50 protein-coding genes and 2 pseudogenes (2 of these 52 running past the window's edge) are annotated in these 56,770 nt (G+C 71.9%); 26 read left to right on the top strand and 26 right to left on the bottom strand.

Features of this window, described 5'->3' with window-relative positions; translation table 11 throughout:
* Positions 1-488, bottom strand: the 5' portion of a protein-coding gene (locus WMF27_RS31060) for a glutamine amidotransferase (protein ID WP_437943200.1). Its footprint begins 241 nt before the window's first position; 488 of the gene's 729 nt are visible here — the first part of the coding sequence; its start codon is at positions 486-488; the stop codon falls past the left edge of the window.
* An 81-nt stretch (positions 489-569) separates the two neighbouring features.
* On the opposite strand from WMF27_RS31060, the gene WMF27_RS31055 reads away from it, so the two are divergent.
* Positions 570-1,217 (top strand): YkgJ family cysteine cluster protein, encoded by a 648-nt coding sequence (locus WMF27_RS31055; RefSeq protein ID WP_437765253.1) that lies wholly within the window; start codon positions 570-572, stop codon positions 1,215-1,217.
* 69 nt (positions 1,218-1,286) lie between these two features.
* Here WMF27_RS31055 and WMF27_RS31050 read toward each other — a convergent pair whose 3' ends face one another.
* The gene (locus WMF27_RS31050; RefSeq protein WP_437765254.1) at positions 1,287-1,811 is read right to left on the bottom strand and encodes a hypothetical protein; all 525 of its coding nucleotides are present in this window, start codon (positions 1,809-1,811) and stop codon (positions 1,287-1,289) included.
* Between the two features lie 122 nt (positions 1,812-1,933).
* Between WMF27_RS31050 and WMF27_RS31045 the strand changes: the two are divergent.
* Positions 1,934-2,176 (top strand): annotated as a pseudogene (locus WMF27_RS31045) (hypothetical protein); the annotation flags it as partial.
* Positions 2,177-2,361: 185 nt separating this feature from the next.
* Complete coding sequence (locus tag WMF27_RS31040) at positions 2,362-2,994, top strand: hypothetical protein (protein WP_437765255.1); 633 nt, start codon at positions 2,362-2,364, stop codon at positions 2,992-2,994.
* A gap of 75 nt (positions 2,995-3,069) precedes the next feature.
* Here the strand turns inward: WMF27_RS31040 and WMF27_RS31035 are convergent, their stop codons facing one another.
* The 3 genes from WMF27_RS31035 to WMF27_RS31025 form a co-directional block, all read right to left on the bottom strand.
* On the bottom strand, positions 3,070-3,504 hold the full coding sequence (locus WMF27_RS31035; protein ID WP_437765256.1) for a hypothetical protein: 435 nt from the start codon (positions 3,502-3,504) through the stop codon (positions 3,070-3,072).
* A complete protein-coding gene (locus tag WMF27_RS31030; protein WP_437765257.1) occupies positions 3,504-5,102 on the bottom strand; it encodes a S1C family serine protease in 1,599 nt (532 codons plus the stop codon). The genes WMF27_RS31035 and WMF27_RS31030 overlap by 1 nt, the downstream gene beginning before the upstream one ends.
* Positions 5,103-5,630: 528 nt before the next feature.
* Entirely contained in the window at positions 5,631-5,852 is a 222-nt protein-coding gene (locus tag WMF27_RS31025; protein ID WP_437765258.1) for a helix-hairpin-helix domain-containing protein, read from the bottom strand.
* On the opposite strand from WMF27_RS31025, the pseudogene WMF27_RS31020 reads away from it, so the two are divergent.
* Positions 5,803-7,130: pseudogene (locus WMF27_RS31020) on the top strand (family 43 glycosylhydrolase). The gene WMF27_RS31025 and the pseudogene WMF27_RS31020 sit on opposite strands and share 50 nt — an antisense overlap.
* 60 nt (positions 7,131-7,190) lie before the next feature.
* On the opposite strand, the gene WMF27_RS31015 reads toward WMF27_RS31020, so the two are convergent.
* From WMF27_RS31015 to WMF27_RS31000, 4 genes are all read right to left on the bottom strand, one after another.
* Entirely contained in the window at positions 7,191-7,922 is a 732-nt protein-coding gene (locus tag WMF27_RS31015; protein ID WP_437765259.1) for a helix-turn-helix domain-containing protein, read from the bottom strand.
* A gap of 13 nt (positions 7,923-7,935) precedes the next feature.
* Positions 7,936-8,184: a zinc-binding dehydrogenase gene (locus WMF27_RS31010; RefSeq protein ID WP_437944547.1), complete on the bottom strand. Its 249-nt coding sequence runs from the start codon at positions 8,182-8,184 to the stop codon at positions 7,936-7,938.
* Positions 8,184-8,801 (bottom strand): NAD(P)-dependent alcohol dehydrogenase, encoded by a 618-nt coding sequence (locus WMF27_RS31005; RefSeq protein WP_437765260.1) that lies wholly within the window; start codon positions 8,799-8,801, stop codon positions 8,184-8,186. The genes WMF27_RS31010 and WMF27_RS31005 overlap by 1 nt, the downstream gene beginning before the upstream one ends.
* 146 nt (positions 8,802-8,947) lie before the next feature.
* Positions 8,948-10,042: a hypothetical protein gene (locus tag WMF27_RS31000; protein WP_437765261.1), complete on the bottom strand. Its 1,095-nt coding sequence runs from the start codon at positions 10,040-10,042 to the stop codon at positions 8,948-8,950.
* 614 nt (positions 10,043-10,656) lie between these two features.
* On the opposite strand from WMF27_RS31000, the gene WMF27_RS30995 reads away from it, so the two are divergent.
* From WMF27_RS30995 to WMF27_RS30980, 4 genes are all read left to right on the top strand, one after another.
* Positions 10,657-10,815, top strand: coding sequence for a hypothetical protein (locus WMF27_RS30995; protein WP_437765262.1), 159 nt, complete (start codon positions 10,657-10,659; stop codon positions 10,813-10,815).
* A gap of 447 nt (positions 10,816-11,262) precedes the next feature.
* Positions 11,263-12,408, top strand: coding sequence for a hypothetical protein (locus WMF27_RS30990; RefSeq protein ID WP_437765263.1), 1,146 nt, complete (start codon positions 11,263-11,265; stop codon positions 12,406-12,408).
* Positions 12,409-12,600: 192 nt separating this feature from the next.
* Complete coding sequence (locus WMF27_RS30985; protein WP_437765264.1) at positions 12,601-13,191, top strand: Uma2 family endonuclease; 591 nt, start codon at positions 12,601-12,603, stop codon at positions 13,189-13,191.
* Between the two features lie 767 nt (positions 13,192-13,958).
* The gene (locus tag WMF27_RS30980) at positions 13,959-15,830 is read left to right on the top strand and encodes a DUF4215 domain-containing protein (protein WP_437765265.1); all 1,872 of its coding nucleotides are present in this window, start codon (positions 13,959-13,961) and stop codon (positions 15,828-15,830) included.
* Between the two features lie 74 nt (positions 15,831-15,904).
* Here WMF27_RS30980 and WMF27_RS30975 read toward each other — a convergent pair whose 3' ends face one another.
* Positions 15,905-18,445, bottom strand: a complete 2,541-nt coding sequence (locus WMF27_RS30975; protein WP_437765266.1) for an SUMF1/EgtB/PvdO family nonheme iron enzyme — start codon at positions 18,443-18,445, stop codon at positions 15,905-15,907.
* A 201-nt stretch (positions 18,446-18,646) separates the two neighbouring features.
* Here WMF27_RS30975 and WMF27_RS30970 point away from each other — a divergent pair, with 201 nt between their 5' ends.
* Together WMF27_RS30970 and WMF27_RS30965 are read left to right on the top strand one after the other, a co-directional pair.
* Entirely contained in the window at positions 18,647-19,204 is a 558-nt protein-coding gene (locus WMF27_RS30970) for a DJ-1 family glyoxalase III (RefSeq protein ID WP_437765267.1), read from the top strand.
* Between the two features lie 84 nt (positions 19,205-19,288).
* The gene (locus WMF27_RS30965; RefSeq protein ID WP_437765268.1) at positions 19,289-20,092 is read left to right on the top strand and encodes an SDR family NAD(P)-dependent oxidoreductase; all 804 of its coding nucleotides are present in this window, start codon (positions 19,289-19,291) and stop codon (positions 20,090-20,092) included.
* Positions 20,093-20,134: 42 nt separating this feature from the next.
* Here the strand turns inward: WMF27_RS30965 and WMF27_RS30960 are convergent, their stop codons facing one another.
* Positions 20,135-20,707: a Uma2 family endonuclease gene (locus WMF27_RS30960; RefSeq protein WP_437765269.1), complete on the bottom strand. Its 573-nt coding sequence runs from the start codon at positions 20,705-20,707 to the stop codon at positions 20,135-20,137.
* A gap of 220 nt (positions 20,708-20,927) precedes the next feature.
* On the opposite strand from WMF27_RS30960, the gene WMF27_RS30955 reads away from it, so the two are divergent.
* The 3 genes from WMF27_RS30955 (at position 20,928) to WMF27_RS30945 (ending at position 24,891) form a co-directional block, all read left to right on the top strand.
* Positions 20,928-22,676 (top strand): carbon starvation CstA family protein, encoded by a 1,749-nt coding sequence (locus WMF27_RS30955; RefSeq protein WP_437765270.1) that lies wholly within the window; start codon positions 20,928-20,930, stop codon positions 22,674-22,676.
* Between the two features lie 162 nt (positions 22,677-22,838).
* Positions 22,839-24,383, top strand: coding sequence for an AlkA N-terminal domain-containing protein (locus WMF27_RS30950; RefSeq protein ID WP_437765271.1), 1,545 nt, complete (start codon positions 22,839-22,841; stop codon positions 24,381-24,383).
* Positions 24,364-24,891 carry a methylated-DNA--[protein]-cysteine S-methyltransferase gene (locus tag WMF27_RS30945; protein ID WP_437765272.1) on the top strand — a complete coding sequence of 176 codons (528 nt, stop codon included), beginning with the start codon at positions 24,364-24,366 and terminating at the stop codon, positions 24,889-24,891. Before WMF27_RS30950 ends, WMF27_RS30945 begins: the two co-directional genes overlap by 20 nt.
* Here the strand turns inward: WMF27_RS30945 and WMF27_RS30940 are convergent.
* The 4 genes from WMF27_RS30940 to WMF27_RS30925 form a co-directional block, all read right to left on the bottom strand.
* Positions 24,856-26,166 carry a MopE-related protein gene (locus WMF27_RS30940; protein WP_437765273.1) on the bottom strand — a complete coding sequence of 437 codons (1,311 nt, stop codon included), beginning with the start codon at positions 26,164-26,166 and terminating at the stop codon, positions 24,856-24,858. The two genes, WMF27_RS30945 and WMF27_RS30940, sit on opposite strands and share 36 nt — an antisense overlap.
* Before the next feature lie 90 nt (positions 26,167-26,256).
* The gene (locus tag WMF27_RS30935; protein ID WP_437765274.1) at positions 26,257-26,976 is read right to left on the bottom strand and encodes a TlpA family protein disulfide reductase; all 720 of its coding nucleotides are present in this window, start codon (positions 26,974-26,976) and stop codon (positions 26,257-26,259) included.
* Entirely contained in the window at positions 26,973-27,671 is a 699-nt protein-coding gene (locus WMF27_RS30930) for a hypothetical protein (RefSeq protein ID WP_437765275.1), read from the bottom strand. The genes WMF27_RS30935 and WMF27_RS30930 overlap by 4 nt, the downstream gene beginning before the upstream one ends.
* A 7-nt stretch (positions 27,672-27,678) precedes the next feature.
* Positions 27,679-29,025, bottom strand: a complete 1,347-nt coding sequence (locus WMF27_RS30925) for a vitamin K epoxide reductase family protein (protein WP_437765276.1) — start codon at positions 29,023-29,025, stop codon at positions 27,679-27,681.
* 301 nt (positions 29,026-29,326) lie between these two features.
* Between WMF27_RS30925 and WMF27_RS30920 the strand changes: the two genes are divergently transcribed.
* The 4 genes from WMF27_RS30920 (at position 29,327) to WMF27_RS30905 (ending at position 32,690) form a co-directional block, all read left to right on the top strand.
* A complete protein-coding gene (locus WMF27_RS30920) occupies positions 29,327-29,905 on the top strand; it encodes a hypothetical protein (RefSeq protein ID WP_437943199.1) in 579 nt (192 codons plus the stop codon).
* A gap of 33 nt (positions 29,906-29,938) precedes the next feature.
* Positions 29,939-30,568, top strand: coding sequence for a hypothetical protein (locus WMF27_RS30915; protein WP_437943198.1), 630 nt, complete (start codon positions 29,939-29,941; stop codon positions 30,566-30,568).
* Between the two features lie 61 nt (positions 30,569-30,629).
* Positions 30,630-31,640, top strand: a complete 1,011-nt coding sequence (gene ygfZ, locus WMF27_RS30910) for a CAF17-like 4Fe-4S cluster assembly/insertion protein YgfZ (protein WP_437943197.1) — start codon at positions 30,630-30,632, stop codon at positions 31,638-31,640.
* A gap of 93 nt (positions 31,641-31,733) precedes the next feature.
* Complete coding sequence (locus tag WMF27_RS30905; RefSeq protein WP_437943196.1) at positions 31,734-32,690, top strand: hypothetical protein; 957 nt, start codon at positions 31,734-31,736, stop codon at positions 32,688-32,690.
* Positions 32,691-33,602: 912 nt separating this feature from the next.
* Here WMF27_RS30905 and WMF27_RS30900 read toward each other — a convergent pair.
* The 6 genes from WMF27_RS30900 to WMF27_RS30875 form a co-directional block, all read right to left on the bottom strand.
* Positions 33,603-34,295 (bottom strand): helix-turn-helix transcriptional regulator, encoded by a 693-nt coding sequence (locus WMF27_RS30900; protein ID WP_437765281.1) that lies wholly within the window; start codon positions 34,293-34,295, stop codon positions 33,603-33,605.
* Between the two features lie 622 nt (positions 34,296-34,917).
* Positions 34,918-35,154 carry a hypothetical protein gene (locus WMF27_RS30895; RefSeq protein ID WP_437765282.1) on the bottom strand — a complete coding sequence of 79 codons (237 nt, stop codon included), beginning with the start codon at positions 35,152-35,154 and terminating at the stop codon, positions 34,918-34,920.
* Between the two features lie 9 nt (positions 35,155-35,163).
* The gene (locus WMF27_RS30890) at positions 35,164-35,958 is read right to left on the bottom strand and encodes a PP2C family protein-serine/threonine phosphatase (protein ID WP_437765283.1); all 795 of its coding nucleotides are present in this window, start codon (positions 35,956-35,958) and stop codon (positions 35,164-35,166) included.
* 213 nt (positions 35,959-36,171) lie between these two features.
* Positions 36,172-37,746 carry a PGRS family protein gene (locus WMF27_RS30885; RefSeq protein WP_437765284.1) on the bottom strand — a complete coding sequence of 525 codons (1,575 nt, stop codon included), beginning with the start codon at positions 37,744-37,746 and terminating at the stop codon, positions 36,172-36,174.
* A gap of 19 nt (positions 37,747-37,765) precedes the next feature.
* Entirely contained in the window at positions 37,766-38,803 is a 1,038-nt protein-coding gene (locus WMF27_RS30880) for a PEGA domain-containing protein (RefSeq protein ID WP_437765285.1), read from the bottom strand.
* A 605-nt stretch (positions 38,804-39,408) separates the two neighbouring features.
* Positions 39,409-41,241 (bottom strand): serine/threonine protein kinase, encoded by a 1,833-nt coding sequence (locus WMF27_RS30875; RefSeq protein WP_437765286.1) that lies wholly within the window; start codon positions 41,239-41,241, stop codon positions 39,409-39,411.
* A 122-nt stretch (positions 41,242-41,363) separates the two neighbouring features.
* Here WMF27_RS30875 and WMF27_RS30870 point away from each other — a divergent pair, with 122 nt between their 5' ends.
* Positions 41,364-41,612 (top strand): hypothetical protein, encoded by a 249-nt coding sequence (locus tag WMF27_RS30870; protein ID WP_437765287.1) that lies wholly within the window; start codon positions 41,364-41,366, stop codon positions 41,610-41,612.
* Positions 41,613-41,680: 68 nt separating this feature from the next.
* Positions 41,681-42,298, top strand: a complete 618-nt coding sequence (locus tag WMF27_RS30865) for a sigma-70 family RNA polymerase sigma factor (protein ID WP_437765288.1) — start codon at positions 41,681-41,683, stop codon at positions 42,296-42,298.
* 8 nt (positions 42,299-42,306) lie between these two features.
* Here the strand turns inward: WMF27_RS30865 and WMF27_RS30860 are convergent, their stop codons facing one another.
* The 3 genes from WMF27_RS30860 to uppS all read right to left on the bottom strand — a co-directional run bounded on the left by WMF27_RS30860 (position 42,307) and on the right by uppS (position 45,551).
* Complete coding sequence (locus tag WMF27_RS30860; RefSeq protein WP_437943195.1) at positions 42,307-43,593, bottom strand: Glu/Leu/Phe/Val family dehydrogenase; 1,287 nt, start codon at positions 43,591-43,593, stop codon at positions 42,307-42,309.
* 288 nt (positions 43,594-43,881) lie between these two features.
* Positions 43,882-44,703, bottom strand: coding sequence for a phosphatidate cytidylyltransferase (locus WMF27_RS30855; protein ID WP_437765290.1), 822 nt, complete (start codon positions 44,701-44,703; stop codon positions 43,882-43,884).
* A 2-nt stretch (positions 44,704-44,705) separates the two neighbouring features.
* Positions 44,706-45,551, bottom strand: a complete 846-nt coding sequence (gene uppS, locus WMF27_RS30850; RefSeq protein WP_437765291.1) for a polyprenyl diphosphate synthase — start codon at positions 45,549-45,551, stop codon at positions 44,706-44,708.
* Between the two features lie 58 nt (positions 45,552-45,609).
* On the opposite strand from uppS, the gene WMF27_RS30845 reads away from it, so the two are divergent.
* Together WMF27_RS30845 and WMF27_RS30840 are read left to right on the top strand one after the other, a co-directional pair.
* Positions 45,610-46,989, top strand: coding sequence for a 3-keto-5-aminohexanoate cleavage protein (locus tag WMF27_RS30845; RefSeq protein ID WP_437765292.1), 1,380 nt, complete (start codon positions 45,610-45,612; stop codon positions 46,987-46,989).
* Entirely contained in the window at positions 46,986-49,703 is a 2,718-nt protein-coding gene (locus WMF27_RS30840) for a hypothetical protein (protein WP_437765293.1), read from the top strand. The genes WMF27_RS30845 and WMF27_RS30840 overlap by 4 nt, the downstream gene beginning before the upstream one ends.
* 13 nt (positions 49,704-49,716) lie before the next feature.
* On the opposite strand, the gene WMF27_RS30835 is transcribed toward WMF27_RS30840, so the two are convergent.
* Positions 49,717-50,682, bottom strand: coding sequence for a sigma-70 family RNA polymerase sigma factor (locus WMF27_RS30835; RefSeq protein ID WP_437765294.1), 966 nt, complete (start codon positions 50,680-50,682; stop codon positions 49,717-49,719).
* A 152-nt stretch (positions 50,683-50,834) separates the two neighbouring features.
* The gene (locus WMF27_RS30830) at positions 50,835-51,998 is read right to left on the bottom strand and encodes a DUF882 domain-containing protein (RefSeq protein ID WP_437765295.1); all 1,164 of its coding nucleotides are present in this window, start codon (positions 51,996-51,998) and stop codon (positions 50,835-50,837) included.
* Positions 51,999-52,291: 293 nt separating this feature from the next.
* Here WMF27_RS30830 and pilM point away from each other — a divergent pair, with 293 nt between their 5' ends.
* The 5 genes from pilM to WMF27_RS30805 form a co-directional block, all read left to right on the top strand.
* A complete protein-coding gene (pilM, locus tag WMF27_RS30825; RefSeq protein ID WP_012238809.1) occupies positions 52,292-53,353 on the top strand; it encodes a type IV pilus assembly protein PilM in 1,062 nt (353 codons plus the stop codon).
* Complete coding sequence (locus tag WMF27_RS30820) at positions 53,350-53,994, top strand: PilN domain-containing protein (RefSeq protein WP_012238808.1); 645 nt, start codon at positions 53,350-53,352, stop codon at positions 53,992-53,994. Before pilM ends, WMF27_RS30820 begins: the two co-directional genes overlap by 4 nt.
* Complete coding sequence (locus tag WMF27_RS30815; RefSeq protein WP_437765296.1) at positions 53,994-54,632, top strand: type 4a pilus biogenesis protein PilO; 639 nt, start codon at positions 53,994-53,996, stop codon at positions 54,630-54,632. Before WMF27_RS30820 ends, WMF27_RS30815 begins: the two co-directional genes overlap by 1 nt.
* Positions 54,629-55,267, top strand: coding sequence for a pilus assembly protein PilP (locus WMF27_RS30810; protein ID WP_437765297.1), 639 nt, complete (start codon positions 54,629-54,631; stop codon positions 55,265-55,267). The genes WMF27_RS30815 and WMF27_RS30810 overlap by 4 nt, the downstream gene beginning before the upstream one ends.
* A 154-nt stretch (positions 55,268-55,421) precedes the next feature.
* Positions 55,422-56,770: the 5' portion of a type IV pilus secretin PilQ gene (locus WMF27_RS30805; protein WP_437769984.1), read on the top strand. It continues 964 nt past the right edge of the window; only the first 1,349 of its 2,313 coding nucleotides appear in the window; the start codon lies at positions 55,422-55,424; the stop codon falls past the right edge of the window.

The following is a 56,770-nucleotide window of genomic DNA, read 5'->3' as shown; positions in this document are numbered from 1 at the left end:
CTCACGGCCCGCTCGGGCAGCGTGCCGACCGTGTCGACGTGGGTCGCGTGCGCCTCGAAGCTCGACGGCAGCCCGTCGAAGAGCGGGTCGTCGGCGCGGCGCTGGACGCGGATCCTGCCGATCTCGCGGCCGCGCGGGTTGCGGACGACCTCGCCGCCGAGGGCCTGGGCGAGGATCTGGTGGCCGAAGCAGATGCCGAACGTCGGGGTGCCGGCGTGCACGACGCCGCGCAGCCACGCCTCGCAGCGGAGCATCCAGGGCTCGCGGTGGGGGACGTTGGCCGACGAGCCGGTGACGACGAAGGCGGCGGTCTCGGGGGCGCCGGGCGCGGGGAGCTCGTCCGTGCGGGCGTCGACGGCGGCGTATCCGCCGCTCCAGCTGGCGCCGATCGTCTGCTCGATCAGGTCGGCGAACTGGCCGCGTCGCTCGAGGACCGGGGGGACGGGCTCACCGGTCTTCACGATGACGATCTTCTTGCGATGTCGCACCCTTCCAACATAGCGCAGCGCCGCCGCCGGGCGAGGGCGGGGGCTTGGCAGCGCGGGGCCGTGGCGCGAAGATGCGCCCCGATGTCCGCATACGTCGTGTCTCGCCCCGTCTGGCGCCGGTTTCGCCCGCGTTTCCTGAGCCGCGCAGCGGCGCACGTGAGGGCCGGCGGGCACGCGGCCATCGTGCTGCCGGACGAGCGGGTCGACCTCCTGCTCTCCATCGGCGAGGACGGGAAGCTCACGGAGCTCGGGCTGTGGTCGCTCCTGTCGATCGAGCAGCAGCGCTTTCGCCGCGTGGGCGAGGGGCCGGCCAAGGGGCTCGCGACGGCGCGGGTGAAGCGGCAGTACGAGGGCTCGGTCCTCGACTGGTGCGAGCGCGACAGCACGCACCCGGGGGCGATCCGCGAGGTGGCGCTCGACTGCCTTTCGTGCGGCGCCTGCTGCCACGACGCCAACGTGCTGCTCGACGAGGTGGACCTCGCGCGCTTCCGGGGCGCCGGCCGCGGCGACCTCACGGGGCGCGCCTACGTGCGGCGGGCGCGGGACGGCAAGATCACGCTGCGCTTCGCGGCGAGCGGGCGGTGCCAGCACCTCTGCGAGGACCTGCGCTGCGCCATCTACGAGATCAGGCCGGACAACTGCCGCGCGTTCGTCGTGGGGAGCGAGGCGTGCCTGTCGGCGCGCGAGGAGACGCTCGGGATACGGGACGGGGCGCCCGCGGAGCCGTGAGCGGCGGGCTCGCCGCGGGGCCCGCGGTCACGTGACCGCGGGGGGCGGCGGGGCGCGCGTCGCACGCCTTCAGAACAGGAGCCGGACGCTTCCGCCGAGCGGACCGAGCTGCAGCTCGGCCCGGGTCGTGGCGCGATCGAGCTTCATCTGACCCGTGATCCAGAGCGGTACACCCGTGAGGGTCATCGCGCCTCCGACGCTCATGAGCACGGTGGGAAAGACCCATGCGCGAGACGCGCAACCGCAGGAATCGTCGCCGCTCGGCCGGGTGAGGAAGAACATGCCTGCTCCGACGGAGCCGAGGACCAGTCCGCCCACGGAGAGGCCGGTGCCCACGTCGCGCCGGGTGGTGTTGACGGCGGGCGCTTGCGCCGTCGGCTCGGCGTGCGCGTTGCCCACGAGCAACAGGGTCACCCCGAACGCGGCGAGACGCATGCCGGCGAGGATCCCTGGTCGCGGCGCGCCCGTCAAGACGAGGAGCGGTCTCTCGATCGGTCGGTCGAGGCGTCCCAGGGCGTCGAGCCCCGTGACGATGCTGCGCACGACGGACGCGCGAAAGCCCGACCCGATGTGAATCACCGCCGAGTGGGACACGATGCCATCCGCTCGACCGACGCGAACACACGGGGGCACATGAACGAACGATCCTGTTGTGAGGCTCCGGAGGGTCGGTACGATGCCAGGTGATGCGGCTTGGATGCTGGCTCGTCGTTGGAATGGCGATGTTCGCGGCGCCCTCGGCCAGGGCAGAGGCGCCGAAGACGGACGCCGCGATCCGGAAGGCTCTCATCGCCGAGTCGCGAGCGGCGTACAGCGGGAGCTGCCCGTGTCCTTACGATACCGATCGAGCGGGCAGACAATGCGGCAAACGCAGCGCTTACTCGCGGCCGGGAGGCGCGGCGCCTCTCTGTTATGATCGCGACGTGACGAAGGAGATGATCGCCGAGTACCGCGCGCGCGACGCGGGGCGCACCCGCCAGGACTCCGCTTGTTCCGGCACGAGCAGCGGGGTACCCGTGCTCGACGCGACTGGAATCAGGGGTCTCCGGTCCCTGCTTCATCACGGTCCTTCCATTCCGTGATGGTCTTCGCCTGAATCGACGGCTTCCTCGTCATCGCCCGCGGAATCATATACACGGCACGCATGAGCCACGTCGTGATGCAGGCAGCGGAGTTCTCGACGGTCGCCGCGGCGGAGCAGGCCGCGGCGGAGCTGCGGCGGCTCGTCGCGGACTACGTCATCTACGAGGAGACCGCCGACGCGCCGTGGAGCGAGGGCGCCGTGCCCGCGCCGCTGGTCGAGCTCGGCCGGCGGCACGGCGTGCCGTGGCCGGGCGACGCAACGTCGCGGTTCCTGCTCAAGGGCCTGTTCAACGACGAGGCGAACGTGCTCAGCGTCGATCGCCTGGTGTTCTTCTGGGGCGGCGGCTTCGATCTCGGCGGCGCGTGGCTGCGTGAGGTGCTGCTGCGCGGGCTCGGCGCGGTGCACTGCACCGACCTGCCGCGGCTGGTGGTGCGCGTGGACGATCCGCAGGCTCGCGCGGCGGCGTCGGGCGAGTTCCTCGTCGAGGAGGACTTCGAGGAGCAGTTCACGACGACGTCGGACGACGCCGTGCTCGACCGTGCGCTGTTCACCATCACGTTCGAGCGCGACGGCGACCGCGTTCACCTGACGTTCGACGACTCGGGCGGGCAGGACTGGGCGTTCGTCGCGATGCTGCCCCAGCTCTCGGGCGACGATCCCGCGCTGCGCGCCCACGCGGGGACCTTGGGTTAAATAGGGTTCCCTCGGAGATTCGGCTCCCTCACCCGCCGAACCTCGGCCCAGGGGCGGGCGCGACTCGACGGCGCCTCAGCGGTACGCGCAGGCCCTGGAGCAGGTCATACGGTACGGGCAATCATCCAGCGTGCGGCAGTACGTGTCCTCGGGGCACTCCAGGGAGGATTCGCACAAGAACAAGCAGCTACCGCGGTAGCAGGTGGCGCCCTCCGCACACGCCTTGTCGGAGGTGCAGCCCGTGTTCACCTGACACGCGCCGAGCGTGTCGATCGTGGAGCCCTGGCAGAGCTGACCCGCGGGGCAATCGCCGTCGGCGGAGCACGTACCGGGCGTGCTGCACTCACCCGGGTTGTTCGTCCCATACCGGAAGACGCAGATCAGGCCTTCATTGCACCAGTCGTCGTCTTCGCAATCGCCGCCCAGCGAGCTCGTCGGCGGGTCTTGCAAGAGCAGGCACGCTCCCGGCAAGAGAAGGAGCAGCGCAGCACACAGCGTGCGGAGCAACATCAGAACGTCCCCATGATGGAAAGCGAGGTGAGCCCGATGCCGGGCGCGCCGACACCGGCGGCGAAGGTGCGGCCCGGCGCCGAACGCCGCGCGGTCGCGGGCGGCACCTTGTCCGGCGCAAAGACGTACGAGCTCAGCACCATGCCCGCGCCGAGCCCGGTGATGGCCCAACCTACGGTGTTCCAGGTGCGGAGCGTGCCGAACTCGGGGGGCGTACTGCCGATGTTCATGATCGCGGTCGTACCGACCGTGAGGCCGCCGGCGGCGATCACCACCCAGCCCCAGCCGTTCACCTGCCCAACCCAGCCCGGCGTCTTGCCGGGCGCGTCCTTGCCCACATAAAACCAGGGCGGATCGGGCTTGTCGGCCACGCCGCTGAACGCGAGCCCGCCCGACGCCGTCGCCGACGCCGTTTTACGCTCGACTTTGAGCGCCCCGGTCGTCTCGCCGAAGCTCAGCCCGAGCGACGAGAGCGCGGTGGCCGAAGGCACGCCGAAGCCCAGGCCCTCGATGCCCTGCCCGGTCGCCTTGAACGTCATGATCGCGACCACCTGACCCTTGTCGTCGACCAGCGGCCCGCCGCTGTTGCCTGGGCTGATGCTGGTGTCGGTCTGGATCAAGCTGTTGCCGTCGAGCGTGCGCTGGCCGCTGACGATGCCGCGGGTCACGGAGAACGACAGCCTCTCGCCGCCGGGCGCGCCGAGCGCGAACACGTCGTCGCCGGTGCTGGGGGGCGGCATGCGCAGCGTCAAGCACGGCGTTTCGCGCGAGCCATCCTTCAGCTGCAAGAGCGCGACGTCCGACTGCTCGTTGACGCGCATCACGGTCGCCGGAAACTCCTTGCCGTCGCGGAAGCGCACCACCACCTCGGGCGTCGTCGCCACGTGCGCCGCGGTGAGCAGCAAGCGATCCGGAGAGATCACGACCGCGCTGCCGACGCCGTCGTCGAGCTTGACCAGCGCCGTGGCGTTCAAGACGTCCTCGCTCATCTTCGGCATCGCCAGGGTGCGGGCCGGGCAGCCGCGCATCTCTCCGGGCGGAAACTCGGGCGCGGCCGGCGCCTCCGCAGGGGCGCCCGAGCCCCGGAGGGCCTGCACGAACATCGGCCGGGCGAGCAGCGAGCGCAGGCTGCCGAGCAGCAGCGCGTTGCCGGCCGCCGCGCGGTCGAGCTCGCGCATCTCCATCTCCTCGTGGTTCGACGTCATCTGATAGACCACGGTCTTGGAGGAGCGATCGAGCAGCTCCCACTTGATGGTGATGCCGCAGGTGAGGCCTCGCTCGTCGGCGCAGTCCGCCGCCGTCATCGTCCCGGCAAGGACGAAGGCCGCCTCGCTCGAGCGATCCTGGTTCAGCGCCAGGTTCTCGCGGCCGAGCGCGCGGTAGCCGAGCTCGCGCATCTCCTCCAGGAACATCACCAGGAACTTTTCCTTGACGATCAGCACGTCGTCCAGGTTCGGCGCCTTCAGGATCACGTTCGAGATCGTGATCGTCCCGAGGTCGCTGCCGTTCACCTTGATCGGCTCCACCGGCCGCACCGACGTCGCCTCCGCGAAGCGCGGCGCGAGCAACAACGCCGAAACGCCGAATCCGGTCAGCAAACCGCGGCGCAACCAAACCCCCAGGGTTCGCAGTTGGTTCATCCCGTGCTCACGAAATCCTGAAACCTAGCCTCTGAGCTGCCTCTCCGCGTTCGCAGCTCCGGCTGGAAGCCATTTCCAGCGACCAAGAAGCCCTATGCTCCTCGGCAGCGCCCACGATATCTACCTCAGGCGCGGTGTCGAGCCCCATGGCTCAGCCCGCCGTCGCAATCGATGCGGAAATTTCTGCTGTCAAAGGACAGGCAGTCTCGCGCCCGTGCTCGGATCGTAGCGGGTCCAGACACGCCGAGTTTCGTTCCGGCCGGGCACCGGGGCCCCGCCGATGCATGGATCGTATCCCGATCCAAGACCCTTCAGGGGCTAGGCATCCTAGGAACCTGGCGTCCGCGAGGTCAATCCTGCTGCGGGTTGACGCTGGCTGAGCAAAATGCGCTCTGGATCCTGATCTTTTGCCTCGCTGCCTTGCTCGCCGGGCGCGGGCCCCCCCGGAGCAGGGGCACGCGGGACGCGGCGCCTGGACGACGAGGGCTACGCGTCTTTGGCAAGAGACTTTCCTTCTGCTTCGAGGGCAGCCTTGATGACCCCGATCGCCTTGGGGCCCACGCCATGAAGCGCCATGAGCTGGGCTTCCGTGAGCCGAGCGACCTGGTCCAGGCGAGAGACGCCGGCCGAGGCGAGCGCCCGCAGCGCCGGCTTCCCGATGCCCTTCGGAAGTGCAGATTCCGGTCGTTCTTTCGTTCTGCTCGCCATGCGCCTCATCCCATGTCGATCGTCGCCTGGGTGGCTGGCGTTCAGCTTCGCCGGCGAGCCCAAGCGTCATGAACACGTACAGCATGCCGAGGACAGCGACCGTGGTACAACATCGCAGCATTCCGGGGCCGGGGTAGCAGCGGCCGGGGCCGTGCCGCGCCCGGCGAGCGTCCGGCGGACCGCGGCGCGACCGGACCGAGGTCCCTGTTGCCGAGCATGGCAGTCCTCGAGGAGCCGTCGCATGAACGCCGACGCCATCGTCCTGCAGACGCCGCCTGGCGCGCCGTGCACCTTCGGAGTCACCGTCAGCCTCCGAGGGCCGCGCAGCTTCCTGGTGACCGAGCCGGGGCAGGACGCGCGGCGCCATGAGCTCGCCCGGGCGGAGCAGCCGGATTACCCCGACCTCTTCGAGGCGCTGGCGCGCGACCTCGGGACCCGCACGCCGCTCGCCCGCACCCCGCCGCCGCCGCGGAGTGGCGGGGCGCCGCTGCGGCCCCTGCTGACCGAGGCCATCGCGCCGGAGATCCTCTACGGCTATGGCGACCCGTGCGTGGCGCGGGTGGGCGAGCGCGCGTGGCGCTTGCTCGTGACCTCGAATGACGCGCCGAACGCCTTTCCCATCCTTGCCTCGAGCGACCTGACGACCTGGCGGCTGACCGGCTTCGTCTTCCCGGAGGGGCGCGCGCCGGCCAGGACGCTGACCGGCTGCAACCGGGCGGATTTCTGGGCGCCGGAGCTGCACCGGGTCGGGAATGAAGTTTGGCTCTGCTTCACGGCCCGCATGCAGGACCGCTCGCTCGCGATCGGCCTCGCCCGAGGCGCGAGCCCGGACGGCCCGTTCGAGGCCGAACACGCGCCGATCGTCACCGGGGACGTGATCGACGCCCACCTCCTCGTGGACGCCCACGGCACGGCCTGGCTGGTCTGGAAGAAGGATGACCGCACCTCATCGAGGGCGTCTGGATCACCCAGGAGGGCGGGCGCTATCACCTGCTTTACGCCGGCAACGACTTCTCGACCGCGTACTACGGCATCGGCGCGGCCGTGGCGGACGCCCCCACGGGCCCGTACCGCAAGTCGTCGGAGGTCTTCCTGAGCTCCAGTGAAGAATGGTGGGGGCCAGGGCACCCGTCCGTGGCCGTGGGCGCCGACGGGCGCCACCACGTGTTCCTGCACGCCTTCCGCCCGGGGGTGGCAGGGTACAAGGCGTTCCGGGCGCTGCTTGCCGCGCCGATCCGCTTCAAGGGCGGCGTCGTCTCGCTGGACACGTCGGTGTGACCGGCGGCGCGACCCGACCCAGGTTGAGGTGATTGCCTGCTCCGTGTGCGGCGCGTGAGATCACGCCGAGGTCTCGCGGCGCGTCCTCGGCCTCTGCGCCGCACGTCTCCACTCGCCGGGCGACTGTCCGGTCTTCTGCCGGAAGAGCTTCGAGAAGTGCTGCGGGTGCTCGAATCCGAGCGCGTAGGCCACCGCGCTCGCCGCCCGCGCTCGGACCTCGAGCTGGCGCGCGTACGCGCGCTGGCAGTAGGTGAAGAGGAGCTGGAGCTGCGCCGAGAGCACGTCCGGCGCGAACGCGTCGGGAGGGACCGAGGACTCGCGCTCGAGCTGCCGGACGAGGCCCGTGAACGTCTCTCGCTCCGGCCGTGTGAGGTGCAGCGCTTCGTGCGTCGCGTAGCCGAAGAACCGGTACTGGTGCATCGCGTCCGAGAGCGGCGTGTCGCGCAGCACGTCGGGGTGGAAGACGACGGTCCAGCCCTCCCCCTCGTGGGCGAGCTCGCTCTCGCCGCCGATCGGCGTGATCACCTGGCCCGGTGACGCGAAGACGATGATGCCCGCCTGCCCGTCGTGCACCTGTCGCCCGAACTCGGCGTGGCATTCGTCCCCGCGCTTCAGGCTGATCACGTAGAGCCCGGACTCGATGGGGCGCCCGATGATCGGGATCTCGATGCGCAGCGGCTCCTGCCACGACGCGGCGATCACGGAGACCAGCGGATGCGCGGGCGGCGGGCGCCCGATGAGCCCGTGGATCTGCTCGATCGACCCGAGCCTCAGCGCACCGCGTGTGCTCACGCGAATCGGGGTATCACGCGCCTACCTCGATCACAACGTTGCCCCGCTTGCGTCCCGTCTCGACGTACCTGTGCGCATCCGCGATGGCCGCGAGCGTGTAGCGCCGGTCGATGACCGGCCGGAGCGCTCCGCGCGCGACGAGCTCCGAGACCTCGGGGAGCGCGGTCTTCTTGTCGACGGACATTCCGAAGACGAGCTTCCTGCTCCCGAAGATCCGGCTCCATGCATCGCGCAGGTAGAGCTCGGCGCCCCCGACCGTGATCAGATATCGGCCTCCGCGCGAGAGGCAGCGCCGAGCGAACGCACGAGCTCGGCATTTCGCCCGCTGCAGACCGCCGTCACCTCCGCGCCGAGGTGCCGCGCGATCTGGACGGCGGCCGTGCCGATGCTCCCGGATGCGCCGACGATCGCGATCCGCTCGGCGGTCCGGAGCCGCGCCCGGTCGCGGAGGAAGTAGAGCGCGGTGGTCGGTCCGTCGACGAGCGAGCACGCTTCTTCGTGGCTCAGGCCGGCGGGGGCGTGCGCGATCGACGCGTTTTCGGACAGGCACACGTACTGCGCGTACCCGCCGGAGCCGAACCCGGTGAAGCCGAACACGCGATCGCCGGGGCGGAACCGCGTGACGCGCCGGCCGACGCGCTCCACGGTGCCGGCGACCTCGATCCCGAGCACCCGGAAGCGCCGCCGCGGCTGGAAGAAGCCGAGCACGACCCGCGCCATGAGCGTGTCGCCTCGCCGCATCATCTGGCACGCCGCCGTCGCCGTGGTCGCGTGCACCCGGATGCGCACCTGATCGTCCCGCGGCTCCGGCGCGGGCATCTCGCGCAGCTCGAGGACCGAGGGAGAACCGTATCGCTCGTAGACGGCTGCCTCGGCCACGCTCCGGCGCTCACCAGAACTGATGGGACGACGATGTCCGCGCGATCCCTGCTCGGCACGCGCCAGCACCGCAATCCCATCGTGGACGGTGGCGGCGTGCAAGGCGATCGATGATCCCATTGCCTCTGCCAGATGCGCAAAACGTTCTATCGCTTTCCTGGGTGAATGAATGAACTTAGAACTTCCTCCGGTGTTTCATCGACGACATGCGAATCAGTATTCGTTGTGATTGCTGTTCCATGGCCTCTCGCTTCCATGGTCAGAATAGATTCCGGACGATAGTAGGCCCATGGATGCTGCTTGTTGTAGTCTGATGGAACGTTCGCGCCGCGTCCGTCCGAATTGCGAGTCAGTCGAATGAATGACGTTAAATCAAGCTGAGCTATGAGTTTGTCGATCGGATCGACCGTGTCGAGACCTAAAAATGGGGTGCCGATGTGGGTGTCCAGGCCTAGCCCCGGATTTCTCGGGACAATCGCATGGATCGTGTCCCGATCCAGCACCCAATCGTATCTAACTTCCGATCCGCCTTGTCCGGCGGCGCATTGCGCGAAAGACACCGGATGCGCGATCGGGCATGCTCTCAGTACAGCCTCGGCCGGTAGGCCTGCAAGCTTGACTGTGCCGTGTAATTCAATGGTTCCGTTCTGGTCCGTCAGGAAGCCTTTTATTCGGTTCGCCCGAAAAAATGCTCGACCGTCTTTGGTCTGAGCGACTGTCATGTTCGTCGTCCAGTTCGGCTCGAGCTGGTCGCTGTGTACGCTCTCCCGGCTGTCGAAGGTGTAAACATAGGTGGACGAGTCTTCGAGGGGAGACGCTCCGAGCAATCGCTCGCGACGAAAGTAAATGGCTTGTCCCTCGTTGCTGTAAATGCAATCGAATGTCTCGTCGGGAAACCTGGCCATCAACTCGCTGGGCGACTCTGCGGCCATGTAATCTCGGCCGCTTGACGTGTGGACCGTCGTTGCGTCGTTGACATTCGTGATGTACTCAATTGCGCTGAGGCGAATGTATCCCCATGCATGTATCGAGTTCTTTGAGAATGGAATTTTCGCGAATGGATCATCCCCTTGGATGGCGCTCAACAAGGGTTCGATCGGACGACTTTCCAGGTAGCGTCGTCCATGAAGTTCATTGAGGAGCGTTCCCTTCTCCTCTTGTAATAGAAACTCGATGGCGAGAGGCCGAATGTAAAGAGGCGGGCGGTTGCGCGAGGAATGTGCCAGCGTGATGAATGTCATCGATGGTCCTCCTGGAATTTCAGGGGCCAGGCATCATAGAAACCTGGCGTCCGCAAGGTCAATCCTGCTGCGGGTCGATGTCGGGCTCCTTCGAGTTCTACTCGGAGGCGGTCTTCGACCTCGGCGGCCACCGGCCCCGAGGCGCTGCCGCGCCCGGCGCTCTGCCACCACGGGCGCTCGCGCGCGAGCGCCCGGAAGCCATCATCCCTTGTTCGGCGGGCTGTACCGCACACGGGATCGCGGCCTGATCTGGCAGCGCATCAACGACATGGTCCGCGTCCGCCAGGCTCGCACGCAGGGGCTGGTGCCCTTGCCTCACCCATGGTATCGGTCTCTGCGCAGCGCTCCGTCATGGTGTATCTCATCGAATTGTCGCTGCGCGAAGGATCGTAGATGCGAAGAATTCACATCGCTCTGGGCGTGCGTTCACTGGCGGACTCCATTGCGGATTACACGCAGCGCCTGGCCGCCCAGCCGCACGTGATCGTGCCGGACCAGTACGCGCTCTGGCGCACCGACACGGTGAACTTCTCCATCCGTCAGATCCCCGCCGGCGAAGCTCCGCCTGGGCTCGGGTCGATGACGGACATCTCGGAAGCCGCCCGCCGCCGCGGGTGGGCTGGGGTCCGGAGCTCACGTTCTTCAGCGGTAAAGAATGGACCGTCCGGTTCGCCCTCGCGCCCGGCGCGAGCGAGCTAGGCACTCTCGTCACGTTCGACGGCGTGCACGTCACCGGTGCGGACGACCTCGCCGACGCCGAGCTCGTGGACTGACCCCATCGCCCGCTTCCTCACCGCGCTCGGCGAGTCGACCGACGTTCCAGGTCGCTCACACGACGGCGCGATCGTGAGCCCGGCGCCCGGCGATCGCCTGGAGATCCCCTGAGCGGCGCGCTCCTCGCTGGCCCCCTCGCGCTGACACGCGGAGATGACGCCTGTCATGGGAGCGTGACGGCGAGGGTGTCATGAGCGCGTGACGGCGACGCGCAGCAACCCGGTCGCCGGTCGCGGCCGGCGTGCCGCGATAACGGCCTGATCGCGCCCGATCCGGCGTCTCGCCCGCGGAACAGGAGGCAGCGCCATCGCTGGACGCGCCGTGTGGCCGCGTGCGGCATGCGCGTTGCAGTCACCTTGTCATCGCCTTGTCATCGCCTTGTCGCGGTCGCGCCGGGGCAGCGATGGCCGTTATCCAACATCGAACTCATGGAAAGGAAGCATGTCATGAAGAGCAAGGCACTGCTGCTGGGATCGCTTGTCGTCGGTATCATGGGCGCAGGTTGCGCCGTGGCGTACGAGGCCGAGGAGGGCGAGGTGGGCCACGCCCAGCAAGCGTTCGTGTCCCGTGCGTGGGCGTATGCGTGGGCGCACCAGGCGACGGGCTCGTTCACCGCGAGCTCGAGCTACTCGCGGAGCTCCTCCGGAGACGTATCCGGGCAGGGCGTGAACAACACCGTCACGCAGCTCGGTGCGGGCCAGTATCGCGTGCGGTTTCCGGACGTGGGCGCGGCGCCGGGCGGTCATGTCCAGGTCACGGCCTACGGCGCGGGCGCCGAGCGCTGCAAGGTCAATTCCTGGGTCAGGAGCGGCGATGACGTGGATGTTTATGTCAACTGCTTCACCGCCGGCGGCGCGCCGGTCGACACCCTGTTCAGCGTCGCCTATGTCCACAAGTCGGGCACCGGATCCTCGGACGAGGCGTACGTCTGGGCGAACAACCCGACGGCGTCGGCGTACACGCCCGCCGCGACGTACCAGTTCAACTCGAGCGGCGTGAACAACACGATCGCGCGCGAGGGGGTGGGCTACTATGCGGTGACCCTGCCGGGGCAGACCGCGGGCGGCGCGACGGTCGAGGTGACGGCCTACGGCCCGGGCAGCGATCACTGCAAGGTCGGCAGCTGGGGGCAGTCCGGAGACGACGCGGTGGTCCGCGTGCGCTGCTTCGACAGCTCGGGCGCCCCGTCGGATAGCCAGTTCACCCTCAACTTCGCGCGCTCGAGGCCGGTGAACGGCGGGCTCTCCTACAGCTACGCCTGGGCGAACAACGCGACGGCGGCGGCGTACACGCCGAGCCTCTCCTATCAGGAAGGCTACATCGCGGGGGACCTGGGCGATGTGGAGACCGACATCACCGCAGGGCGCACGTCCGCAGGCCGCTACTCCGTCAGCCTGCCCGGCATGTCGGCGTCGGGCTCGAACGTGCAGATCACGGCGTACGGCACCGGACCGGAGTACTGCAAGGTCGTCGGCTGGTCCGGCACCGAGACGAACGCGAACGTCAACGTCGCCTGCTTCGATGCCAGCGGCGCGCCGACGGACACGCGCTTCGTCCTCGTGTACACGGACGACAAGTTCATCGTCCTGTGAGCTGCAGGGCGGAGACCCCATGTCGATCGACTTCAAGGACTGACGACGTGAGGTGATGCTGCGGGCTCACGCCGAGCCGCGGCGGCACGCGCCGGTGCGCACCATGCCGCGGCGCGGTCCCGCCACTTCGCTTCGCCGCGCACCACGTTGTCCCGCCTTGCCCCGCCGCCCCACCCCGGGCAGGCTTCGCCCATGGGGCAGCCCGCCGAGAAGCAGCGCCGCGTCACATACGCCGACCTCGAGGCCGTCCCGCCGAACAAGGTGGCGGAGCTGATTCGCGGCACCCTGCACGTGTTCCCCCGTCCGGCGCCGCGGCACGCGCGCGCGAGCTCGGGCCTGGGGGCCGAGCTGACCGGCCCGTTCGACCATGGCAAGGGCGGCCCGGGCGGCTTTTGGATCCTGGACGAGCCCGAGCTGCACTTCCCCGACCCGACGGCGCCTGGCGAGATCGACGCGCTCGTGCCTGACCTCGCCGGCTGGCGTCGCGAGCGCATGCCCGAGCTGCCCGAGACGGCCTACTTCGCGCTCGCCCCGGACTGGATCTGCGAGGTCCTGAGCCCGTCGACCGAGGACGTCGACCGCACGGAGAAGACGCCGATCTACGCGCGCGAGGGCGTGCGGCACGCGTGGCTGGTCGACCCGATCGCACGCACGCTCGAGGTGTTCTCTCTCGTGTCCGGTCGAAGCTGGGAACGCGGTCCGAGCCACCGCGACGCCGCCCGCGTTCGCGTCGCCCCCTTCGAGGCGATCGAGCTCGACCTCTCGGTCCTCTGGGCGAAGTAGTCGCTTCGCCGCCCAGGGCCGATCTTCTCGCCCTCGCCTAGAACCGGGGCCATGGGATCAGCGGCACCGAGACAACGCGGCCAGGAAACTGGCTGAATAGAGGCGTAATCTAGAGAATCAACTCTGGTTCCGGCTAAATGAAGGTAGTGGTCAACTTTACCCGGAGAGAGTCCACGTGAAGGCGGGAAGTCGGGAAGATCATTGAGGTTTTCTTCCCGCCTTCCCGCCTTCATGTTCAAATTTGACCACTACCTAAATGAAAGCTCCATCCAGAGTTGCATCTCTCGGATCCAGATGATGGAAGGTGGTGGGGTACTTACCCTACTCTGCTTGAAACGACCCCACTTCTGTGGGCGCAAACGACCCCACCATTCCGCCGTCGGGTCGACGGGGGGATCCCCGGACAAGGTCAACTGCACAGGGGTCCGCGGCTTCGGACGCCAGGCGAACAAGTCGAGCTGGCGGCGCTGCTCCGCCGACGGCGCGGAGGGCTCGACGTGAGCCGGCGCTACGGTGGGCGCTGGGCCGGGTGGAGGTGGCGCGGGGGCCACGGGTGGCGGTGGCGGGCGGGAGCATCGGGCGCATAGAGCCCCGACTGCCCCCAACATCGTAACGTAAACGCCGCGCGAAGACCTGCGTCCTTCCACCGCTCGCTGTTATAGTTGCCCGTTTCGGGGGGCGTGCCGGAACCGTCCTTCGAGACCGAAACGGCGTTTGCAAGGAAGCTCGTCGCTTTCCGAGCCAGCGGCGGCACAAGGGAGGCTACCGTGAAGAATATCCTCGAATGGGCGTGCCGCTGCTCGCTCGCTGTCTGCTGTTCGCTGCTGCCACTGGCGGCTCCGGCTTGCTCCAATCCGCCACGGCCCGCGGAAACCGAAGGTCCCTCCGGCACGGTCGAGATCGCGCTCACGGCGCAGGGGCAGTCGGGAACGACGTACCTGCTGCGGCGCGCGACGCTCGATCTGACGGGCCCCGAGACCCGGCAGCTCGACCTGAACGGACAGACGGCGCTGGTCCGGGTCGAGCTGACGCCCGGCACCTACTCCGCGCAGCTGCGAACCGGCTGGGAGATCGCGCGCCAGCTCGCCGACGGCACGTTCGAGCCGATCTATGCGGTGCTGCAGACGCCGCAGCCGCAGTCGCTCGAGGTGATCGAGGGCAGCGTCACCGATTTGCCTCTCGCCTTCGACGTCGGTGAGGGCGCGGTGAGCTTCGGCAACGGCCGCGTCGACGTCAGCGTGAACGTCAACGAGGTCGACGGGGCCACGTGCGGCAACGGCGTGGTGGAGGGCAGCGAGCAGTGCGACGACGGCAACCTCGTCGACGCCGACGCGTGCCGGAACACCTGCGTGGCCGCCATGTGCAGCGACGGTATCGTGCAGGCGATCACCGGCGAGCAATGCGACGATGCGGGCCCGAGCGCGACCTGCTCGGCCACGTGCACGCTGCTCACGCCGCCCGTGCCGGAGGATCTGCCGGACACGCCGCTAGTCTACGTGGGGCTCGGCACGGCCAGCGTCTCCGGTCCGGATCTCGCCGGCGTGCCCGCGGGTGCGCCAGCGATCCTCGTGCTTGGCGTCTACCCGATCCGAGCCTGCGAGTTCAACGACTGCGGCTACGATCTGACCGCAGCCCCCGGGCCCGTCGTCGAGGGATACGTGCGCGTCGGTACCCTGACATATCCCGTGCCGGCCGACGTCGTTGCCTCGATGACGGTCAGGAACGGCGGTGACATCTTCCTCACGGACGGCTTCGCGATCAGCGCGGATTGGACCCAGACCGGCCCAGCCCCGGCCATCCATTCGTTGCAGGTGAACGGTTCGGAACGTAACAACGGCGCCGGCCTCCTGAGTGCGGCCATGCCCCGCGACCTCACGAGCTTCGAGCAGCTCGACTGGTTCTTCACGATCGAAACCCTGCAGGGCTCGAACCGCATCACCTCGAACCACACCGAGTGGGTCGTGATCGACAGCGGCGCGACCTGCGGCGATGCGGTGGTGGCTCCGGGCGTGGAGACCTGCGACGACGGCAACGTGCTCGACGGCGACGGCTGTTCCGCGACCTGCCGCTGGGAGCTCGCCGCCCCGTCCGTTTCCGGCGTTGCCTACAGCATCTACGGGCACGCGCAGTATCCGTTCCGGCGCGCCGGAACGCCCATGCTGCTGACGGCGCGGGTCGATCTCCAGCCGACCTGCCCCAACCAGGGCTGCTCGTACACGACCGACGATCTCGCGATTCGAATCGACACCACCCTGCTGACCGAAGCCACGGGCAACCTGATCGTCAACGCCAGCCCGTTCTTCCAGAACATCACGCTGTTCGGCGCGAGCTCGAGCCTCGGCGCCAGGCTGGGCGGCGTGGACCCGGCGCCGCTCGACACCGCGCTGCCCACGGCGCCGATCGACCTCACCCGTTTCGGCTCCGAGCGATCGCTGCGGTTCGACGGCTCGCAGCAGGGCACGATCGTTTCCTGGCATTCGACGCTGGTCGATTGCTCGGGCGGCACCTGCGCCTGCACGCCGGCGACGTGCCCCGCGTCCGCGTTCTGCGGCGTGTTCCCCGACGGTTGCGGCGGCTACCTCGACTGCGGCTGCGCCGGCGGCGCGGCCTGCACCGACGGCACCTGCCCGACGCCGTGAACGAACCCCGTGCGCGCCGGGAGCGACTCATCCGTCACTTCCGCGCGGGATGACGAGGGGCTCAGCGCTTCAGCTCAGGGCGCCGCCGCGCCCTGCTCGGCCGGCGCAGCCTGCGGCGCGGGGGCGGGCGGCTGCGCGGCGGCGTCCTCCTGCGCCGGCGCATCCATGGCGCAGCGGAAGCCGATCCAGGCGTGCGCGGTGACCGGCGCCGCGGCGGTGCGGTACGTGGCGGAGAGCTTCTCGGGGCCGTCGAGGAAGCTGCCGCCGCGCACGACCTTGAGCGGGAAGGACGGGTCGCCCTGCGGGTTCTCGCCGCCGGGCGGCGGGAAGACGAGGCCGTCCGAGACCCACTCGGACACGTTGCCGGCGAGGTCGTAGATGCCCTCCGGGGTGCGATCGCTGGGGTGGGCGCCGGAGGCGCAGGTCGAGACGTCGGCGCCGCGCGCGAGGCAGCCCTCGTTGCGATCGTAGCAGGCGCGCTCGCAGGCCGGCGCCTCGTCGCCCCAGACGAACGCCCGGCCGGCCGCGCCGCGCGCGGCGACCTCCCACTCCGCCTCGGTGGGCAGCCGCCGGCCGCGGAAGCGGCAGTAGCTCTCGGCCTGGGAGTAGTCGACGCAGTTGATCGGGTGCCCGGTCGCGCCGCGGGGCTCGTTGCAGCGCCGCGTCCAGAGCTCGACCTCCCGCTGCTCCTCGGGCGCCGCCGGCGCCTGCGCGCCGGGCAGGAGCTCGGGCGTCAGCGAGACGTGATCCGCCGTGGAGCACATGCGCTGCTGCATGCAGGCCCGGTAGGCGCGGACGGTCACCTCGTTGCGATCGATGTAGAACCCGCGGGTGAGCGTCACCTGGCGCGCCTCGCCCGCGGCGCCGATCGTGGTCGAGATGGGCCCGATGAAGACCATGTCCGCCGGCGGCGCCGCGGGCGCGGCGGGCTCGGCGGGCTCGGCGGAAGGCGCCGCGGCCGAGGCGCTCGCGGTCGGCGCGGCGCTGGCGGGCGCCGGCACGCCCGCCGCGGTCTTCGCGGCGCGCCCGGCGGACGACGCCGCGGCGGCGCGCGCGGCCGGCGCTTTCGCCGGCTTCTTGTCGGGCGCCCGCGTCAGGACGTACGCCGTCGCGCCGGCGCCGCCGAGAACGAGCGCCGCCACGAACCAGGGAAGCGCCGCGCGCCCGGCGCTGCGGCGCTGCGGCGGCGCTGCGACCGGCGGCGCGCCGTGCGGCGGTCCGCCCGCCGCGGCCTGGGGGTGCGGGGCCGCGCCGGGGTGCGGGGCCGCGCCGGGGTGCGGGGCCGCGCCGGGGTGCGGGGCCGCGCCGGGGTGCGGGGCCGCGCCGGGGTGCGGGGCCGCGCCGGCCGCAGGGGGGCTGGCGGGCGCGACCGTCTCGATCATGGAGTCCTCGACCTGCGCGGTCCTGGAGCCCCCCGTCGCCAGCGCGCCGCCCCCGTCTCTCGCGTGAGGCGCCGCGCCGCCCGTCGCGCCGGCGGCCTGCGGCCCGCTCGCGCCGTGGCTCACCTTGACGACGGCAGGCCGCGCCGGGGCGGGCGCGTGCGCGTCGGCGAGCATCGTCGGCTCGCTCGGCCCGACGGCCACGCCGAGCCCCTGCGCGGCCGCGTACTCCGCGGTCGACTGCCCCGCCGCGTGCTCCGCGGAGGGACCGCCGCGGCCCGCGAACGACCCCGCGCGCTCGCCGTGCGCCGCGGCCGAGAGCGCGTCCCAGAACTCGCCCGCGCTCGTGAAGCGGTGCTTGGGCTCGATCGCGAGCGCCTTGTCGAGCACGCGCTCGATCGCCTCGGGCGCGTCCGGGAGCCCCCGCGCGCGCAGCGTCGGGCGCACCGCCGGGTCGGCCGAGGCGACGTAGAGCTGCGTGGGGTCGTCCCCCTCGAGCGCGCGCCTGCCGCTCACGAGCTCGACGAAGATGAGCGCGAGCGCGAACACGTCGGTCCACGGGCCCGTCGCGCCGCGGGCCTTGTTGAACTGCTCGGGCGCGCCGTAGCGCGGCGTGAAGGCGCTCGGCCCCTGCCGGGTCGCGGCGAGCGCCTCGGTGAACGTCGGGTGGTCGGACAGCACCTTGGCGATGCCGAAATCGAGCACCTTCAGCGTCCGCGCCCCGCCGACCTGGGTGAGGAACAGGTTCGCCGGCTTCACGTCCCGGTGCGCGACCTTGTGCGCGTGCGCGACGGCGAGCGCGCGCGCGGCCGGGGTGAGCAGCTGGATCGCCTCGGCGATCGACATGCCGGCCTCGCCCCGCTCGCGCCGCTCCCGGAGGTATTGCCCGAGGGTCTGGCCCTCCAGCCACTCCAGCACCAGGTAGGGCACCCACACGCCGGCCTGGGTGGTGAACGCGCCGACGTCGAGCGCCTGCACGATGCCCGAGGTGGCCCGCGACAGCCGGTGCAGGATCCGCCCCTCGCCCCGCAGCGTCTCGAGCAGCGCGTCGCGCTCCGCGGCGTCGAGCGAGGCCGGCAGCTTCAGGCACTTGATCGCGATGAGCTCGCCGAAGCCCTCGTGCATCCCCCGGTAGACGACGCCGAACCCGCCGTCGCCGATGACGGCGGCGACGCGGTATTTCCCCTCGATGGTCTGCCCCGAGAGGCCAAACGGATCGTCGGACGGCTCCGCCATGCCCCCGCTCCTAGCGCGTCGCCGTGCCCAGGCAAAGGGGCTTCCGCGCCGCCCGCCTCTGCCGGCGCGCGCACGCGCTCGCGCGGCTCGATCCTTGATCTGCTCGCATGCGCTCGCTCAGCCTGCGTCCGGCTTGCGCCCCCCAGCGCCCTGTGCGCGTCCGGCTTGCATCCGGCGGCCCGCGGCCCCATGCCGGCGCCCATGAAGACGCCGCGAGCGCTCGTGATCCTTGCCGAGGGAGCCGAGGAGATGGAAACGACGATCCTCGTCGATGTCCTGCGCCGCGCCGAGGTCGAGGTCGTCCTCGCCGGGCTCGATGGCCCGGGCCCGGTGCGCTGCAGCCGGGGCGTGCGCCTCGTGCCGGACGCGGATCTCTCGGCGGTGACGGGCGACTTCGACGTGGTGGTCCTCCCGGGCGGCAAGGGCGGGGCCGACCGGCTGGCCAGCTCGCCGGCCGTCGGGGAGCGCCTTCATGCGCAGGCGCAGGCGGGCCGGGTCGTCGCGGCGATCTGCGCCGCGCCGATCGCGCTCGCGGCGCACGGGCTCTTCCAGGGCCGCAGGATGGCGTGCCACCCGTCCGTGAACGACGTGGTGTCGGCGCACGGCGAGCTCCTCGCGAGCCCGGTCGTCGAGGACGGGCTGCTCGTCACGAGCCAGGGGCCGGGCACCGCGATGGCGTTCGCGCTCGCGCTCGTCGCGCGGCTCCGGGGCGAGGAAATCGCCGCGAAGGTGCGCGCGCCGATGATGCTGCCGGCCTGAGCGAGATCGGCGCTCCGCCGGCCGAGGTTCCTCCAGGCGATCAAGGATATATTGGATCTGCTTTCCCCAGTCACGGAGGTCGAGATGAAGCTTATTTCCAAGAGCGCAATTGTCACCGGGGGTGGTCAGGGGATCGGTCTCGAGATCGCGAAAGACCTCATGCGTCGCGGCAGCGACGTGCTGCTCTTCGGCCGGACGGCGGCGAAGGTCGAGGTGGCGGCCGAGGAGCTGAACCGCGCGGCCGGCGGCGCGGCGCGCGCGCTGCCCTTCCCGGGCGACGCGTCCCGCGCCGAAGACGTGTCGCGCGCCGTCGAGGCGGCGACGTCGGCGTTCGGGTTGCCGGGGATCCTCGTGAACAACGCGGGGATCGCCACGCTCTCGCTCCTGACGGACCTGCCGGAGGAGGATTTCGACAGCGTCCTCGGCACCAACCTGAAGGGCCCCTTCCTCTTCATGAAGGCGGTCGCCCGCGGCCTCATCGCCGCGAAGCAGCCGGGCGCCTTCGTCAACATCACCTCGATCAACCAGGTCCTGCCGACCGACGGCCTGTCGCATTACTGCGCCTCCAAGGCGGCCCTCGCGCAGCTCACCAAGGCAGCCGCGTCCGAGCTCGGGCGCCACGGCATCCGGGTGAACGTGGTGGCGCCGGGGCTCATCCGGACCCCGCTCGTCGACGCCATCGGGCTCACGGCGGGGCTCAGCGCCCAGCGGTTCCTCGAGCGCACGCCCCTCGGGCGGATCGGGGAGACGGCCGACGTGGCGCCCGTGGTCTCGTTCCTCTGCAGCGAGGAGTCGCGCTGGATCACCGGAGATACGGTGTTCGTCGACGGCGGGAACAACCTCCGCGGCCTGCACAGCTACTGGGACACGCTGAACGCCAGCCGCTGAGGGCGGAGCGTCTCCGGGGGGGCCCGTCGCCCTCCAGCGAGGCTATGCGCCCTCGTCCCAGAGCGGCGCGAGATCGAGCTCGATCGCGTCGAACGGCTCGGCCCGTACCGTCACGTTTCCGTGGAACGTGTCGACGAGCAGCCACTTCGCCCCGAGCAGCCGGAAGACCTCGAGGGTCCGCAGCTCTGGATCGGCGAGCCACACATGGCTCACGCCGCTCGCGGCGTAGAGCGGCATCTTCTCGCTGCGATCGGTCGCGGCCGTGCTGTCGCCGGAGAGCACCTCGCAGATCCAGTCCGGGATGACCGTGAGAGGCCCTTTCCTGGGCGCCGCGAAGCGCGTGCGGTGCCATCCGGCGAGGTCGGGCACGCGAATGTCGCCGCCAAGATCGATGCGCGGCTCGACACGGAAGACCCAGCCCCCGGGGCCGCCGTCTTTCCCGAACCGGAAGGGCCCCCCGAGCAGGCTGGTCAGATTCGACTGCGCGGCCGAGTGAGGATCGTTCGGCCGCGGATGCATCACGAGCTCACCGTCGATGATCTCGCCGATGCAGTCCTCGGGCACGGCATCGAGATCCTCCCACGTCTTCGGCAGATCCCTCGCGGCTTCGGCCATGGCGCCAGCATAGCCCAGCGGAAGGGGAGGGGCGGCGAGGCGCCCGCGGCGACCTGGGGCTCTGGTGCACCGCGAGACCGCCCCGGAGCGCTCCAGGTGAGGGCTGCTCAGGGCCGCTCCTGCCGATCCTCGCGAGCGCCAGGGTCGAGCTGAGCTGCCCGGCCGGCGCCCCTCGTTCGCAGGACCACATCGGCGCCAGGAAGGCCTTATACTCCGCCGCGTGCTGCCGCTGCTCGCCCTGACCGTCATCGTCGTGCTGTGCCTTGGCTACCGCTTCTACGGGCGGCTCGTCGCGCGCAACTACGCGCTCGACGACGGCGCCGTGACGCCCGCGGTGAAGGTGAACGACGGCGAGGACTATGTCCCCACGAAGCCGTTCTACCTCTTCGGGCAGCACTTCAGCGCCATCGCCGCCGCCGGGCCGATCGCCGGCCCGATCCTCGCCGGCCAGGCGTTCGGGTGGCTCCCGTGCATCCTCTGGATCGCGATAGGCGTCGTGTTCATCGGCGCTGTGCACGACTTCTCCGCGCTCATCGCGAGCGTCCGCCACGAGGCGGAGAGCGTCGCCGAGATCGCGAAGCGGCACATCGGCCGGCGCGCCTGGCTGTCGATGATGATCTTCATCTGGCTCGCGCTGTCCTACGTGATCGTCGCCTTCACGGACATCACGGCGAGCACCTTCGTCGGCAAGACCGAGGAGTTCGAGGGCGGCACGTTCCAGTTCAACCCCGGCGGCGCCGTCGCCGCGGCGAGCGCCGCTTACCTCGGCCTCTCCATCGTCATGGGCGTGGTCGAGCGGTACCTCAAGCCGCCGCTCTGGCTCACCACGCTCCTCTTCGTGCCCGCGACGCTCGGCGTCGTCTGGCTCGGCACGAAGATCTCGACAGCGTTCGTCCTGCCGCCCGACAACCCGCAGCGCGCGTTCGGCCTCATCATCCTCGTCTACTGCCTCATCGCCTCGCTCCTGCCGGTCTGGCTGCTCCTCCAGCCGCGCGGCTACCTGGGCGGGTTCGTCCTCTACATCGCGCTCGCGGTCGGCGTGATCGGGATCTTCTTCGGAAACCTCCGTTACCCGGGGGAGTTCGAGCTGCGGCAGCCCGCGTTCACCACGTTCGACGCCGGCGGCGCGACCGGCATGCTCTTCCCGTTCCTGTTCGTCACCATCGCCTGCGGCGCCTGCTCCGGCTTCCACGGGCTCGTCTGCTCGGGGACGACGTCGAAGCAGATCTCGAAGGAGACGCACACCCACCCGGTGGGCTACGGCGCGATGCTGGCCGAGGCGTTCGTCGCGCTGATCGCGCTCGCGACGCTCGTCATCGTGGCGCAGGGGACGAAGCTGGCCGGGCCGGGCAAGATCTACGGCGACGGGATCGGCAAGTTCCTCACCGTCATCATCGGCAAGGAGCACTTCCTGTTCGCCGCGACGTTCGGCGCCATGGCGTTCTCCACCTTCGTGTTCGACACGCTCGACGTCTCGACGCGCCTCAGCCGCTACATCCTCCAGGAGCTCTTCAACTGGAAGGGGCGCGTGGTGTCCGCGGCCGCGACCGCGATCTCGCTGGCGCCGCCCACGCTGTTCATCATGACCGCGCGCCCGCCCGCGCCCGGCGTGCGGCCCGCGTACCTCGACTTCTGGACGCTGTTCGGCACGAGCAACCAGCTGCTCGCGGCGCTGACGCTCCTCGCGGTCACCGTCTGGCTGCACCGCGAGAAGCGGCGCATCTGGTACACGGCGATCCCGATGGTGTTCGTCATGACGATCACGGTGTGGGCCCTCATCCTCCAGGTGCGGACCGCGTTCGCCGCCGTGCGGACCGAGGGGTTTGCGCTGAACGCGACGACGATGAACGGCGTCGTGGGGCTCGCGCTGATCGGGCTCGCGGTGTCGCTGATGGTCGAGTCGGTGAAGGCGCTGAAGAACGGCCCCGCCGCCGAGCCGGCGAGCGGGCCAGGCGCGCTGACGCGGTAGCGATCACCCCGCCGCGGCGCGCTCCGGCAGGCGCGCCGCCGTTGCGTTGAACTCTCTCTCTCCGGATCCCGGGTGGGGCGATCCAGGGCGGCGGGGCCCGCCCCTCCCTCACAGGTCCGAAAAGCGCCAGATGCGCGGCGGCGCCCGCGCTACGACGCCTGCATGCGGATCGACGAGGACGCGTGCTACCGCGCGCTCGAGACCCGCGACCGCCGCTTCGACGGTCGCTTCTTCACGGGCGTGCGCTCGACGGGCATCTACTGCCGCCCCATCTGCCCCGCGCGCACGCCGAAGCGGGAGCGCTGCGTGTTCTTCCCCTCGGCGGCCGCCGCGCAGGAGGCCGGCTACCGCCCGTGCCTGCGCTGCCGCCCCGAGGCCTCGCCCGGGACGCCCGCGTGGCTGGGCACGTCGGCCCTCGTCTCGCGGGCGCTCCGGCTCATCGCGGAGGGCGCGCTCGACGACGCGGACGCCCCGGCGCTCGCGGCGCGGCTCGGCGTGGGCGAGCGCCACCTGAGGCGGCTCTTCCTGCGGCACGTCGGCGCCTCCCCGCTCGCGGTGGCGCAGACGCGGCGCCTGCTCTTCGCGAAGAAGCTCCTCGACGAGACAGCGCTCTCCATGACCGAGGTGGCGCTCTCGTCGGGCTTCTCCAGCGTCCGCCGCTTCAACGACGCGATCCGCGCCGCCTACGAGCGCTCGCCGCGCGAGCTGCGAAAGGCCGTGTCGAAGCGGGGCGGGGGAGGGGCGGGTAGGGGCGTGGAGGGTGGAGGCGGGGCGGGCGGCGCGCCGGACATCGCGCTCCGCCTCCCGTTCCGGCCGCCGCTCGACTGGGGCGCGCTCGCGGGCTTCCTCGCGGCGCGCGCGATCCCCGGCGTGGAGTCGGCGGGCCCCGGCGCGTACCGCCGCACGGTGCGCGTCGCCGGCGGCCACGGCGTCGTCGAGGTGCGCCCGGCGCCCGGCGAGCCGTACCTCCTCGCGCGGCTGCGGCTGCCCGGCACCGAGGGGCTCATCCACTGCGCGGAGCGGCTGCGGCGGCTCTTCGACCTCGGCGCCGATCCCGACGCGATCGCCGCGCACCTCGGGGCCGATCCGCGGCTCGCCCCGCGGGTCCTGGCGATGCCGGGCGTGCGCGTGCCGGGCGCGTGGGACGGCTTCGAGCTCGCGGTGCGGGCGATCCTGGGCCAGCAGGTGAGCGTCCGCGCCGCGACGCAGCTCGCGGGGCGCCTTGTCGAGCGGCACGGCGAGCCGCTCGCGGTCCGCGGCGGCCTGCCCGAGGGCGCCGAGGGGCTCCGCTTCGTCTTCCCGGCGCCCGAGGCGCTCGCCGCGGCCGATCTGGCGGGCCTCGGCCTGCCGCGCGCCCGCGCCGCAACGATTGCGGCGCTCGCGGCGCGCGTGGCCTCCGGCGAGGTCGCGCTCGACGCCTCCCGCGGCCTGGAGGAGACGGTGCGCGCGCTCTGCGCGGTCCCTGGCGTCGGCGCGTGGACCGCGCACTACATCGCGATGCGCGCGCTGCGCGAGCCGGACGCGTTCCCGGCGACGGATCTCGGCCTGCGGCGCGCGCTCGGCGGCGTCTCCGGCGCGGATCTCGCGGCGATGGCGGAGGCGTGGCGCCCGTGGCGGGCCTACGCCGCGGTGCTGTTGTGGGCGGCGGACGCGCAGGGCGCGCCGCCCGTGGAGAGGGAGGTGTCGAATGGATCTCTTGCTGGATGAGGTCGAGTCGCCGCTCGGGGCCATGCTCCTCGCGGCCGGCGGCGGCGCGGTCCACGGGCTCGATTTCTCGGACTGCGCGCCCCGCCTTCGCACGTTGCTGGAGGCGCGCTACGGCGCGGTCACGCTGCGCGGCGCCGCGGATCCTTACGGCCTGTCCGGCCGGCTGAGAGCCTACTGGCGCGGCGATCTCGGCGCGCTCTCAGGCACCCCGGTCGAGCCCGGCGGCACGCCGTTCCAGCGCCGCGTCTGGGCGGAGGTCCAGCGCATTCCTCCCGGCGCGACGCGCTCCTACGGCGAGGTCGCGGCGTCCCTCGGGCAGCCGTCGGCGTCCCGCGCGGTGGGCCTGGCGAACGGCAGGAACCCGGTCTGCCTGATCATCCCCTGCCACCGCGTCGTGGGCGCTCGCGGCGACCTCACGGGCTACGCGGGCGGCATCGAGCGGAAGCGGTGGTTGCTCGCGCACGAGGGAGCCTCAGGGGAAGCAGGAGAGCGGCTCCTCCGCCACTAGGAAGAAGCCGCACCCCGTCGCGTCTTCGCAGCTATAAAACGCGTCGAGCTCCTCGCCGCACTGGGCCTCGCACACTTTGTCGATGACCCCGCGGCAGCGCTCCACGACGCAGCAAGACGCGACGGACAGGCTCCGCTGGCACATCCGCGACGTGCAGGCCTGGATCTGATGGCTGACGCAGCCGGCGCAGTCGAACGACACACCGCGGTATGTGCGGGGAGCCGTGCTGTCCGCGTCGAAGCAGTCGTCGACACACGAGCTCACCGTGCACGCGTCGATGCACGGCTCCGTGTCGGCCGAGCACCGCGGGAGGTGGGTGTCCGGCAGCGCCTCGATCGGCTCCGCGCACGCCTTCACGACGCACGTGCCGCCCTCCTCGCACTCGCTGAGGACGTCTCGGCAGCTCACGCCGTCGCAGCAGGGCTCGCCGACCTCGCCGCACGCCGCGCAGGCGCCGTCGATGCAGTCCAGCTCGCCGCACGCCTCGCCGCACGCGCCGCAGTTGCCCTCGTCCTCGGAGAGGTCGACGCACGTGGACCCGCACAGCGCGAGGCCATCCGCGCACGTGCACTGCCCGCCGGCGCAGGTCGTGATCGAGGGGCACGCCGCCCCGCAGGCGCCGCAGTTCTCCGGATCGGACTGAACGTCGATGCAGCGGAAGCCCGACGCGGACTCGAGCGGACAGTAGCCCTGCCCGGCCGGGCACGCGCAGCGCCCGCTCACGCAGCGCGCGCCGTCGGCGCCGCAGAGGGCGCTGTCCTCGCCCTCGTCGGCCACGCCGTTGCAGTTGTTGTCGGCGCCGTCGCACAGCTCGGCGAGCGTCGGGGCGTTGCGCGGATCGTCATCGTCGCAGTCCGCGCCGCCGCAGATCACGGGCAGCACGTCGTCCCCGTCGCCGTCCAGCCCCTCGAAGACGCACTGCCGGAGCGACTCGTTGCAGCGCTCTGCCTGGGTGCACGGATCCGCGTCCACGCAGTCGGCCGGCGTCGCGCACGCCTTGTCGTTGACGCAGGCGCCCCTCGCCCGATCACAGCGCCCGCCCGGACAGCGGGCGTCGTCCGCCTCCGACGCGCACCGACCGCCGACGCAGCGATCGACCGTACAGGGGACGCCGTCCGCGCAGTCCTGCGCGCTCTCGCAGGGCTCGCCCGACCCTGGCTGCGGGGCGCCGCCGTTGCTGCCGTTGCAGCTCGCGACGAGGAGCGCCGTCGACGCGACCAGCGAGGACAGGCAAAAAAGAAAGGCGAACCGGCGTCTCGGCAGGGAGGTTTTCACGAGGGTGCTCCCTCGAACGATAGGTTCGACCGCGACCTCCGCTCAAGCCGAGCGCCGCTTTGCGACGGCGCGCCTCGAGGAGCGCCCCGCCTACGGCTTCTTCCCCCCCAGGAGCGCCGCGATCGTCGGATAGTCGCTGTCCTCGACGGCGCCCTGGATCACGCACGTCACCTGCCCGCTCGGCGCCGCGATGGCGTGGATCGGCAGCTCGGTCGTCTCCTTCACGCCGAGCGCCCGCAGCCACCCGGCCCGCTGGGGCCCGTCGGGCAGCCAGTACGAGGCGCGCACCCCCGTGCCCGGCTGCGCCTCCAGGAACCGCGACAGCTGCCGTTCGTCGTCGTCGATCGAGACGAACGCCAGGTCGACGAGCACGCCGGCCGCCCGCAGCTTCTGCTGCCACCCGAGCAGCCGCGGCATCTCCTCCAGGCACGGCTTGCACCACGCCGCCCAGAAGTTCACCCACACCCACTTGCCGACGCCGAACCCGATGTTCGCCGGCAGTTTCTCCGCGCCGCTGGCGGCGACCGCCGTGAGCCCGCCCGCCGAGGGCGCAGGCCGCGGAGACTGCCCCGCGCACAGGAGCCGCGGCGCGGCCGGCGCCGCCTCCGCCGCGGCGCTCGCCGGCGCCCTGGCGCTCGCGGTCGATGCCCCTCCCGGCGCCGTCACGGCGTTGCTCCGCCCCTGGCCGGGCGTCGGGGGCGGCGGCAGATCGGCCTTCCTGTCCCCGTCGCACCCGCCCGCGAGCCCCGCGACCACGGCGAGGGCCCCGAAGGCGCTCCGGAGGGCGCCGCTCCTCCTCGCGGGGCTCACAGCTGACAGTCCACCCACGAGACGAACGCGCTCCGGTTGATGGCCTCGGCCGTACATGCCTTGTTCTTGCGCGAGACGTTCCATTGGCAGTATTCCGCGCCGAGCTGCGCGAACTCGTTCCCGAGCCACAGCATCCCGACCTTCTTGTCCAGGTCCTGCTCCTTGAACTTGTCGGAGATGTCGAAGAACGCGCTGTTCGCGCGCTTGTGCGACAGCGTCCGGTTGAACTCCGGCGTCCCCGTCTTCGACGCGCGAGCGACGATGAAGAAATAGCGGGCGCCGCGCCGATCGAGCCACATCTCCTCGATCATCTTCCTGCCGTCGTCGTCGAGCTTCTCCGAGCTGTCGTCGAACATCACGACCCCGCCGCGCTGCTTCAGCGGCGTGAAGAGCGCGTTGAAGTCGTCGTCGCTGATCGACGCGAGCGTCTTCACGTCGGCCGGCTGGCACCCGCGCCGCGCCTCCGCCCCGACCAGGCCGCACGCGTTGAGCACCCGCTGCAGCACCGTCTTGAACGCGGGCGTGCAATACGGCGCCTCGGCGTCATTGGCGATGGCCACGGCCGGCTTCACCGCCGCGGCCACGCCCGTCTTCAGGCGCTGCGACGCGGCCTGCACCTCGCTGTGCACCGTCACCCCGGACGCGACCAGAAGCGCGCACCCGGCCACGATCCCGATGATCCCTGCGCCTCTCATGATCTCCTCACTTCGTCCGGAGCGCCGGCGCGAGCTGCCTTATCGCGTACGACATCCCGATGTCCGTATCTTCGTCGCAGAGCCGCGTCGTGCCCAGGAACATCTGCGGCGTCGAGACAGGGAGCTTGTTGTCCACGATGTAGCGGAGCATACGGTTCAGCCGCAGCGCCGTCTCCTTCGAGTCCATGCATGCGTCGAGCCCCGGCCAGCGCTGCCGGATCGCCGCCTGCACGTTGGCGGTGCCCGCGCCCGCCTTCGCGCCCTCGAGCAGCGTCTCCTGGTTGTCGTAGGCCCACTCGAGCACATCCATCGCCCGGTGATCGCTGCACAGGATGGCCTTCGAGAGGAGGCACGAGCCCGGGTGCACCGGCCGGTCGAGCATCCAGTTGCACTCGCTGTCCAGCGGGAAGAGCACCAGCGTCGCGTCGAGCTTGTCGAACACCCCCTCGGACACGAGCCGCTGGTGGAACGCCTTGCAGGTCGGGCAGAGCGGATCGACGAAGATCGTCGCCGGCTGCACCGCGCCCGGGCGCGTGACGTGGATCAGCGCGCCGTTCGGCTCGGTCGGCTTCTCCAGCTTGCCGCAGCCGGTCATGTAGCTCGCGTAGCTCGGCAGCGCGCTCGCGTAGAGCAGCGCCGGCGTCACCGTGCACACGGCGAGCGCGACGAGCCACCCCGGCAGGAGCAGCAGCGAGCCCACGCGGCGCGGGGGGCCGGCGGGCGCCGCGGCGGCGCCGCCCGGCCCGTCGAACCCGAGGGGCGCCCCGGGGACGGTGGGCCCCACCCCGGCCGCGCCTGCCGACGAGGGCGCGCGCGGCGCCGCGCCGGACCAGGCCGCGGCGCGGGCCGCCCTGCGGTCCTCGAGGAACGCCCAGACGCCGCCGGCCGCGAGCAGCGCCGACGCGACGTACATGCCGACGCACGTCTTGCAGAACACCCCGAGGCGCATCGCCGAGATGGTCGCCATCAGGAGCGACACGGCGAGCGGCGTGAGGCCCGCGACGAACAGGAAGTGCGCCGCGCGCCGCGGCGCGTGCTGGGCCGAGAGCAGCACATAGAGCGCGAACGCCGCGAAGAACGCGAACGCCCCCAGGGCGAACAGCGAGATGGGGATACCGCCCCAGAAGCTCTCGCGGAACAGGGCGGAGTAGGGGCTGTACATGGCCACGCGGCACGCGGTGTCTGCGCCCGCCTGCGCGCCGAGGCCCGGGACGAAGCTGCAGTGCAGATCGTGGACCTGCCGGTCGAGGTGCCGGATGTAATCGAACGTCGATGAGGCGCTGAACGCGAGTCCCAGGAGCGACCCGCTGAGCGCGAGCGCCGCAGGCCCGCGAGGTCCACGACTGCCTGACATGGTCGAGTGGATTACGCGACGTCGGGCAACGCGTCAAATAAGGACGCCTGTGCGCGCGGGCGTCGCGCGCCCGATGACGCACGCGCGCGCCGCGCGGCCCAGGGGGCGATCGTCCCCGCGCCGCGCGCGCCTCTCGTAGCGCGCACCGCGCTGCGCTGAGTCCGCCGGCAGGCTTCGCCGAGCCCGCCGGCCAGCCCGCCGGCCCAGCGCCGCGAGGCGCGAGGCGCCGCGAGGCGTTGCCCACGCGATCGGCCGCTGCTAGGAGCCGGCCCGGGGGGATTCGGGATCCCAGAGCCAACCGATGACGACCTCTGCACCCGGCGCGGCGAGCGGCGCGCCCCTTCCTGTGAAGCTCGGTCCGTTCGATGCCGAGTTCCTCGCGGACCTCCCTTACGACCCCTCGGTGCTCTTCTTCGACGAGCTCCTCGAGGTGGACGCCGAGAAGGGCCTCGTGCGCTGCCGTATGCCGACCGACAGGCCGATGCCGCTCGTCGACGCGCAGCGGGCGCATCCGCTGCTGCACCCGCGCCACGTCGCCGGCGCCATCATGGTGCACGCGACGGGGATGCTCGGCTTCGTGCACGCCTACCACCTGCTCGGGTTGCGCCACCGCGAGGGCTGGATCGGTTATGGCACCAACATTCACCGGGTGGTCTTTCGCAAGCTGGTCCAGCCGGGCGCGCCCATCGAGGCGACGTGCGTGGCGACGCGCTCCCGGCTCGGCGTCAAGCGGCACATGATCCGCTATTCGTTCGAGTTCCGTCACGAAGGCAGCGTCTGCTACGAAGGCGATCAGACCGCCGTGTGGATGCGCGTGCCGGACGTTCCAGCCATGGATTCTCGACCCGCGCTCGAGGACCCGGAGCGATCCCTTGCTTGACCCGCGCGTTCGTCTCGTCTACCGGCCCTCCCCATGCAGGATTTCGATGCAGGATCGATCGTCCCGTCCACACGCGATCTTCTCCAGGTGATCTCCACCCGCAGGAAGAACATGGCTCTTGTCGGGCTCGTCGGCTCGGAGGCGCCCGCGGAGGACGCGGCGCGGCTGCATGAGCTCAACATCTCGGCGCTCGCGTTCGCCGAGGCGGGGCCCGCCATGCAGGGGGCCGCGCGGGCGACGAGGACGGTGCCGTCGCTCTGCCTGTCGCGGGTGGGCGATCGCGACGGCGCCCTCGCGGCGCGCTACCACGGGGCGGACGGGGTCTGCATCGACGCGACGCTGCCGCTCGACGACTGGGACCGCCTCGCGAAGGGGGCGAGGACGATGCGTATGCTCCCGCTCGCGCTGGCGGAGAGCAAGGAGGGGGCCGAGGCCGCCGCGAAGGTCGGCGCGCGCGCGGTCCTGGTCCGGTGCGCGTCGGCGGACGCGGTGATCGAGGCCGTCGCGTCGCTCCCGAGGGCGCTCATCGTCGTCGCCGAGGTGCTCTCGGCCGACGTCGACGCGCTCCGCCGCCTCGTCGGCCACGTCGACGCGGCGATCGTCCCGCCGGGCGTCCACAAGTCGGCCGAGTTCCCGGCGCTCGTCGCCGAGGTCGATCCCTGAGCGCTGAAAGTTCGGGCCGCCCCTCGACGGCGCGGGCTCCCTCCTCCACGATCCGGCCTCGATGAGCAACGCTCACGGACTGGAAGAGCGGCGGCGCGCGCTCCGCGAAGGGGCGCTCGTGCAGGCCATGCCCGAGCTCGGGACGCTGATCGTCACCGGCTCGGACCGGCAGACCTGGTTGAACGGCCTGGTCACCTGCGATCTCGCGCCGCAGAAGCCGCTGCCCGCCGGGGCGAAGGCCGCGCCTCCCGCGGGCGGCGCGTACGGGCTCAACGTGGGGAAGACCGGGAGGATCTTCGCCGAGGTGTGGATCGTGATGGCGGCCGATCGCATCTACGTCGGCGCGCTGCGGGAGCGCGTCGAGCAGCTCCGCGAGCTCTTCGACCGCCACCTCATCATGGAGGATGCCGAGGTCCAGGACGCCTCCGGCGAGCACGCCTGGGTCTTCGTCCACGGCCCGCGGTCCGCCGATCTCGCGGCGGCCGGGCGCGCGGCCGGCGCCGAGGCCGCGATCGTCGACTGGACCGGCCTCGGGGGCGCGCTGCTCGTGGCGCCCCGGCAGGCCGAGGGCGCCGTCGTCGAGGCGCTCCTCGCCGAGGGCGAGGCCCGCGCGGTCCTGCCGGTGACGGCGGCGGCGTGGGACGTGCTCCGGGTCGAGAACAACGTCCCGCGGTTCGGGGTCGACTTCGACGACCAGAACTTCCCGCAGGAGGCGTCGATCGAGGATCGCGCCGTCTCGTTCAGCAAGGGGTGCTACCTGGGGCAGGAGACGGTGTTCATGCTCCAGGCGCGCGGCCACGCCAAGAAGCGGCTCGTGCAGCTCGCCGTCGAGGGGGAGGGCGGCGTGCCCGCGGGCGCGGAGATCGCGCTGCCCGACGGCGCGGCCGTCGGCGCCGTCACGAGCCAGGTCGAGGATCCGCGCGGGACGGGGCTGCTCGCGCTCGGCTACGTCAAATACAAACACGCCGTCCAGGGCACAGCGCTCCGGGTCGCCGGCCGGGCGGCCGAGATCACGCGCGCGCCGAGGGCGGGGGGCGGGGTGGGGGGCGGAGCAGGTCGGGCCAAGGTCTGACTGCGGGAAGCCTCGGCGACCGGGCACGAAGTCGACGGGTGTCCCTTGCCGTTTGGGCTGGACTCTCGGCGCGGCGGGCGATGGATTCGGCTGATGGCCAACAAGAAGACCTCAGCGAAAGGCGATGTGAACGAAGCGCAGGACGCGGAGCTGGAGGCGACTCACGCGCTCGAGCTCCTCGCCGCGGCCGTCGGAGAGCCTCCCAAGACGTCTCTCAAGGCGATCCTCGCCGGCACGACCGACGCGGATCTCGTCGGCGTCGGCAAGACGATCCTGTCGAGCAGGATCGTCACGGACGCCGCGCGGATCTACCGTAAAGCCTGGGATTTCCATCAACAGGCCACGGACGAGCAGAAGCGGAGGCTCCGTGGCTTCTCGAAGCCGCTGCTCGCGCTCGCCGTCCAGCAGGCGCTCGCGCTGGAGAAGCTCGATCGGCAGCGCGCGACGACGAACGCCGCGGCCGGCGTCGCGAGGGCGGGGCAGGACAAGGCGTCGGAGGCGGCGCAGTCGAGGGCGATCGAGCTCCGCGACCAGGCCCATGACGCCCTCCGCGACGCGTCGGGCCGGGACGAAAAGCTGCGGGCGCAGGTCGACGCCGCGTTCGGGACCGCCGCCACGAGCGAGACGCTGGCAGGGGGGCTCCAGCAGACAGCGAAGCTGCTGCGCCGGTGGCTGAAGAGCGACGACGAGGCGCTCGCGGAGCGGCTCGAGCTCGCGAATCTGGACGAATCCTACGCCAAAGAGCTGGAAGACGCGGCCAGGGAGCTCCGCGTCGCGGTGGCCGGCGCGACGAACCGCCCTGTGGACGCGAAGGTGACCCAAGGCGTCCTCGACCGCGCCGACGGGATCAACATCCTGATCATGGGCCAGATCATCCGCGCGTTCGACGGGGCGCACGGCATCGATCCCACGATTCCGCGGCTCGTGCCGATCTCGACACGGCGGCTGTTCAACCGCAACACGAAGAAGAAGGCCGAAGCGGCGGAGCCGCCGCAGGCGGGCAGCGACGCGAAGCCCACCGGCGGGAGCGTGGAGCTCGCCGACGGTTAGCTCTGCTGCGGGAAGTTGCCCCGGATCAGCAGAGAAGCCGCCAAGGCGCCGAGGCCGCCAGGAGAAGAGGGGGAGGGCCGTCCCGGCATTCCCCCTCTTGTTCCCCTGGTTCCTTGGCGCCCTTGGCGACTTGGCGGTTCGAGATTCCGCTCTTGACTCGACGTCAGGGCGATCAGTTTTTCGTGTAGTCCGGACGACGCGGCCGCGCGAGCGCCAGATGCGCCGGCTTGCCGTCGCTCTCGCCGCGCGCTCACGTGGATCGCGTTTCCCGAGCGGGGCATGTTGGCGGTGCTGATCGGCCGGCGTTTGGACATGGGCGCTCCTTCTCGGACTCGGATGAGGCCGCCCATTCTGTCGTCGATGAAGCTGCTTGCCCAGGAGTCTCTCGCGCAAATCATCGACATTGCGATTACTTGCCTTCGGCCGTCCGAGATTCTCACGGGGTGACATGATGTTCTCACTGTCCGCAGCGCTCGCCGGTCGCGAAGTTCCAGCACGCCCCGCTCGCCCAGGCGCGCGGGCGCTCTCCGGCGGACCGCCGTGCGCGGCGCTGCCGCCGCCGCCGGCCGTGTCGGGGGTGACCCGCACCGCCGGCGCTGCGTTCGGGGAGCCCGGCCATGCCGTGGGCGACAAGAGGCGCCGGCGGCAAGACAACGGCCCCGCGGGGCAAGACAGCGGGTGCCGGCGGCAAGACAGCGGTCTCGCGCGGCAGGACAAGAGGCGCCGGCGGCAAGACAACGGCCTCGCGGAGCAAGACAGCGCGTTCCAGCGGCAAGACAACGGCCTCGCGGAGCAAGACAGCGCGTTCCAGCGGCAAGACAACGGCCTCGCGGAGCAAGACAGCGCGTTTCAGCGGCAAGACGACGGCCTCGCGAGGCAGGACAACGGCCCGAGTGCGAGGCTCGGCTGCTCTCACCCATGGCGCCCTACTCCCGGGAGCGTCGTGTTCAGCGGAGAGCGCTCTGCTTCCTCCCAATCGGACGCACTGGCAGCGCTCGTCCCCCCTTCGTCGGGCTGCAGCGGGAAGCTCGTCAGGGTGGCAGCGCGGCGGGCGAGCTGTTCCCCCGCGACGGGCTCGCCGACCCGGAACACCACGGTCTCCTCCTCGTCCGTTCGGCGGTCGTCGTGCAGCCGCCACAGGCGCTCCCAGTACCGCGCCGGCGTGCCGGTGAAGGTCTCCAGCTGCCGCGCGAGGCCGGGCGTCATGGGCAGGTCGCTCCTCAGCAGCCGCTCCACCTCCCTCGGTTCCAACCCCGTGCACTCGACCAGCTTCCTCCTCCACGAAGGCGTCGTCGCGCAGAACGACTCGAGGACCCTTCCTGGCCAGGGGACGGGGCGCCCTCGGGCGTCTCTCCGCTCGGCGAGCGCCGTATCGACGTGACAGTCCAGGAGGCGCCGGTAGCGGTCCCGCTCCCCCGCTGCCTGCTCCTTCGCATCGGTGAGGGCTGCCTCCTCTTCATCACGCGCCTGCTCGCGCGCCTCGCGAAACCCCCGCTCGCGTCCCAGCGCTTCGCGCGCGGTGACCGCGAAGCCGATCGCGACGCACGCGATCATCGCGAGCCCGATCGGCGAGACGAGCCACATCGCACCCAGCATGTCTTCCATGTTCCCTCCTGAACCGTGAGCACCCCTGCGGGCACACGCCCGCCGTGTCGCGCCGGAGCCGGCACGACCCGCACCCTGTTCGAGCCGTCCTTCGTCGCGCGCGGCGTCGCGGGCAGAGGTGCCCGCCACGCCCGCGCCGAGAGCGTGCGCGCGCTACCGCGCGCCGGTCACGTCGAGCCGCACACCTCCGCGTGGGACTCTGCTCCGGCCGCACCGCCCGGGAGCGCTGCCTGCGGGCGCGGCGTCGCGGGGGCCGAGCGCCGCGCGACGGCGCGGCGCAGCGGAAGCGAAGCGAGGGTCAAGAGAAAAAGCGAGGAGGGAGTCGCTGTTCCTGGAGTGCGCGCCGAGCGCGGGGGTTGAAGACGATCCAGCCGTCCCTCGGCCAACCCGCCGGCATGATGGACCCCCTCCGCGCTGCGGGGGTGGTCCGCCGGTCGCCCTGCCGAGCCGTTTCCGGCCTCCTCTACCTGTCTAGTTCCGGCGAGCGGTCCCGGTTCGCTGCACAATCGTCCGCCGGTTGCATTTTTTTCTCCGCGACCCCGGTGACGCCGTGCGTTGGATGGCGCGGCGAAGCCGTGGCGGGGGGCGGGGCGGGGAGTTGTGCGGCCGGGCTGTCGGAGGCTCACGGCAGCTCCTGGGTGTCGGCGGCGAGGCCGTCCTGACCGGCGCCGGGGCCGCCCTTGCCGCCTTGACCGCCGGCGCAGCTGGGATTGGTGCCGCCGACACCGACGCCGCCCGTGCCGCCGTTGCCGCCCAGGCCTCCCGGCTGGAGGTTGAAGCCGTCCGCGCGGGCGCGCAGGGGCCGTCGCAGCGCACCGCGCCGGCAGCCCGAAGCGACGCGGCGCCGAGGAGCGCTCATCGCCATGGCTCAGCGCCCTCCGAGGCGTGCGAGCACGCACGTCACGTTGTCTCGGCCGCCGTGCTCGTTGGCGAGGTCGATGAGCAACTCGGCGGCGAAGCTCAGGTCGCGGTGCGCTTCGAGGATGTCGGCGATGCGCCGCTCGGGCACCGGGCCCCACAACCCGTCGGAGCAGACGAGGAAGAGGTCACCCGGCAGGGTGGCCTCGACGCGCGATTCGATATCGACGTCGTCGCCGGCCCCGAGCGCGCGGGTGATGACGTTGGCCCGCTCGCTGAGCGCCTCGACCGCCTCCCGTGCTCCGCCGCCGTCGCGGAGCGTCTCTTCCAGCACCGTGTGATCCCGGGTCAGCCGCTCCAGCATGCCGCCGCGCATGCGGTAAACGCGCGAGTCACCGACGTGCGCGATGTAGGCCATGCCGGGCGCGAGCAGGACGCCGGCGAAGGTCGTCGCCATGCCGCGCTGCTCGTCGTGCTGCTGGCTGGCCTCGTAGATGGCCCGGTGGGCGCGTCGCACGCCGAGCACGAGCCGCACCTCGTCGCGGTCGGCGGGGGTCGAGGCCGCGGCGGGCGCCGCGCCGCCGCGGGGCCAGATCCGTTCCAGGTCGGCGTCCTCCTCGAAGCAGCGCTGGACCACCTCGATGGCGATGCGGGACGCGACCTCTCCGGCCGCGCTGCCGCCGAGGCCGTCGGCGACCATGAACAGCCCCAGGTGCGGCAGGGCCGCGAAGCTGTCCTCGTTGTGGCGGCGGTGGCGGCCTACGTCCGATTGCGCCGCCGCCTCGATGGCGAGCTGTGGGTACACGATCGTCCTCCTCGCGTGCTCGTCGCCAAGACGAGCCGAGCCATGGCGCGCCGCGATGCGCGGCGCGCGTTTCGTTGTTCCTGCTCGAGCCGCGCCGCGCGCGGCCTTCGGCCTGCGTCTACGTCGGCGCGGCCAGCGCCGCGCGGTACATCCTCCCGAGCACGCCGAGCCCCGCACCGCGCCAAGCGCGCGGTGTGTGGCTCGGCCGTGCGGTCATCGAAGCTCCTGCTCTCCAGCCGTCGCGCCGTCCTGGCCGGCGTTGTCGGTGATGTTGTTGCTGCCGCCCGGGCCGCCGGTGCCCGGGGTGCCGGGGGTGAGCGAGGTCTGGCCCTGCTGGACGACGGGCGTGCCGCGGAAGGCGATGGCGAGCGAGGGACCGCCGAGGCCGCCGCCGCCGGGGCCGCCGGGACCGCCCTTGCCGCCTTGGCCACCGGCGCAGCCGTCGCTGGCAGCCCCAAGCCCGACGCCACCGGTGCCACCCAAGCCGCCTGAGCCCCCCGGCTGGAGGTTGCCGCCCTTGCCGCCGTTGCCGCCGCGTCCCGCAGTGAGGCTGCAGTCGATGAGGGTGACGCTGGCGTCGATGCTGGCGAGGGCGATGCTGGCGCCGCCTGGAGCGCCGCCCTTTCCTGCCAGGCCGCCGCAGCCGCCAGCGCCGCCGCTGCCGCCGCTGGCGCCCGCGCCCGAGACACCGCCGGTGCAGACCGGGCCGCCCTTGGCGCCGCCGCCGCCACCACCGCCCTGGCCGGGCTTGCCGGGCGTGCCGTCGCCGCCGGGCATGCCGGTGTAGCCGCTCGCGCTCAGCGCGCCGAGGCCGCTTGCGCCGGCGCCGGCGGGGCCGGGGGTGCCGCTCACTCCAAAGTCACCGCCACCGTTGGGCTCGTTGCCAGCACAATCCCAGGCTCCGTTGACCGGCTCGCCGAGACCGCCGCGTGCCCTCTCGGCGGTGCCTTGACTGGTTGCGCCATCGCTGCCGGTGTTCACGTTTCCATTGCCGCCTGCACCGCCGATCGAGAGCACGCCGCCGTCGCATGCGTTCTCGACCAGCGCGCCACCCGACAGCGTCGCGTCGGGTCCCTCCACGTCGTCGAGGTCGCTGCACGCATCGACGCCGTTGCTGCCGGCCGGCGCGCGCTCCGGCGCTTCGCTCGGCGCGTCGTCACCATCGGCGCCATCGGCGGCGTTGCCGGCGACGAGCGCGCAGCGCGCGAGCTCCGCACTCGCACCGTCGGCGAGCACGGCGATCGACGAGCCGCCCATGGACTGCGCGTCGGGCGCGCGCGCCTCGATGTCCTCGATGCGCGTGGTGCCCTCGCCGCGCGCGAGCATCAGCGGGATGGCCTCGGCTTCCGGCGCGACGGTGGTCTTCGTCTGCGCGCCGATCCAGATCCAGCCGTTGGCGCAGTCGAGGCCGCCGAAGAGGGCGACGCCGGCCGGGACCTCGACCGATTCGGCGAACGGCTCGGCGCACGCGTAGACGTCGCTGCCCGTCTCGCCGGCGCGCTGGAGCGCCTCGGCGAGCGTCTTGACCGGCTCGGCCTTGGTGCCCGCGCTGCCGTCGTTGCCGCTCGCGGCGACGAACACGCCGCAGCGGTCGTCGACGGCGCCGTCCGCTTCGCTAGGGATGCAGACGGAGGGCACGACGCTGGTACCCCTGCCCCGGTACTTCTCGCAGGTGAGCATGAACTCGCAGTCGTCGGTCCGGTTGAACCACCAGCCGTCGCAGCCAGGCGCGAGCAGGATCAGCCCCAGCGCCGCGTGGACGCGTGCGTTCCGATGCAGTCTCGTCATCACGTTTTCCCTCGCTCCATCACCAGGCGGTCCGCACGGAGATGCCGGCGCTGCGCACACCGAACCCAGGCACCACGCGTACAGCCGCACGCCCGGCTGCGCTCTCGCTCCCGCGAGGGCACAGCGCGAACGCGAGCGCCGTGAGGGCCATCGCTCCGGATGCGGCGTACGTCACGACCGCCGCGTTGCTCAGGTCATCGGAGCGCCTCGTGGTGTGCCTGAACTCGCGGCACGCTCCCGCGAACGCCGGCGACTCCAGGCACCCCCCGCCGCCCGCGAAGATCTCTTCCTGTTGGGATCTCGCCTCCGCGGTCGCATCGTTCGCCGCCACGGTCATTCCCACGCCGACGCCGAGTGCCATGGCGCTCGCGGCGCCGAGCGCGATCACCGGTACCCAGCTGCGCTGCTCGACGTGCGCTGGAACCGCGACGTTCTGCCCCGGCTTTGCCGCAAGCTGCACGGCGCTCGGGCCGTGCCCTGCCGCCTTGCCCGCCGGCGCTCGCGCCGCGTCGACCGCCGCCGTGTTCTCTCGTGCCTCCGCCGCCGCCTCGCTCTTCGCCAGGGCCAACGTCAGCGTCACCGCCGCGGTCTCTCCCTTGGCGACGCGCACGGTCTTCAGCGCCGGCGCGTAGCCGTCGAGGCGCGCCTCGATCGCGTGCTCGCCGGGCTCGACGAAGATCTCTCCCGCGAGCGGCGCCTTTCCTGCGGGCTTGCCGTCGACTCGCACCTCGGCGAGCGGGGCGCTGACGGTGACGGCGAGCGCGCCGACGTGGGCGCGCGACGTGGCGAGCCGCTGCTGCGCGGTGGGCTTGAGGTGGGCGACGGCGCTGAGGAGCGGCCAGCCCCGGAGCGCGAACGAGAGGTGCTCCGCGGCGAGCGCGTGCTTTCCCTGCTGGTAGGCCGCGCTGCCCACGTTGTACGCCACGTCGAAGGCCGGTCGTGCTTCGGCCCGGTCGCCGCGCGTGACGAGCGCGCTCGCGAGCAGCAGCGCGACCGCCGGCGCGACGCTGCGACAGGAGCGCCGTGGTGTCGTTCTTCGATCTCGTGCTCGTGTCATCGCCATCGTGTCACCCATGCCTCATCGCGGGCACACGCCCGCCGTGTCGCGCCGGAGCCGGCACAACCCGCACCGTGTTCGATCCGTCCTTCGTCGCGCGCGGCGTCGCGGGCAGAGGTGCCCGCCACGCCCGCGCCGAGAGCGTGCGCGCGCTACCGCGCGCCGGTCACATCGAGCCGCACACCTCCGCGTGGGATCGCGCTCCGGCCGCGCGGCCCGAGAGCGCTGCCTGGGGGCGCGGCGCCGCGGGGGCCGAGCGCCGCGCGACGGCGCGGCGCAGCGGAAGCGAAGCGAGGGTCAAGAGAAAAGGCGAGGAGGGAGTCGCTGTTCCTGGAGTGCGCGCCGAGCGCGGGGGTTGAAGACGATCCAGCCGTCCCTCGGCCAACCCGCCGGCATGATGGACCCCCTCCGCGCTGCGGGGGTGGTCCGCCGGTCGCCCTGCCGAGCCGTTTCCGGCCTCCTCTACCTGTCTAGTTCCGGCGAGCGGTCCCGGTTCGCTGCACAATCGTCCGCCGGTTGCATTTTTTTCTCCGCGGCCCCGGTGACGCCGTGCGTTGGATGACGCAGCGAAGCTGCGGCGGAGGTCGGGGAGGGGAGCCGTGGGGTCAAGCTGTCGGGGGTTCACGGCAGCTCCTGGGTGTCGGCGGCGAGGCCATCCTGGCCGGCGTTGTCGGTGATGTTGTTGCTGCCGCCCGGACCGCCGGAGCCCGGGACGCCGGGGGTGAGCGAGGTCTGGCCCTGCTGGACGACGGGCGTGCCGCGGAAGGCGATGGCGAGCGAGGGGCCGCCGAGGCCGCCGCCGCCGGGGCCGCCGTTGCCGCCTTGGCCGCCCTTGCCACCGTCGCACGCCGCCTTGGAGCCACCGACGCCGACGCCACCGGTGCCGCCGATGCCTCCCAGGCCCCCCGGCTGGAGGTTGCCGCCGTTGCCGCCGTTGCCGCCGCGTCCCGCAGTGAGGGTGCAGTCGATGAGCGTGACGCTGGCATCGATGCTGGCGAGGGCGATGCTGGCGCCGCCCGCGAGGACGTCGCCGCCCCAGGCGCCTCCCGGTGCGGCAGGAGGCCCTCGTGACTCGCGCGCAGCGCGTCCGGAGGCGCGCCGAACGCCTGCGTCGCGATGTCGGGCTCGGACCGGGCGCGCGCCGGCCACGCGGGCAGCGGCAGGGTCGTGGGCATCCGCTCCGTGAACCCCTTGCCGCGCAGCTCGCCCGAGGCGCCGCCGCTCGCCGGCGCGAACGGCAGCGCGCTCGCGAGCGGCACGAGGCGAAGGGGATCGAGCGGCACCGTCGCGTGGACGGCGCCCGTCGGCGGGGCGGCGCTGGCCGGCGGCGCCGCGACGGCCGCCACCTCGGCGCCGGTCGGCCGGGCGGCGCTCGCCGTCGCGGCCGCCTCCGCCTCGCTCGCCGGCCGCGCGCCGGCGCCGCCCGAGCCGTCCGATCGGTCGAGATCGGCCGCGGAGACCGCGGCCTGGCGCGCCACCGTCCACCGCCCGTGCGCGAGGTGCTGCGCGAGCGCATGGGCCGGCGGCACCTGCCGCTGCAGGACACACTCGTCCACCAGCGCGCGGAGCGCGCTCTCCACCTCCGTGAAGGTCTGGAACCGCGCGTTGCGGTCGATCGCGACGCACCGGGCCACGAGCGGCCACACGATCTCCGGGCAGTCGGGGACGAGCTCGTGCACCGGCACCGGCTCGGCGAGGAGGTGCCCCGCGAGCGTCTCCTCGGCCGTCGGCGGATCGGCGTCGTTGATGAACAGGTGCGTCCCCGTCAGCACCTCGTAGAAGATCGCGCCGAAGGCGTAGATGTCGGCGCGGCTGTCCGGCTTCTGGTGCGGGATCTTCTTCGCCAGGCTGTAGATCGTCTTCACCTGCTCCGGCGACATGTACCGGATCGTCCCCACGTCCGGCATGTCGTCGGTGTTCATGCCCCCGTCGGCGAACTTGGCGATGCCGAAATCGAGCAGCCACACGTGCCCACGCGCGTCGCCCTCCGTGCCGATCATGATGTTCTCGGGCTTGAGATCGCGGTGCCAGATCTTCTTCGAATGGACGAACCGCATCGCCTCGGCGACCTGGAGCATGATGTACAGCGCGTTCAGGAAGTCGAAGCGGTACGCCCTCGTGAGCAGCCGCCGCAGCGTCCTGCCCTCGAGGAACTCCATGACGATGAACGCGACGTTGTCCGGCGAGACGCCGGCCCGCCGCATCGACACGATGTGCGGGTGCCGGAGCTTCGGGTAGAACTTGCACTCCTGCCGGAAGCGCCGCGCGAAGTCCTCTCGGCTCCGGTGCCGCGGCGACATGCACTTGATGGCGACGATATCCTCGGAGTACTCGTCGACGGCCCGGTACACCTCGCCCATGCCGCCGCGATCGACGACATCGGTGATGCGGTACTCCAGGAAGGTGTCGCCCGGCCGGAGCGGCGCAGGGAGGCTCATGCGCGGACCTCCGGGCGGTCGCGCCGAGAGGGCGTACGGGGTCTCCTGACTGCGGAGGCGAGTCGCGGGGGGCGGCGGCGGGGGCGCAGGACGACACGCTGGCTGACGAAGGTGAAGATCCGGTGATCGAGGCGTGCCTTCGAGACGCCCTGGCTCCCTACACGAAGGCGCTCTCGCCGGAGCAGCTCCTGGGCTACCGGCGTTATCTCACGGTGTTCATCAAGACGCACCCCTCGGCCGCCCCGCTGTACGAGCGGCTCCGCGGGCGAGCGGCCCTCGACGCGAGCGCCGCCGTGCCGAAGGAGAGCGACGGAGACCACGAGGACGGTGCCCTGGTGTGGCCGGATGGCACGTGGGGAGAGCGCGGGTGAGCGAATCTCGGCCCCCTCGCGCGCCGGACCCGCGCCGCGATCCACGCGTCGTACGCGCTCTCCCGGAGGTGCGCCGCATCGCGCGAACCGTCGCGCGCACCTACGGGGTGCGCCCGCGCGACGTGATCGAGGAATGCGAGCAGATCGCCTGCCAGGCGCTCGTCGAAGCGTTCTCCGGGTTCGATGCGTCCCGCGGTGTGCCCCTCGTCCACTTTGCGTGGAAGAGGGTCGTCGGCGCGGTGAGGGACTGGATCGCTCGCGAGGCGTCGCCCTCGCGTGCCGGCGTCGACGCCGGGGACCACGTCGCTGACGCGCTCCGCTTCGAGGGCGATCCGTTCGAGGGCGACGGCGCGACGCTGGAGCGGCTCTCAGGCTCCTGCCGAGCGCTCGCCTTCGCCTGTTTCCTGGGCGACTGCCCCGAGCTCCTCGACGCCGGGCCGCACGACGCGCTCGTGCGCGCCGAGACCCTGGACGCGCTCGCCCAGGCGCTCGATCGCGCCGACGAGCGCGAGCGGCGCCTGATCGCGCTGCGGTACGGAGGCGACCTCTCCTGGGCGAAGGTCGGCGAGGAGCTCAGCGTCCACCAGAAATTCGCCCAGAGGCTCGATGAGCGGCTCCGCGAACGGTTGGGACGAGCCCTCCGCCAGCAAGGGATCTGCGAGGCTCCGCCGGCGGAGGGGGAGTAGCGCGCATCTCAGGGGAAGATCTCGCGCTCTCCATACACCGCGGCGAGCCGCTGCAGCGCCACGGCATAGGCGGCGAGGCGCAGCGTGCACTTCTTCTGCCGCGCCAGCTCGGTCACCTCGCGGTAGGCCCGCTTCATCGCCTTCTCGAGCCGGGAGTCGACCTCCTCGAGCGTCCACGTCTCCGAGCGCTTGTTCTGCACCCACTCGTAGTAGCTCACCGTGACGCCGCCCGAGTTGGCGAGGATATCGGGCAGGATATGGATCCCGCGCTCCAGGAGGATCTTCTCCCCCTCGGGCGAGCACGGCCCGTTCGCGCCCTCGGCCACGAGGCGGACCTGCAGCCAGCCCGCCTCCTCCACGCCGACCTGGTTCTCCAGGGCCGCCGGGATGAAGATGTCCGCCTTGAGCCGGAAGAACTCCTCGCGGCTGATTGGCTTGCCGGCAGGGTAGCCCGCGATCGAGCGGTTCTTCTTCACGTAATCCTGCAGCTTGTGCGGATTGAACCCTTCCGGATTGTACAGATACCCGGTGTGATCGCCGACCGCGACGGTCGAGGCGCCGAGCTTCGACAGGAGCACGGCCGTGTTCGAGCCGACGTTGCCGAAGCCCTGCACGAGCAGCGTCGCGCCGCCGAGGTTCACGTCGTTGTCCTCGGCCCACTCGGTGATGCAGTGGACGACGCCCTGGCCCGTCGCCTTCTCGCGACCGTACGTGCCGCCCGACGCCACCGGCTTGCCCGTCACGACGCCCTTCACCGCCTGCTTGAAGAGCTGGCCGACGGTGTTCATGTACGTGTCCATGGCCCAGGCCATGGTCTTCGCGTCGGTGCCCATGTCGGGAGCCGGGATGTCCGTCTCCGGGCCGATGTTCCCGCCGAGCGCATGGAAGAAGCGGCGTGTGATCCGCTGGAGCTCGGCGCGCGACACCTCGTTCGGGTTGAACTTGATTCCCCCCTTTCCGCCGCCGAGCGGCAGGTTCATCAGCGCGCACTTCCACGTCATCATCGCGGCCAGCGCCTTGAGGTCGTCGAGCGATACCGTCTCGTGATATCGAATGCCCCCCTTGAACGGCCCGAGGAGGTTGTTGTGCTGGATCCTGTAACCCTTGAAGAGCCGGATGCTGCCGTCATCCATCCGTACAGGGAAATTGACGATGATCTCGTTCTTCGGCTGGCTCAGGATCGTGGTGATGTAGCCCGGTACCTCGATCAGCCGGGCCGCCTCGTCGAGATAACCCTGGACGACTTTGAAGAACTCGTATTTGTGCCTGTGGCTCGGAACAGCAGGGACGCTCACAGGCGAAGTCGCGTTCTTGGTACTGAGTTGTTCTTCCATGGCTATGTAACTTTCTAGTGCGCCGAGCGCTTCCGTTCAACGTCGGGCGCAACCATGCGATGCGTCATCGCGGCTCCGGACGGGCGGGGCGATGCGTCAGGCCGCCAGTGTGCGAGGAGGCGCCGCGTTGACGGCGGGAGAGCCGCGTCGGGGGGCGAGGCTGCGGCGCGCGCGCGTGCGATGTGGGTGTCGCACATCGATGGATGCGCGGTCTTTGGACGGCGCACGGCGCACCGCGCGCGGCGCCGTTCAGGGCCTCGACCACAGGACATACAGATACGTGATGGTCCCGGTCACGAGCAGGGCATCGACGCGGTCGAGGATGCCGCCGTGGCCGGGCACGATCCCGCCAGAGTCCTTGATCCCGAAGGAGCGCTTGAACAGGGACTCCCCGAGGTCTCCCGCCTGACCGAGGCCGCCCGCGACGATCGCGAGCGCGAGCGCGTCCACGAGCGGCAGCGACCGGAGGAACCAGAAGTGAGCAAGGAGCGCGCCGATCACGGCGAAGAGCAGGCCGCCGAGCGCGCCCTCGACGGTCTTCTTCGGGCTCACGGCCTCGTAGAGCTTGCGCCGGCCGAGGAAGCGGCCGGCGAAATAGGCGCCGGTGTCGGAGAACCAGGAGAGCAGCATCGCCAGCACGACGAACGAGGGGCCGTCGGCGCCCCCGTCGCGGCGGAGGAGCGCCAGCGCGCCGAGCCCGCCGCCCACGTAGAGCGGGCCGAAGGTCATCGCCAGCACGCGCAGCGCCGCGGTGCGCATCTCGCCGAGGCGCACCAGCGTGATGAGCATCGCGACGAACGGGAGCAGGAAGATCAGCGCGAGGAGCGCGCCCGGCGAGCCGCTGAATCGCCAGATCACGCCGAGGACGGCCAGGGTGAGCGCGACGCCGATGGCCCGCGCGACGCGGTCCTCGGCGTGCGTCATCGCGAAGAGCTCGAGCGCGCCGATGGCGGAGGCGACCGCGACGAGCGCCGCCCAGCCCCAGCTCGGGCCGAGGTAGAGCAGCGAGAGGAGCAGGGGCGCGGCCACGAGCGCGGTGAGGACCCGCATCGTGAGGTTGGAGGCAGCCAATCTCAGACCCCCGTCCGTGAGCCGTCGTGGGAGGCCTGCGAGGCGGGCGCGGCGAGCTCGCGCGCGCGCCACGGCCGCTCCGCGTCGAGCGCGCCCCGCGCGCTGGCGGGCTCGCCCCCGGCGCCGCCCTCCGCGTCGTGCGCGGCGGCGCCGCCGCGCCGCTGGTAAGCCGCGATGGCGGCGAACAGGTCGTCCTCGGTGAAGTCGGGCCACAGCCGCTCGGTGAACGACAGCTCGGCGTACGCGGCCCCGTAGAGCAGGAAGTTGGAGAGCCGCTGCTCGCCGCCGGTGCGGATGATGAGATCCGGCTCACCCACGCTCAGGCTCGGCAGCCGCGCGGCGAGCAGCGCCCCGTCGATCGACTCCGGATCGAGCCTGCCGGCGACCGCCTCCATCGCGAGCTCGCGCGCCGCGGCGGCGATCTCCTCGCGCGCACCGTAGGACAGCGCCAGCGCGAGCGTCATCTGGCGGTTCGTCGCGGACGCCTTCCGGAGCGGGTCGAGCACGTCGCGCACGGCCTCGGGGAGCCGGCTGATGTCGCCGATCGCGACCAGGCGGATGTCGTTCTCGAGGATCTCGCAGCGCTCGCTCATCAGGTACTCGCGCAGCAGCCCCATCAGCGCGTCGACCTCGTTCCGGGGCCGCGCCCAGTTCTGCTCGCTGAACGCGTACAGCGTCAGCGCCTCGACGCCGAGCCTCCGGCAGACGCGCACGATCCGCCGCACGGCGGCGCTGCCGGCCTTGTGCCCGGCCTCGCGCGGCTCGCCGCGCAGCTCCGCCCAGCGGCCGTTGCCATCCATGATGATTCCGACGTGGCGCGGCAGATTTCTGGCTTCTACGAGGTTCATCGGCGGGGGCAGTTTCCTCTGTTGACTACCGACTGTCGACTGTTGAGTCTTCACGCGCATGAGCACAGGGGTTGGTCTCACGGTCACGCTGCGCGTCAGGATGGGCGCGCACGACGCACATTACGCGGGCGAGCTGTGCGATGGAGCGCGTATTCTCGCGCTCTTCGGGGACGTCGCCACCGAGCTCCTGATCCGCCTCGACGGCGACGAGGGGCTCTTCCGCGCGTACGAGGCGGTCGAGTTCCTCGCCCCGGTCCGAGCAGGCGACTTCATCGAGGCGACCGGGGTGGTCACCAAGGTCGGCGCCACGTCGCGCGCGATGGCGTTCGAGGCGCGCAAGGTCGTCGCCAGCGTCCGCGAAGCCGGGGTGGCGCCCTCGGCGGCCGACGCGCTGGCCGAGCCGGTCATCGTCTGCCGGGCGCTCGGCACCTGTGTCGTCCCGAAGGAGCTCCAGCGTCGGCCGCGCCTCGTCCTGCCGGCGCTGTCGGCGCCGCCCCCGGACCACGCGCAGCTCCCGGAGCCGCGGCCCATCATCACGCCGCCCCCCCGGATCCTGGTCACGCCGCCGCAGAGCGCCCTCATCCTGACGGCCGCGATCGTCGGCGCGGAGACGACCCGGGCGCAGACGCCGCACCTCCCCATCACGCCGCGCGAGCTCGCCGACGAGGCCGCCCGCTGCCGCGACGCGGGCGCCTCGGTGGTCCACCTGCACGTCAGGAACCCGGACGGGTCGCCGAGCCAGTCGCGCGCGCTGTTCGCCGAGGCGATCGCCGCGATCAACGAGAAGACGGACGTCATCGTCCAGACGTCGACCGGGGGGGCCGTCGGGATGAGCGTCGACGAGCGCGCCCAGCCGCTGCTCTGCAGCCCCGAGATGGCCACCCTGAACTGCGGGACGCTCAACTTCGGCGACGGGATCTTCGACAACACCCGGCCCCTCATCCGGGACATGGCGGCCCGGATCCGCGCCGGGGGGAGCGTCGCCGAGCTCGAGTGCTATGAGGTCGGCCATATCCATGAGGCGCTCAGCCTTGTCGCCGAGGGGCTCCTCGCGGAGCCGCTCCACTTCCAGTTCGTCCTGGGGGTGCCCGGCGGCATCGCGGCGCGCGAGGACGTGCTCCGGTTCATGATCACCCAGATCCCGCAAGGCGCCGCCTGGGGCGTCGCCGCCGTCGGCCGCCACCAGCGCCCGATGACCGAGCTCGCCATGCAGCTCGGCGGGCACGCGCGGGTCGGGCTGGAGGACAACATCTACCTGGACAAGGGCGTGCTCGCCGAGGGGAGCGCGCCGCTCGTCGCGCGCGCCGCCGCCTTCGCGCGGAGCGTCGGCCGCGAGGTGGTCGAGCCGGACCGCGCGCGCCAGCTCCTCGGGATCCGCCCGCGCGCCGCGGCCCAGGCCGGCGCGGCCTCCGGAGGGAGCGCGCGCGCGCAGGGATGACGGACCGACCGCTCTCGCCGTGGATCGATCACCTGCGCGGCCGGCTCCCGATCGTGCTCGGCGTCGCTCTTCTCGGGGCCGTCGCGCGGCTCTCGACCCCGCCCCCGCCGGCGCGGACCGCGGACGCCATCGCCGGGATGCTCGGGGAGGCGATCGGCGGCGCCGTCGACCCGGACGACTTCGTCTGGGAGGAGCGCGGCGGGTTCTTCTCCGACGCGCTTCTGGGCCGCCGGGTGCTGTTTCTTGGTGTCCCGCGCCTCCCGCAACCGGGCGACGCGGAGCGCGCGCCCGACGCGGAGCGCGCGCCTGACGGGCGCGGCGCCGCCGAGCTGTACCGGGCGCGCGTGCGGCTCACCCGCTCCGGCCGGCCGGTGAGCCTGGACGGCGTGCGCAACCTGACCGGGACGCCCCTCGGCGACGATCGCGGCCTCGTCGCCCGCGGCAGCCGCGTCGCGGTGACCACCACCGCGTTCGGCGTCGTGCAGGGGATCACGCAGCTCGATCTGGGCGGCGATGGGCGCGCGGGAGCGCGGCCCGTCGGCGAGCGGCTCCGCGCGGCGATCGACGGCTGGCTCGAGACCGGGAGCGTGGACGGCGCGTCGCGCACCGAGATCTCGTTCGACAACCCGCCCGCGTCTGCGCAGCTCGACCTCGTGGACGAGGGCCTGGTGATGGCGCTCGGGCCGGAGGCGGTCCCGGCGGCGCTCAACGCCGGCACCGGCGAGGTCGACACGGGCGGGCGTGATCCGTTCGTCGCCCGCGCGCACCACCTCCCGCGCCGCGTGCCCTCGCTCGGCGAGCTCGCCGGGCCGTCCGCCGAGCGCCTGCTCGGTCCGAGGGCGGCGGCCGCGGTCGAGCGGCTCGCGCTCGCCGTGGATCGCGCGGCGGCGAGGCTGCGCGCCGCGCCGGCCGCCGCGTACGTGACCCGCGGCCCCGCGTCTGCCGAGCCCGCGCCGGAGGGGTGGCCTTCGCTCTGGCCGCCGCCGCCGGTCGCGCCGGCGGTCGATCCCCCGCTCCCGGGGGAGGGCGCCTGGGAGCTGGTGGCTCCCTCGCTCCCGCGCGCGCTCCCCGGCGTCGAGGAGGATCCGCGGCGCCCCTCCAGCCCGTTCGCCGCGACGACCCTCCGGCCCGATCCGCGGCGGCCGGAGCTGCGCGTCCACCTGCTCGCGATCGACACGCGGCACATCCGGTTCACCTTGCAGGCGGGATACGAGGCCCCCAGGCCGACCGTCGGCCCGCGCGGCACGGGGCAGCTCCCCGACGCGTCGACGCTCCGCGGCGCCATCGGCCTCGGCGCCTCCACGCGCGAGCCGGGCGCGCCCCCCGCCGGGACGGAGGCGCTCGGCATGGTCGTCGGCGGCCGCGCGCTCGTGCCCCCGCGCGACGGCGCGGCGACGCTCGGGGTCGACCTCTCGGGCCGGCCGTACTTCGGCGCGTGGCCGTCCGGCGGGGACGTCGAGCGCGTCCCCTGGGCGCTCTGGCAGCGCCCGGCGGCGAGCCCCGGCGCGCCCCGCGCGGAGGGATCCGCGCGCTTCCCCTGGGCGCTCTGGCAGGGCCCCTCGCTCTTCGAGGCAGGGAGCGCCGCGGCCCCGCTCGCCATCCTCGCCGGCCCTCCCGCGGAGCGCGCCCCGGCCGGCGCGACGCTCTCGCCCGGCGGCGGCGACGACCTCCTGGTCGAGCGCGCGGCGCTGTGCATGACCGACCGCGGCTTCGTGGTCCACGCGTGGGGCAGCGCCCTCGACGCGGCCGCGCTCCGGGCGGCGCTCGAGCGCGCCGGGTGCCTGGCCGGCGTCTCGCTGGGCAGGGCGCCGGACCCCCTCGGCGTCGCCTTCCTGAGCCCCCGGCAGGACGGCGTCCTGACCGCCGAGCGCCTCTCGCCCGCGATGTCGATCGCGCCGCCGGAGCACGCCGCGGCCGCGTCGCCGCGTCCCTTTCTCTTCTTCGAGTCGCGCTGGACGCTCGTCCCCCCGGCGCCGGACCTGTCGCTGCCGGGCGAGCGCGTGGGCTGGGCCGAGGACGGCGGCGCGCAGCCGCCCCCGGCGTGGAGCCCGGCCGTGTACGCCGCCGACACCGTGCACCTCGGCGCGCAGGTCCGCGTCCACGCCTTCGCTCCGGACCGGTTCCTGTTCCGCCTCCGCGCCGGCTCGCGCGAGATCTCGCCGCGGAGCGCGCCGAAGCTCGACGCCGAGGTGCCGGCCGACGAGCGGCGGCAGGTCCTCGCGGCGATCGGCGTCGGCACCGGCCGGCGGCGGGGCCCGCGCGGGCTCGCCGTGGGCGGCACCGTCGGCCTTCGCTTCCGCGGCGAGGGAGGCTTGCTGCTGGTCCGCCAGGGCCGCGTCGAGATCCGCCCGGCGGGCGGCGCCCCGCTCGCGCCGGGCGCGGACGCGACCGAGCTGCCGCTCACCGCCGACGACGGCAGGCTGCGGCCGGAGGCGCGCGAGATCGGGACCATGCGCCGGCGCAGCGCTGCCTGCGTGCTCGACGACGGCACGCTGCTCGTGGCCACGACCACCTTCGACAGCGACGAGGCGACGACCGAGGCGCTGCTCGACCTCGGCTGCGCCCGCGTGGTCGCGCTCGATCGCGGCGCGCACCGCAACGCGTTCGTGCACCGGGCCTCCGGGGAGCCCGCCCTCCAGCAGACCTACGAGGAAACCGCGCTCTTCGCGGTCGGCGTCGCGATGCCCGGCCGGGCGCGCCGGCTCGCCCCCTGAGCGCGGGCGGCGGTCAGGCGTGGGACAGCATGCCTCGCAGCATGCCGAGCGCGCGCGTGTGCAGCTGCGAGACGCGCGGCTCGCCGATCCCGAGCTCTGCGCCGATGTCCTTCAGCTTCGCCCCTTCGAAGTAGTACATGCCGATGACGCGCCGCTCCCGCTCCGGGAGCTGCGCGATCGCGAAGGACAGCGCCCGCCGGGTCGCCTGCGCCGAGATCGCCTCGATCGGGTCGTCTTCGCCGGACATGTGCGCCGACTCCTCGGTCGGGGTCACCTCGCTCAGGCTCACGAAGACCGTCGCGCCGCCGACCCTGCTGGCGGCTTCCGCCTCGACCGCCTCGCGCGCTCGCCGCGAGAGCCAGTCCTGCGCGCGGAGCTCATCGACGATCGCGCCGCGGATCCGGAGCTTCGCGTAGCCGGCGAACGTCTCGCCGTCGCTCCCGCCGTTCTTGCGGAGCGAGTCGACGAGCCCCAGCATCCCTGCGCTGAGCAGGTCGTCGCGCTGCACGTTGGGCGGCAGGTGGCGCGACACCTGCCGCACCAGCTTGCGGACGAGCGGGAAGTACCCCCGCAGCACCTCCGGGCGGAGCGGCGCGCACGTCGGCTCGTGGTCGCGCGGCCCGCCCGCGCAGGCCGCCCCGGGACAGCGCGGCAGGCTACACGGGCCGCCGTCCGGCTCGATGTCCGGCTCGCCGTTTGGATCCAGCAGCTGCCACGGACCCTCGTAGGTGCAGGCCGACGTGACCTCCACGGATTCCCAAATTTCGTGCGCGGATCTTGACGCGGCCTCCGCGGCCTCCCAAAGCTCGCGGGAGAGCGACGCCGCCGGCTCCTGCACCGCGACGCTCGGCGCTCCATCGAGGCCGAGCGCAGAAGGCGCCGCGATCAGCGCGTGCTCACACGGGACGACCGGACACGCCGCGCCAAAGGCGACCGGCTGGACGAACCCGCCCCCGTCACAGCACGCGGAGAGCGACATGGAAGGAGCGAGCCCCTCCCGCTGCAGTCGGGTCGATTGCTGCACGTGAGGTGGATTGGTGCCACAACTCTCGCAGCGTGCAAGGCAGAGCCGCGCAATTGTGTCTGGTGCGGATGTTCAGTGTGTGGATTATAGCCAGCGGCCGGGACAGCTCACCTTTTCGCGGGCGAAGTTTCACGAGCAGGGGTGGGTGAACCTGACCCCAGGACCTTCTCCGTATCGCTGCCGCTTCGCGCCGTGTCCGAGTTTGTCCCTGTAGTATTCATGGTTTGCGGCTGAGTGGCACGGGGCTCGCCTGACCCATACACTTCTTCTTCTGCGGACACGGGGACATCGCGCGCCGCTTCATCGGCCCCGACAGAACCCTTCGCTCCCGCGTAGCGCGGCGGCTCTCCAGGCCCTGAGTAATCCACCCAGTACACTTTATCTGATCTGACGTCCAGGTGAACGAACGTAGAGTTGGGATAATATCCGACACCTGCGTTGCGGAAACCTCGGCAGAAATCGCGGACCACGGTGTTGGGCACGCCCTCGACCATGAAATCGACGGCGCGACCGTGGTTGTGGTTGGAGTGCGGGGTGTACTGGGTGGGTGAGTAGGGGCGATAACCGCTGACGACGCGGAGGGGCCTGCCGCCGAAGTGGTCGCTCACCATGCCAATCAGCGTCGCGAGCCGCGGATCGATGGGAATCGAGGCGGTGGGGGACGCGCGCATCAGCCGGCTGAGCTTGGGGAGGGCCTTGGGCACGAGCCGCCCCTTCGGCGTGAGCAGCCGGACGTCCAGCCGCTCGGCGCCTCGCACCAGGCGGACCCATCCGGGGCGCTTGGGGCGCTGCGCATAGCGCTTGTTCGGCGGCATCGCCGCGTCCCTCTTCGTCGACCCCTTCCCCGGGGGACGGGCCGCGGCGCCGCGCTCCTTCGCGCCGGTGCCGCGGCTCCGCTCGCGCTCGTCGCGCAGCGCGGCGGCCCGGCCGGGCGCGCCGCGCGTGGACCGCGCGCGCGCGCCGGGCTGACCCCGCTCCGGGATCACGAGGACGAGGCCCGGATGGATCCGCTGGCCACGCTTGAGCCCGTTCGCCTCGCGGAGCGCGTCGACCGTGATGCGGTACCGCTTCGCGATCTTGCCGAGCGTCTGGCCGGCGTAGACCGTGTGGTGCCCGTCCTCGGCGATCGCCGTGCCCGGCGCGGCGCTCACGAGAAAGGCCGCCGCGAGGGCGGCGAGGGCACATCGCAGCCGCGATGACCAAGAGGTGGGTTCCATCGCGGCCCCGGCGCGGGGGCCGATGCCGCAGAAACGGGAGAACTCCGGATGCATGAGGGGACTCTGACCTGATGTCATCCGTGCCCGACGACCGAGCCCCGGACGGTGCTACCCTGGGCTGGCGCGCGCTCGCCGGCCCGACCGGCGGCGCAGCACCGCATATCGAACTTCGATAGGCGGGCGGGAGGCGAGCGTAAAGCGGTTTTTTGCCCAGCGATCGCCGGTGGTGCGAAGCTTCGCCAGAAGCGACCAGAGGCGATCGCAGGGGATCGGGCGCCCGGGAGCCGGGCAACGCAGCCCGGGCTTCCCTTGCTTCACCACGGCGGGCGCGGAGCAGGACGGACGGGATGTCGGAAGGCAAGAACTTGATCGGGGTCGATATCGGGTCGAGCGCGATCAAGATCGCTCAGATCAAGGAAGGCCGCAGGGGCTATGGCCTCGTGCGGCTCGGTTACGCGCCGCTCGCGCCGCAGGCCATCGTCGACGGCCACGTCATGAACGCGCAGGCCATCGTCGAGGCGCTCGGCCGGGCCTTCTCCGAGGCCAAGATCCGCCAGCGCGAGATCGCGCTCAGCATCAGCGGCCAGGCGGTCATCATCCGCAAGATCACGGTGCCGCTCATGACCGCCGCCGAGCTGGACGAGCAGATCCAGTGGGAGGCCGAGCAGCACATCCCCTTCGACATCAAGGACGTCCACGTCGACTACGAGGTGCTGCGCCGGCGCCCCGAGGCCGGGCAGATGGACCTCCTGCTCGTCGCCGCGAAGCGCGACGAGATCAACGACTACACCCAGATCGCCAGGACGGCGAAGCTCAAGCCCATGGTGGTCGACATCGACGCGTTCACCGTCCAGAACCTGTTCGAGGTGAACCGCGGCATCCCGCCGGACCAGACGTTCGCCATCATCAACGTCGGCGCGAGCCTCGCGTCGATCAACATCGTGTCGCGCGGCGCGAGCGCGTTCACCCGCGACATCGGCAACGGCGGCAACTACATCACCGAGCAGATCCAGCGGAAGCTCGGCATCAGCTTCGAGCAGGCCGAGGAGTTCAAGTGCGCCAGCGTGACCTCGGGGCCGGGCGGCGTGCCCGCGCAGGTCATCGAGACCATCGAGCAGGTGTGCGACTCGATCGCGGGGGAGATCCAGCGCTCGCTCGACTTCTTCCTGGCGACGAGCGGTGAGGGCGACATGCACCGCATCTACCTGACCGGCGGCTCGTCCAACCTGCCGGCGCTGCCCGCCGCGATCGGGCGGCGCGCCCGGGTGGCCGTCGAGCTGATCCAGCCGATGGAGCGCATCACCGTGGAAGCGAAGGAAGTCAACCAGGAGCTGCTCCGGCTCCGGGCGGCGCAGTTCTGCGTCTCGCTCGGGCTGGCGATGCGCAAGGACCGGGAGAAGCGCTCGTGATTCGCGTCAACCTTCTCCCGCAGCGGCGCGGCACGCGCGGGGCCGCGCCCCAGGCGAGCCAGCGGTGGCTGCTCGTCACCCTCGGCGTCGTGATCCTCGAGATCGTCGCGCTCTTCCTCTTCCACCAGACGAAGGTCGAGGAGCTCGACGAGCAGAACCGGAAGAACTCGCTGCTGCAGAGCCAGATCCAGGACATCCGCACGCTCGTGGCGAACCACGAGGAGATCAAGAAGGCGCTCGAGGTGCTGCGCGCGCGCGAGGACGCGATCGCGAAGCTCCAGGCCGCGCGCAGCGGGCCGACCGCGGTGCTCCTCGAGCTCGCGCAGCTGCTCACGAACGGCAAGGGGCCGACCGCCGACCCGGACAAGCTCGCGCAGCTCCGCAAGGAGAACCCGCTCGCCGTCTACAACCCGTCCTGGGACAGCCGCCGGCTGTGGCTCACGAGCTACGTCGAGTCCGAGCGGACCGTGCGCGTCGAGGGGCTCGCGCGCGACGGCACCGACGTCTACGAGCTCGCCCAGCGGCTGAAGCTGTCCTCGTACTTCTACGACGTGCAGCTGCTCCCGGGGAAGAAGGAGAACGAGAAGGCGTCGCGGCTCGAGCTCGTCTCGTTCGCGCTGCAGCTGAAGGTGAGGTACTGATGGCCACGAAGCCCATGCCCGTGCAGGCCGGCTCGGCGCTCGACCGGCTGCCGCCGCTCGCCAAGCTCGGCGTCGGCGCGCTCTTCGCGGCGCTCGTCGGCATCCTGTACTTCGTCGGCTTCTACGCCGACGTCGACTCGCAGATCGAGGGCGCCGTGCAGAAGCAGGGCGCGCTCCAGGCGGAGCTCACCAAGGCGCAGGCGTCCAAGGCCGCCTACCAGAAGGACCTCGACGAGAAGACCCGCCGCGAGCAGATGAGCCGCGAGCAGAAGAAGATCCTCCCGGACGAGTCCGAGACGCCGGCCTTCCTCTCCGCCATCCAGGGCGTGGCGACCGTCTCCGGCGTCAACCTGACGTCATGGAGCCCCACCGAGGAGATCCCGCAGGAGTTCTTCTCCAAGGTGCCGATGCAGCTCACGCTCTCCGGCAAGTTCCACCAGGTGGCGAAGTTCTTCCACGGCGTGGGGCAGCTCGATCGCATCATCAACCTCGAGGAGGTCGAGATCAAGGAGCCGAAGGTCGTGGGGAGCGACGTGGAGGTCAAGGTGCAGTGCCTCGCGACCGCGTTCCGCGCCGTGCGCGCCGGGGAGACCGCGACGAGCGGCGTGAAGCGCCGCAGCGGCGGAGGTGTCCGGTGAAGGCCGGCCGGATGATGCTGCTCGCCCTCGGGGCGACCACCGCCGCGGCCCTCGCGCTCGCGGGGTGCGAGGAGGAAGCGCCGCTGACCTCCTCCACCCAGCCACGCCCGCCCGGGGCGCAGGCCTCCGCGTCGCCGCCGCGCGCGCCCGCGGCCGGCGCCGCGTCCGCGGACGCCGGCGCGCCAGAGATGCCGCCGCTGCCGCTCCGGGAGTTCCAGGAGGCCGACTTCTCCGAGAGCGACCGGAGCCGCGACCCGTTCCGGAGCTTCGAGTCGCTGTTCGCGACGCAGGCCCGGGGTCGGGTGACGATCCAGCGCCAGGTCCTCGTGGATCGCTTCGCGCTCGACGAGCTCAGGCTGGTCGGCGTCGTCTCGCGCGCGCCCGCCCGCGCGCTGCTCACCGATCCCACGGGGCTCGGGTGGGTGGTGAAGGTGGGCGATTTCGTCGGCAAGGCCGAGATCGTGCACGCGGGCGGCCCCACGGGCGTCGACGTGGCCGTCAACTGGCGCATCGATCGGATCCGCGACTCGGACGTCGTCTTCATCCGCGAGGACCCGTCGCACCCGGAGATCCCGCCGACCACGCGCGTGATCGCGCTGAGGCCGCTCGGCGAGGAGAACGAGGGGGCCCCGTGACCGCCACGAATTGGGCCCGCGCCGGGCACCCGAAGTAGCCTCTCGACAGCGTGACGCAGATCTCGCGTCACCGCGAAGCGGGAGTGCAATGAAGAGCAATCGAGACTATCGCCCGAGGCGGGGCGCGCTTCGCCGTGCTGCGGCACTCGGGGTGATGTTGATCCTCGGCGCTCCTGCGGGAGACGCAGACGCCGCCGCCCCGATCAAGGTCAGCGACGTCAGGCTCACGGCACCGGACGAGGGCAAGGCCGAGATCGTGGTCGCGACGAGCGGCGAGCCGCGCTTCTCGGCGCGGGTCGCGGACGGCGGCAAGCGGCTCCTCATCGACCTCGAGGGCGCCGAGGCAGGCGGGGCTTCCGGCGCGATCACGAGCGGCAACGCGATCGTGGCCGGGGTGATGACGCAGGGGTTCGGCAAGGCGACCCAGCGGACGACGCGGGTGCTCGTGCAGCTCGCGCGCCCGGCCGCCTACCGGATCCGCGCCGAGCAGGGCGCGCTCGTGATCGAGCTCGCCGCCGCCGACGCGACGGCGCCCATGGCGGCGCGGGCCGCGGCCGCGCCCGCGGCGGCGGCGCCGGAGCGCGAGCCGGCGGCGATCACCGACGTGCGCTTCGAGCACCGGGCGACGCTCGATCGGGTCGTCATCGAGCTCTCGTCGATCCCGGGCTACCGCGAGTCGACCGGCAAGGGGGGGCGCCGCGTCATCGAGCTCAGCGGCGTCCGGCTCCCCGACGCCCTCCAGCGCAAGCTCGACGTCGGCGCCTTCGGCGGCCCGGTGCGGGCCATCTCGACGTACCGGCGCAACAGCGACGGCTCCAGGGTCGTCGTCGAGGTCGAGCAGGCCGAGGGCGCCTCGGGCGTGGTCGCGCGCGAGGGCAACGCGCTCGTGCTGAGCGTCGCGAAGGGCGCGCTGCCCACGGCGCTCTCGGGGATCGCCGCCGACGGCGGCGCGGCGAGGCGGACCCGCACGGTGGCGCGCGAGGCGCTCCTCGACGACGGGGCGCCGAAGGTGGAGACCTCGTTCGAGGGCGCGGACGGGGGTGTGGGGGCAGAGCCCGGCTACGCCGCGCGTGGCCCCCATCATCCGACGGAGAGCCAGGAGTCGCTCGTCGAGCCCGACCAGGCCGGCGCCTTCATGCCCGCCATCGCCGGGCAGCAGCGGCGGTTCACGGGGCGGCGCATCGACCTCGACCTGAAGGACGCGGACATCCACAACGTCCTCCGGCTGATCTCCGACGTGGGGCGGGTCAACATCGTGACCGCCGACAACGTGACCGGGACGGTCACCATCCGGATGCGCAACGTCCCGTGGGACCAGGCGCTCGAGACGGTGCTCCAGGCCAAGGGCCTCGGCGTGGTCCGGCAGGGCAACATGATCCGCGTCGCCCCGATCGCCGATCTCAACAAGGAGCGGGAGCTCGCGATCGCGCGGCGCAAGAGCGAGCTCCAGCTCGCGCCGCTCGAGACGCGGCTCATCCCGATCAACTACGCGGACGCGAAGGA

It is taken from the genome of Sorangium sp. So ce281 (assembly GCF_051527395.1).
Lineage (GTDB): Bacteria > Myxococcota_A > Polyangia > Polyangiales > Polyangiaceae > Sorangium > Sorangium cellulosum_B.
The sequence above is the reverse complement of the archived record's forward strand: the minus strand, read 5'-3'. Positions and strand labels throughout refer to the sequence as shown.

Coding starts and splice junctions, on each gene's coding strand:
- WMF27_RS31055 (WP_437765253.1), top strand. CDS start 570: ATGTCCGCATACGTCGTGTCTCGCCCCGTCTGGCGCCGGTTTCGCCCG.
- WMF27_RS31040 (WP_437765255.1), top strand. CDS start 2,362: ATGAGCCACGTCGTGATGCAGGCAGCGGAGTTCTCGACGGTCGCCGCG.
- WMF27_RS31035 (WP_437765256.1), bottom strand. CDS start 3,504: ATGTTGCTCCGCACGCTGTGTGCTGCGCTGCTCCTTCTCTTGCCGGGA.
- WMF27_RS31025 (WP_437765258.1), bottom strand. CDS start 5,852: ATGGCGAGCAGAACGAAAGAACGACCGGAATCTGCACTTCCGAAGGGC.
- WMF27_RS31000 (WP_437765261.1), bottom strand. CDS start 10,042: ATGACATTCATCACGCTGGCACATTCCTCGCGCAACCGCCCGCCTCTT.
- WMF27_RS30990 (WP_437765263.1), top strand. CDS start 11,263: ATGAAGAGCAAGGCACTGCTGCTGGGATCGCTTGTCGTCGGTATCATG.
- WMF27_RS30985 (WP_437765264.1), top strand. CDS start 12,601: ATGGGGCAGCCCGCCGAGAAGCAGCGCCGCGTCACATACGCCGACCTC.
- WMF27_RS30975 (WP_437765266.1), bottom strand. CDS start 18,445: ATGGCGGAGCCGTCCGACGATCCGTTTGGCCTCTCGGGGCAGACCATC.
- WMF27_RS30970 (WP_437765267.1), top strand. CDS start 18,647: ATGAAGACGCCGCGAGCGCTCGTGATCCTTGCCGAGGGAGCCGAGGAG.
- WMF27_RS30965 (WP_437765268.1), top strand. CDS start 19,289: ATGAAGCTTATTTCCAAGAGCGCAATTGTCACCGGGGGTGGTCAGGGG.
- WMF27_RS30960 (WP_437765269.1), bottom strand. CDS start 20,707: ATGGCCGAAGCCGCGAGGGATCTGCCGAAGACGTGGGAGGATCTCGAT.
- WMF27_RS30950 (WP_437765271.1), top strand. CDS start 22,839: ATGCGGATCGACGAGGACGCGTGCTACCGCGCGCTCGAGACCCGCGAC.
- WMF27_RS30945 (WP_437765272.1), top strand. CDS start 24,364: ATGGATCTCTTGCTGGATGAGGTCGAGTCGCCGCTCGGGGCCATGCTC.
- WMF27_RS30930 (WP_437765275.1), bottom strand. CDS start 27,671: ATGAGAGGCGCAGGGATCATCGGGATCGTGGCCGGGTGCGCGCTTCTG.
- WMF27_RS30925 (WP_437765276.1), bottom strand. CDS start 29,025: ATGTCAGGCAGTCGTGGACCTCGCGGGCCTGCGGCGCTCGCGCTCAGC.
- WMF27_RS30920 (WP_437943199.1), top strand. CDS start 29,327: ATGACGACCTCTGCACCCGGCGCGGCGAGCGGCGCGCCCCTTCCTGTG.
- WMF27_RS30915 (WP_437943198.1), top strand. CDS start 29,939: ATGCAGGATTTCGATGCAGGATCGATCGTCCCGTCCACACGCGATCTT.
- ygfZ (WP_437943197.1), top strand. CDS start 30,630: ATGAGCAACGCTCACGGACTGGAAGAGCGGCGGCGCGCGCTCCGCGAA.
- WMF27_RS30905 (WP_437943196.1), top strand. CDS start 31,734: ATGGCCAACAAGAAGACCTCAGCGAAAGGCGATGTGAACGAAGCGCAG.
- WMF27_RS30900 (WP_437765281.1), bottom strand. CDS start 34,295: ATGGAAGACATGCTGGGTGCGATGTGGCTCGTCTCGCCGATCGGGCTC.
- WMF27_RS30895 (WP_437765282.1), bottom strand. CDS start 35,154: ATGAGCGCTCCTCGGCGCCGCGTCGCTTCGGGCTGCCGGCGCGGTGCG.
- WMF27_RS30885 (WP_437765284.1), bottom strand. CDS start 37,746: ATGACGAGACTGCATCGGAACGCACGCGTCCACGCGGCGCTGGGGCTG.
- WMF27_RS30880 (WP_437765285.1), bottom strand. CDS start 38,803: ATGACACGAGCACGAGATCGAAGAACGACACCACGGCGCTCCTGTCGC.
- WMF27_RS30875 (WP_437765286.1), bottom strand. CDS start 41,241: ATGAGCCTCCCTGCGCCGCTCCGGCCGGGCGACACCTTCCTGGAGTAC.
- uppS (WP_437765291.1), bottom strand. CDS start 45,551: ATGAACCTCGTAGAAGCCAGAAATCTGCCGCGCCACGTCGGAATCATC.
- WMF27_RS30845 (WP_437765292.1), top strand. CDS start 45,610: ATGAGCACAGGGGTTGGTCTCACGGTCACGCTGCGCGTCAGGATGGGC.
- WMF27_RS30840 (WP_437765293.1), top strand. CDS start 46,986: ATGACGGACCGACCGCTCTCGCCGTGGATCGATCACCTGCGCGGCCGG.
- WMF27_RS30835 (WP_437765294.1), bottom strand. CDS start 50,682: ATGTCGCTCTCCGCGTGCTGTGACGGGGGCGGGTTCGTCCAGCCGGTC.
- WMF27_RS30830 (WP_437765295.1), bottom strand. CDS start 51,998: ATGCATCCGGAGTTCTCCCGTTTCTGCGGCATCGGCCCCCGCGCCGGG.
- pilM (WP_012238809.1), top strand. CDS start 52,292: ATGTCGGAAGGCAAGAACTTGATCGGGGTCGATATCGGGTCGAGCGCG.
- WMF27_RS30815 (WP_437765296.1), top strand. CDS start 53,994: ATGGCCACGAAGCCCATGCCCGTGCAGGCCGGCTCGGCGCTCGACCGG.